The following is a 57,671-nucleotide window of genomic DNA, read 5'->3' as shown; positions in this document are numbered from 1 at the left end:
AATCTTCTATCAAGGCTTCGGATTTGCTGAAATGTTGACCACTTTCTATAGTGGATATGCGGTAGAATCCGGCATCCCTGTAGTTGATGAGCTGCTGATCCGTGGCGGACTGACAAGTATGCTGGAATTAATTGCGCTATTCTTATTTGCACTGGGATTAGGTGGTCTATTGGCAGATGCCGGTGTACTAGAAGCGTTGATTGCATCATTTGCCATGAAGATCAAGCATACCGGCGTTTTGACTTTGGTAACTGTGATTGTAAGCTATTTAACACTTGTGCTTGGGGGAACAGTTTACTTCTCCACAGTAATGGGTGGAACGCTCATGAAGCCAATTTTTGAGCGGCTTAATCTTGAACCGGAAAATCTCTCACGTATTTTGGAGGATACTGGTACTTTGAGTGCGCCGCTTGTACCTTGGACCGGTGGTGGTATTTACACGGCTGGTGCTCTTGGCATCGCGACAGTCACTTATTTGCCATTCTGTTTCTTAGCCTTTATCACGCCAGTATTCACTTTGCTTTATGGGATAACTGGCTGGACAATCAAGGAGAAAAAAGAAGAGAAGCAGAAGAAACCGAAAATAAAAATAGCAGAAGCATAATAATAAGTGAGCACTACCTTAACAGGTGGGGCTCTTTTAATGTTTGATCGGTGGAATATTCGGCTTCCTTTCCTTCAAACTGATATGCAGGCTTTGTGGATGTGAAATAGATGCGAAGAATATTTGATTCATGCCAATGATGTTTGCTGCTGAAGATTGAGATCTTCCCGTGTTGCAGGCAGTTTATTCGGTTTTTTTAAGACACTAAGTGTCCCGTTTGGTTCGACTATTGCTGTTTCTACGTCACGTACATCAAAAACGTCCTTCTGTCTCAGCATAAACAATATATTGTCGATGGAATATTGAACTTTCCGCATATTTTCATATAGTAAGGTGCCGTCTTGTATAACAATAGTCGGACCAAGTGTAAGCACCTTCCCAATTTTACGATTAGAGATTTTCCACTTCACGATTGCCTTTTGGAACAGACCGATGGCGACAATGGCTACGGCAGTTGGCAGATGTGCTATCTCTGGATCAGCGATGTCAGCCCCAACGAGTGCTCCTAGAATGACAACAATCAGAAAATCAAAAACTGGCATTTCGCCGATTGCACGTTTCCCCATGTACAAGGTCACGACTAGCATAAGCGGGATGATGGTAATGATTCGAGCGATGACAATCAAATTGTCATGAATAAGTTCGGACATAAAGTTGCTCCTTTCTGCTATTCAGCCTTGCCAGTCAACTGTATTGCCAAACTAAATGTCCTGATTTTATTGAAAAGAAGATATCTGTGATACGTAAGAAGTAGGGAGGTGTTCAGCATGCAAAAGCGAGAAGTATTATTTGATATGCGGAAATTGCAAAGACAAGCGACGTACCTGACAATTGGATTGATGTTTGTAGCGAGTTTTATTTATTTGATTATTCATGGGTTTGAAATCTCCATAAGCTTATCTGCCCTTGCAATATTCTTTCTGCTCATCATTATTGGCATTATTCTTCATGAACTTCTGCATGGAATCGGCTTTATCGTAATTGGAAAAGTAAAGTCCAGCCAGATTAAGTATGGCTTTTCATGGAAGGACGGCGCCGCTTATGCGCATTGCATGGTCCCCATTAAAGTAAGGGCATATCGTGTTGCTTTGCTTTTACCTGTTTTCCTTACAGGACTGCTTCCGCTGCTGATTTCGTACATCATCGGAAATGGTGTGCTACTTACCGCTTCTGTGATTCTTACAGCTGGTGGGATTGGGGATTGGCTTATCTTCCGTAGTCTGACGAAGTATGAAGCGAGCCAGTTCGTGAAGGATCATCCGACAAAGGTTGGCTACTTCATTTATACAGATAGCGCTAAAGAGAGCGAGAAAACAACATGACTGCATCTTTACGTATTTATAAGGTTTCTGAGCCTGATGGCGTGTTGAATCACGTTTATCAGTATCGTTGGAATACACATGTGGATTAGAGAAAGATGAAGAGTAAATGGTAAAAATTGAGATGCTACTTAGGCATAAATTCTTTTGATTCGGGGTATTGAGTAGTATGGATAAAGAAGCTTTGCTTAGGAGGCACTTAATATGACGATACAACCAATTGACACAAATAATATTGCAAAAGGCATCGGGCCGAATGTTTCACCTGAAGCTTTTACTAATGATAAACGTAAGGTATTCCTATTCGGTTCGCCGAGCTATACAAATATCGGTGATCAGGCAATAGCCTATAGCATCGAAAAATTCATCCAAAGCCGTTTCCCTTATTACGAGTATATAGAAATTATGGATTATGCAACAGATGAGGGAATTGAGTTTGTGAAAGGTATCATCGGTGAAGATGATATTGTTATGTTCACGGGTGGCGGAAATCTAGGCAGCCTGTACTTGGATATTGAAGAAGATCGCCGGAAGGTCTTCGCTGCTTTCAAGGATTATAAATCTATTTCCATGCCCCAGTCTGTGTTCTTCGAAGATAATGAACATGGCGAGCAGGAAAAAATGAAAACCCAGGAAGCATACCATCAGAACAAAAATCTAGTCATTGCTGCCAGAGAATCGCAAACATTGGATGTTGTAAGGAATACATTTGATTCTGAGGTAATGTACACACCAGATATGGTAATGTCTCTTGATGTTGTTCCTCGTGAGCAGGAGCGGGAAGGGGTTATGTTCTTCCTGAGAGCCGATAAAGAAAAAGTAATGGAGGAGAACTTCGTTTCTGAACTGATGGAATGGACGAAGAAATTTGGATCTGTTGACCGTACAGATACGGTTTTAGACGAAAACATCGTGCCTAACATTGATTATGCAGATCGCGAGAAGCATTTCATTGAAATGCTTGATCTAATCAGTTCTAAAAAATTGATCATCACGGACCGCTTGCATGCTATGATTTTCTCTATTATTACGAAAACACCATGTCTTGTGTTCGGCAACAGCTACGGTAAAGCGAAGCACTCCTACCGCGATTGGCTCGACTCCATCAATTTCGTTGAATATACTGATACGGAAGATGTGGAGCTGCTGGAACAAATGGTAGAGAAGCTGATGAAGGCAGAACCAAATGAAATCGATCTGCGTAAGGACTTCAAGCCGCTAGTAGACTTCTTCCGCAGCTAAAAGGAAAGCTAGAATCTTAGGATTCTAGCTTTTTTTCATCGTTTTTGTATATTGAATCTATAAAATTTATTAATATACGGTTGTATTTTTATATAAAAAGTTGTATATTTATTACATAATATACAACGAAGGATCTTCCTTGAAGGAGTACAACTAGATGAACAGTTTACAAGATTCGCAGCAGCAAGCTGCTAACAAAAAGAAACCAAAACATTTTAACGTTTACGTGATGATTTTTGCATTCATTATCGTGGCAGCAATTTTAACATATATTATTCCAGGTGGAGCATATGACCGCGTGGATCAGGATGGCCGCAGTGTAATCCTGCCAGAAACATTCCACTATATCGATGGAGAGAATGTCGGCTTGCTTGGCATCTTCAATAGTATTCATACCGGTATGGTGAATGGTGCGAATATCATTTTCTTCGTCTTGATTGTTGGTGGAGCATTTGGAATTTTTACTGCCACTGGAGCACTGGATGCCTTTATTTATATGCTGTCCAGAAAGATGGCTAATAAAGAGAAGCTGCTTATCCCTGTATTGATGCTGTTCTTTGCAGCAGCAGGTGCTTTAATGGGAATGTCAGATGAAACAATCGTGTATGTCGCTATTTTGGCGCCAATGGCTATAGCACTTGGATTTGATGCATTAACCGGTTTTGCAATTGTTGTACTCGGCGCAGGAGTTGGATTTACGGCGGCAGTCATGAACCCGTTCACAGTAGGTATTGCGCAAGGCATTTCCGAACTGCCAACCTTCTCCGGAATCGGTTTCCGGATTATTCTTTTCGTTATCCTTTATCTTGCAGCTGTCTTCTATGTGATGCGGTATGCGAGTAAAGTGAAGAAGAACCCTGAACTCGGGGAATACGGAAAATTCGGCAGAAAAGCTGATACTTCCGCTCTTAATAAGACACAGAAAATGACTACTCGTCACAAGCTTGTCCTATCAGCTTTCTTGATCAATTACATCATCTTGATTATTGGTGTATTGAAATACGGCTGGTACATTACGGAGATTGCTGGATTATTCCTGCTGTTCGGTGTGGTGATGGGTATCCTAGGAGGAATTTCTTTCTCTGGGATTGCCGATAACTTCATCCTCGGAGCAAAAGACCTGCTTGGCGGAGCATTGATCATCGGATTTGCTCAAGCCATCTTAGTAATCTTCAATACTTCAGGAATGATGGACACGCTGCTGTATCATGCTTCCAATGCACTTGGAATGATTCCTGCTGCACTATCTGCAGTTGGTATGCTATTCCTGCAGATGGGCATCAATTTCTTCGTTCCGTCCGGAAGCGGACAAGCTGCTTTGACAATGCCGCTTATGGCGCCATTGTCTGATATGATAGGTGTAACAAGACAGACTGCTGTACTTGCCTATCAGTTTGGAGACGGTATCTCCAACACGATCTTGCCTACAGGCAATATCATCGCATTGCTTGCAATCGCAGGAATCGGTTATGGGAAATGGGTGAAGTGGTTCCTGCCATTCTTCCTTATCCAAATCGGCATTGCCATTATCGCTCTTATCATAGCTCAATTGATTCAATACGGACCGTTTTAATAGAAGGAGTAATATAACATGGAATTAGAGAGATTAGTAGAACAGGCGATTAAAGATCGTCGGCATATTCACCAATACCCAGAGCTATCGGGGGAAGAATACGAAACAGGTAAATACGTACGTAATAGACTGGAAAAGCTAGGCATTGAGCTTCTTGATTTTCAGCCGCCTAGTGTTGTCGGTTATGTGAAAGGCACAAAAGGAGAAAAGACAATCGCGCTTCGGGCGGATATGGATGCACTGCCGATGGTAGAAGAAGGGGATAAACCTTACATCTCCAAGCATCATGGGGTAGCTCATACGTGCGGACATGATGGCCATACAGCTATCCTGCTTGCGGTAGCAGAGTGGATCACATTGCATAAAGAGGAAGTGAAGCCGAATATCGTGCTATTATTCCAATCCTCTGAAGAAGCTTCTCCGAGCGGTGCAGATAAGCTGATCAAAGAAGGTGCATTAGAAGGCGTCAACAGCATCTACGGCATCCATGTCGATGCTGGTCTGGAAAAGGGCCAATTCGGTACTCGTCCTGGCCCCATGATGGCATCTGTCGATGATTTCGAAATTAAGATTCAAGGCTCTGGCGGCCATGCATCTACACCGCATCTGACTGTAGATCCGATTTATATCGCAACACATGTCATTCAAGCGCTGCAAAGCATCGTCAGCCGTAAATTGAATCCAATGGACGCTAGTGTCATTTCCGTTGGGAAGATTGAAGCAGGCAACACATACAATGTCATTCCAGATTCAGCTAAAATCATCGGGACGATGCGCTCCTTCTCTACAGAAGCAGTACAGACGATCCAAGAACAGATTACGAAGCTGACAAAAGGCATTTGTGAATCATTTGGTGCTACAGCGGAAGTTGACTTCATCATTGGCACACCACCGCTTATCAATGATGAAAAAGAAGCGGCTTTTGCAGAAGAGCTATTGCAAAAAACGTTCGGTGCAGAACGCTATGAAGAATTGGAGCCAGTTATGGGCTCTGAAGATTTCTCCTACTACTTGCAGGAAATCCCGGGGGTATTCGTCAAGGTCGGTATGCAAGGAGAGAAAAGCCAATATCCACACCACCATCCGAAGTTTGATATTGATGAAGATGTGTTTGGGGATGCGATCAAGGTGTTCCAGCAGTTTATTTTAAATCAATAAGTAAAAGGAGCATATGGGATAGCCCATATGCTCCTTTTTTATGCGAGTATTTCAGCCTGTTTCCAGGATGTCGCTGTTTGTTTTAATACTTCATTTAACGCTTCTACATTTTTTCTGCCTTCCAGTTGCAACCACTGTTTTCCTGCATCTTCTCCGTCACGGCCGAAGATGGATACGCTATCTTTCCAGGTTGCCCGGCCACATAATACACCGTTAAAGCTGGAACCTGCTTCTTTTGCAAAACGTAACGTCTCTTGGAAAAGGGAAGCACTAACACCTGCGCTCAAGAAGATGAATGGCAAATCAGTCGCCTCGCTTTGCTCTTTGAAATAGCGCTGTGCTTCCTCGGTTGAGTACACAGGTGTTTCTTCAGAGAAACCTTCTACATAGGACATGTTTACTGGAACTTCAACTTTTAACACATCTACCTTGTATTGAGATTTTGAGAATTCCTTCATCATATCATTTACTTTATGTGGTTTTACTTTAGCGTACTCGCGACCTTTTACATCATCATTGTGAGCGTCATAGGAGACGAGCTCCAGGAAGAAAAGAATATCCTCTGCCTGACATTCGGATCCGAGACGTTCCACAAAGATATGTTTCTTCTCGTTAATGCTTGTATCTTCATCCACATCATAGTACAAAAGGAATTTCACTGCATCTGCACCCTGTGCCTTGATTCGTTGAACAGACCAGTCATCGAGAATATCTGGCATGCGTCCTGGCTGAGTTGCATCGTAGCCAGTTTTTTCATAAGCAAGTAGCAAACCGGCATTTTTATTACGTTTCTGTGCTGCTGGCAAACCATACTCAGGATCCAGCAAGATAGAAGTCGCATATGGTGTGAGTTCCTCAGAAATCAGTTCTTTAAAAGATACAATTGTATCGTCTCCCTGGTCGTTCGTGCTTTCCTGCTGCAGCATCTTTTTCAAGGAGCCTCGCTGGTCAATGGCGAGGGCTCCGATAATTCCATTTTCGTCCGAAAGTTTCTCAAGTGCTTCTCGTTTTGCGGGTGTTAAATTTAACATGTTAGCAGCTCCTTTAAGCAGATAGTTTAGTAGAAAATAGGGCGAGTATATCTTCCGAATTAATTGCATGATGCAGCTGATCGATTGTTTCCTGATGTACAAGCATTTTGGATATCTCTGATAAGTAATACAAATGGTTAGAGGCTGTTCCTGTTGGTATGAGCATGGCAATCACGATTCGGATTGGCTGCCCATCTAATGCTTTCCATTCGACACCGTCAGCTAGCTTGAAGATGATAATTGCTGGTTTCAGGACTTCGCTGCGTTCGGTATGGGGGATTGCGATACCTTGTTCCATTCCGGTTGTACTTTCTTTTTCTCGCTGGAGAAAGCCATCTACAATAACAGCTGGATCTGTAATGATGCCATGCTGCTTCGCTGTGGCAGCGATTTGCTGAAATACTTCTATTTGAGTAGCTGCTTTTACATCCACCTTAATTGTGTCGAGAGACATAATCTGACTGACATCTTGTACTGGTAAAGCTGTTTTTTCTGTTACAGCTGCTGTTTCTGCAATAGGTGTTTCCTTTGCTTTGTTTTTAGCGGCTGTACGTTTCTGATCCATTCCAATAAAGAATCCGCTTACAACTGCACCAGCGAGGATGGCCAATATCCAAAGGAAAGGATGCGTAACGATTGGCAGTACGATAAATCCGCCGTGTGGAGCTGGTACCTGTACTTTAAATAGATAAGTCAGAATAGCTGCTATGGAGGAACCGATCATTAGAAACGGAATGACCTTTAGCGGCTTTTTCGCTGCAAATGGAATGGCTCCTTCTGTAATATGTGTAGATCCGAGTAGGAAGTTTACAAGACCCGCACTGCGCTCGCTTGTGCTATAAGCTTTGCCTGCAAATAGTGTTGCAAAGCCAGTAGCAATCGGCGGAACGATACATGCAGCAGATACACCGGCCATAAAGAAGTAGTTTCCATCTGACAGCAGGGCAGTTCCTGTTACGTAAGCAGCTTTATTGACTGGACCACCCATATCGAATGCACACATGATTCCTACAATAAGTCCTAATACAATTGGATTTGAGTTTTGGAAGCTTGCTAGAAAATCCATCATTGCTTGGTTGATCCAGCCCATTGGAGCGGAGATGAACCACATGGCAAAGCCAGCGATGAAAATACCGAAGACTGGGAATAAGAAAATTGATTTCAAGCCATCAAGCTGTTTTGGCAAAGCCTTGAACAAGTAACCAAGTCCGAGGATGATATAACCCGTCATAAAACCGCCGATAATACCGCCCAAGAAACCAGTACCATTCGTGAAGGCAATCATCCCGACAATGAAACCGATAATAAGACCAGGCCGTTTGGCTATCGATTCAGCGATATAAGCACATAGAACCGGTACCATCAGGTTCATGGCTATGCCGCCGATTGTGTTCATATAATAAGCGAACTCGTTGTACTGCGAGCTTTCAGGATCAGCAGAGTGGATACCGAACATAAGAGAGATGGCAATCATGACACCTCCTGCTACGACAATCGGAAGCATATGAGAGACACCGTTCATGAGCGATACATAGATACTGCGTATAACAGATTCTTTTTGCTGCGGTTCGGAGCTGCCTGCAGAAGCAGCACGCTGGCCATCTTTATAGATAGGTGCTGTTTGGTTGATGATCGCATCAAGCAGCTTATCTGGCTCTTTGATTCCTTTGCTGACTGCCACATTGACAACCCGCTTACCGATAAAACGATCGCGATTGACATCTTTGTCAGCAGCGATGATGACGCCATCGGCTGCATCAATTTCAGCCTGTGTCAGTGTATCTTGGACACCATCCTGTCCGTGTGTTTCTACCTTTATTGAGATGCCGCGTTTTCGTGCTGCTTCTTCCAAGGCTTCTTTTGCCATAAAGGTATGGGCAATACCGGTAGGACATCCGGTTGCAGCAATAATTCTATACGTCATTCTTTACACCCCATTTTCTCTTTATTTGGATTTGACCTGCCAAGTCAGGAATATCACTAAGGTCAGATAAACCTGATGTGAAAGCTGTAGAAGAGCCAGCAGCTGTTGCATAAACCAAGGCTTCTTCTTCGGAATCCCCCAGCATTAATCTGCCAGCAAATGCAGCGAGCATCGTGTCACCAGCACAGGCAGTGTTCACTATCTTGCCTGAAGGAGCGTTTACAGCTAACTCCTGTGTGCTGTCACAGTACAAGGCACCTTGGGCGCCGCATGATAAGAGGACACGCTGAGCGCCACGCTCCAGCAACTGTTCTGCAGCTTTTTGCAGTTCTGCACGATCTGTATGATCCGGGATATTGAACCAATTGGCTATTTCTTCATCATTCGGCTTAATGAGATAAGGCTCGTAAGCAAGACAATCCAGTAAAACGGGAGAACTGATATCAAGCACCAGTTTAACTCCTAGCTGATGAGCAATCTTAGCAATCTCGATATGGATTTGGTCATCTATGCCTTGGGGAAGACTGCCTGAGACAAAGAGCCAATCACCACTTTTAAGGTTCCTTATTTGTTCGATCAGCAGCTCTTGTGCCTGCTGCGAGATAACTGGTCCTCTGTTTACCGCCTTGTATTCCATGCTGTTCTCGCGGATGAAAGTGTTAATACGTGTTATGCCATCCACTTTTATGAATGCGGTTTCAATTCCGGCTGCTTCAAGCTCGTTTTCAATGAAATCTCCGGTAAAACCGCCTAGGAATCCGGTTGCCATATTGGAAATGCCAAACTTCTTCAACATAAATGATATATTGATGGCTTTTCCATTCGGCTGATACTCTTCAAATATGCTTCTGTTTACGACGAAAGGATCAAAAGAAGTAAACTCTGAGAAAAGATCGATCGCTGGATTCATCGTACATGTATAAATCATCCGCATCACTGCCTATCTGTGTTTTTCTTACAAATTAATTATGGCATGCCTTTCGATGTAAATGTTTTCAACATTCACTGATTTCGCTACAATATTAGTAAACGTTTACACGGGGGTATCGTCATGAATGAGGCCTTTCTGACGCGGGTCAGCCAGCATACAGAGAAGATGAGTGAGGCGGAACTGTATTTAATCCGCTATATACGTGAAAATCTTAATACAATTCCTAAGTTATCCATCGTACGGTTGAGTGAAGATGCAAATGTTTCCACTGCTACTATTGTTCGTACAATGAAAAAACTAGGCTATAACGGGTTTACCGATTTTAAAATTCGACTGAAGGATGAGAACGATCAGAATCCAAACTTTTCAATCATTGAGCAAGTGGATGAAGAAATAAAAGATGCCATCTTAAAGAATGAACAAGAGGTGATGCGAACAATCGAAATGCTGAATAGCGGTTTAATAGAAGACACCGTCCAAAAGATTCGTCACAGTAAGCGAGTCATATTATTTGCACGAGGTTTTTCGGAGCTGATCGCAAAGGAAATGGAAGTGAAACTGCAGCTACTGAATAAGTATGCAGAGCTGCATGATGATCCAAATATTATCCGCACGAAAAGTAAGAGGCTGGAAGAAGGTGATTTAGTCATTTTTGTTTCGCTGAATGGGTATACAGAAGAACTGGTTGATGCAGCTAAGAGCTGTCACCAAAATGATACAAGTATGATCGCCTTGACTTGTAACAAAAACAGCCCGCTTGCATCGTTAGCTGAATTAACGCTAACTGGCTACAAGTCAGAAACATCTTATTTCCCGGATTATGAGGTTAGATCGAGACTTCCGCTACAGGTAATTTCGAGAATACTGCTAGATGCTTATGCTATTCGTGCAGGAAAGTCCTAATTTACAGAAGGGGAGAGATGTATGCCAACTTACAACAAGCTTGTGCGTGATCATATTCCAGCCATTATTCAGCAAGCAGGGAAAGTACCTAAGACTAAAGTTCTTGATAAAGATAGATATGTAGAAGAATTGAGGCTTAAACTGTTAGAGGAAGCTAACGAAATTTTGAAAGCAGAGGAACATAATGAAGTTGTAGAAGAAGCGGCTGATTTATTGGAGGTGCTGCACGCTCTCCTTGATGCAAAGGATATATCATTAGAAGATATCGAATACGCGCGTCAGCAAAAGAAAGAAGCACGCGGTGGATTTGAGGAGAGAATCTTTTTGATAGAAGTCAGTAAATAGTACTTTCACAGGCATCCAAGCAAGTAAAAGCCCTCGAACTGGAGGGCTTAAGATTATTGAAATGCTTCCATGGTTAAATCACTATTTACGCCGGCAGCTGCTCGGCTTCCGTGTGCTGCTGCAATAATTAGTTGAGATGGACCGTTGTTAGATGCTTCTCCAGCTGCATACACGCCTTCAACAGAAGTCCTGCCAAAATCGTCGACAAGGATGCCGCCATTTTGCGTGCTATCGCAACCAAGAGAAGAGATGAAGGAATGGGATTGTTCCAGTTCAGTTGTAACGATTCCGCCTGATCGTTCTATATTGGTCCCATCTACAAAAGTGACTTGTTCCAATTGGCCATCATTACCATGCAACTGGCTGATCTTTTCTTCTATGATGCGTATTCCATGCTTTTTAAGCAGCTGTGCTTCTGCTTCTTCGATTACAGAATGTCCATTGGTGCAGACAATCAAATCCTTGCTCCACTGAGAAAGTGTTTTCGCCATATGGACGGCGTATTTATTTTCGGAAAGCACAATTAAAGGCTTGTCTCTTAATTCCCAGCCATCGCAATAAGGGCAGCTGAAGAGACTTTTGCCGTAATAGCCATGAATATCGGGGACATAAGGTAAGGTTTCCTTCAGACCTGTTGCGAGGATGACTTTTTTAGTCGTATGAATATCGCCATTCCTAGCCATTAATTGAAAGGTAGTATCGCTTAGTCTTTTGATTTCCACAATTTCAGCATCCTCTATTGCAATGGATGGATATTTGTTCAAATCTTCGTGCGCAAATTTCCGAAACTTGGAAGGAGATATTCCATCTCTTGTAATGAAACCATGCGATTCCTGAGTTACTGCGTTTCTTGGTTTACCGTTGTCAAAAAGCATGATATTCCTTCTTGCTCTTCCTAATACAAGTGCTGCATTCAAGCCTGCAGGTCCACCGCCGATAATAGCACAATCTAACATAAATACTCCTCCTCGTTTTATGGATATTAAAGACTATTTATATCTATAATTAGTGTAAAAAAAATCAACCTGCTTCAGATTGAAGATAATCCGAAACGCGTTGGTCGATTTTTTGCAATACTAGCGCTATCGTTTGGGATTGCAAATGTTCTTCCATCTTCTTCTCAGCTTCGTTCATTGTTTGCTGAATAAAGCAATTCTCCCTATCATGAACATGATTATCCAAGCTGCAGTGGAATAAAGGGTTCAAGCCTTCTACTGCTTGAATAACATCCAGAAAGGTGATGTCCTCGACATTCCTTATCAATCTGTAGCCGCCTTTTACACCTGGTGCAGAGACAATCAGCCCAGCTTTGACAAGGGTAGTTAATACTTTGGAAAGATAGGTAGGAGACACCTTCTGTACTTCGGCCAAAGGTTTGACGCCAATTGCCTTTCCCGAAGGTAGTAATCCTAGATAAGCGATAGTATGGAGTGCATAGTTAGTGGCTTTGGTATATTTCATCATCCACACTCCTTAATTATAGATCCGATGAGTCTATAATAGACTCGAATGACCTAATAGTCAATTATAAATTCTTAATTAGCTTATTTTTGCTATTCAGAGCCTTTTCATAATTCCCTGCTACGAAGGGCTGCAGTCTTTCGAAGTTCTTTTTCTAGGGTCTTGAAGTAATCAGATAAGAAAATCTGAAATCTCTCTGCAACTGGGCTAAGATATCTTCTGGTGGACCAAGCCAAGCCGATTGTACGTTCACAGATAGGATCCTGCAGTCGAATAACAGGTAAGTGGGCGGTTTTATTTCCAATTAATGAAACGGACGGAATGAAAGCTATACCTAGGCCCTTGTTTACCAGTTCTCCAATGACACCGGGTTCGTCTCCTTCAAAGGCAATATGAGGCTGGAAACCGGCTAGCTGACAATAATTGTCCGTTAAATTTCGGATGCCATAGCCTTCATTCATGCTGACAAAGGCTTCATCACGAAGCTCATGTAGGGAGATATAGCTTTTTGTTTCAAGCCAGTGACCGGGAGGAGCAATCAACAGTATCTCTTCAGTCATGAGCGGCTGCCACTTGATATCCTCAGCTTGAATCGGAACGGAGGAGATGCAGAAATCGAGCTCACCGCTACGCAGCTTCTCTGTCATTAAAGGCACGGACTGTACGTATTGCTTGAAGTGGACCTGAGACTCTTCCTTTAGGAACCCGCTGATTAAATCAGGTAATACACGTGGGATCGTAACGGAAAGCCGAATTGTATGATCAGCTTTCTGATTTGTTTCATTCAGTTCCCGTCGTGCTTCTTGCAGCTCATGAAGGGCAGCATCAACGCGGCGGAGAAATATCTTGCCGTTCTCATTCAATTTGATTTGTCTGTTGTATCGCTCGAAAAGTTTTACTCCCAAATCCTCCTCCAACCGGCTGATTGCTTTACTAAGTGAAGGCTGTGCGATGTTCAATGCTTCTGCAGCATGTGTCATGTGCTCTAGTTCGGCAACTTTTATAAAATAGTGCAGCTGTAGTAATTCCACGGTCATCCTTCTTTCGGATAGTCTAAAAGCTATTATCTATAATGATATATATATTATACATTATGCATCAGAGCCGTTATGCTATTTAGATGCTCAATATTTCACAAAGGTAAAGGTGAGGGAAATTATGAAAGGATTAAAATTAGGCTTTTTTGATATAAAACGGATGTTTCAGCATAAGCACGGGCGAATCGCACTTATTTTCTTATTGATTATTCCAGTCATTTACGCTTCGCTGTTCCTCGGCGGTTACTGGGATCCATATGGTCATATCGAAGATTTACCGGTGGCAGTGGTTAACCAGGATGATGGAGCCAGCATGGATGGGGAAGAGATGCATGCAGGTGATGATTTTATTAAAGAATTGAAGAAAAGCAAGGCGCTGGACTTCGATTTCGTTTCAGACCAGAAGGCAGAAGATGGACTGGATGATGGCAAGTATTATATGAAAGTGACCATCCCGAAAGATTTTTCTAAAAAAGTGACAACCTTGATGGATGACAAACCCGAACAAGCGGAGCTTACGTATGAAGTCAACCCAGGGAAAAACTTTGTAGCTGCACAGATCAGTTCTTCTGCGATGGAAGAAATGAAAACAAAATTGGCTAGCAGCATTACAAAATCGTATGCTGACAGTGTGTTCACAAGCTTCCATGAAGTAGCAGCCGGATTGCAGGATGCTGGTGATGGAGCAGGAGATCTTAACAAAGGGATTACAGACGAGCAGAGCGGTATGAAAGATCTGCAAAATGGAATCGGTGATGTGAAGACTGGTGCGTCCGACTTAGCAGACGGCGCCGATCAACTGGCAGGTGCTGAAGGTAAGCTTTCTGACGGCATCGGCAGTCTGCACACAGGTGCATCTGATTTGGCGAGCGGTTTAGGCCAATTGGATGAAGGAGCATCTTCCTTACAGACGAATACCGAAAAAGTAGCAGATGGCTTGGCTGATTGGAAAGCTCAAAGTGATAAGCTTTCGGATAACCAGGAGGAATTCACGTCTGGTTCTGAGGACTTGAGCAAACTGGTTGCATCGTATATGAAAGAACATCCAGAGCTTAAGGACGATAAAACATTCCAGCAAATAGCAGCAGCATCTGATCAGCTGGCGGACTCATCTGCTAAATTAGCAGACGGTCAGCAACAGCTCGGTGAAGGTGCGGATAAGCTCGCTGGAAGCGAGCAGAAGTTAGCAGATGGTATGGACACTTTCAACGAGAAACTCGGTTCAGCTGTCAGCGGAGCAGATAAGTTAGCTAGCGGTGCAACGGATTTGGATAATGGCTTTGACGATTATTCTGATGGCTTCGGATCCTTGCAAAGTGGTGCAGCGCAGCTTGCTTCTGGTACAAATGAACTGTCAGATGGAGCAGCACAGCTTGACGACGGTATGAGTAAGCTGTCCGATGGCTCAGGTGAGCTTGCGACCAGCCTGCAGGATGCGGCTGATAAAACAAGTAACATTCAGTCTAGTGATGCACTGACTACTATGTTCGCTGATCCGGTTAAGCTGACTGAAAAACAATTGTCAGATGTACCGAACTATGGTGTCGGCATTGCGCCGTACTTCTTGTCACTTGCTTTGTTTGTTGGTGGTTTGATGGCAGCCAACATCCTACCGCTTGGCAGAAGACAGGATATGCAAGTATCTGGTACGGTACAGTTCTTCAGTAAATTAACATTGGTATACGTTGTGGCAATTGTACAAGCGGTTATACTTGATTTGATCTTCTTGTTTGGATTCCAAGTTGATGTGAAGAGTATGCCTTTATTCTTCTTGTCCAGTATCATCGTGTCTATGACGGTCATGACGATCATTCTTACGCTCGTGACGTTATTCGGAAATCTAGGGAAACTGCTGGCCATTGTGCTGTTAGTCGTTCAGCTGGCAACCTGTGGCGGAACCTTCCCGAGTGAGTTGTCTGTGTCTGCATTGGCATCTGTTGGACAATACTTGCCGATGGCACATTCCTTGCATAGCTTGCAGGAAGCGATCACGCTCGGTAACTGGTCGGTGCTAGGTAATCAGCTTGTGGATCTGTTGATTTATCTAGTTGTTGTCGGTGTTATTGGATGGATTATATCTCATCTGCAGCACAGACCGAAAAAAGAGAATAAGCTGGAAGCAGCTTGATGGAGAGCTCGCCTTTTAGGCGGGCTTTTTCTATTGACACCGTATGATAGACTGTAAACAGCAAATGGAAAGAATCCAAAGTAAAGGATAGAGATCATGCAAATTGATAAACCGAAATTAGCGATGGAATTGCCTGAGAAAAGGATGCACGATATCTTCTTTGAGGAAGAACCTGAATTGGAAATGTGTCAGGTACAGCAAGCCGATTTTGCGAATGAGTCAGTCGACCGTCTGCGATTGTCGAAAGTAATAATTCGCAATAGTCGTTTCAATAACACAGACTTTACCGGAATGGATTTGCTGGATGTACGGTTCGAGAATTGTGATTTTTCGAATGTGAAAATGAGCAAGTCTTCGATTCACCGAGTGGAATTCCAAGGCTGTAAGATGCTTGGAGCTGATATGACCGAGTCTAGTCTTGGAAATGTCTCATTCCGTGATTCATTGGTGAATCTTGTATCATTCGGCCAATCAAAGATGGAGAAAGTAATATTTTCCTCTTGTGGACTTCAAGGGGCGGACTTCTATGCTAATCGGATGAAAAAGGTAGAGTTTACTGATTGTGACTTAAATGAAGCAAACTTTGAACAGACAGCGCTCAAAGGAATCGATCTGAGTACAAGTAGTTTTCAGCAGTTGACTGTATCTATTGAAAATCTGAAAGGCTGTATCGTTTCTCCTAATCAGGCAATCCAATTAGCGTCATTGATCGGATTAGTAGTTAAGTAAAAAGCTTCCCAAGTGGGAAGCTTTTTTAATTACATGCATTCTTTTAAGTCGTAGTCAACTTTGCATAAATGATAAAGAATAAGGTCATTTCTGCGACTATTACAATATAAGGAACTGGCGCAAGCAAATTAAAAATGAAGAATAAGCCTAAAATACCTAAAAATATACCTAGGTGATATATTTTCAATCGATGATGCGCGTGTCTGTATTGGTGAAACACAAAAGTAGTTGAAAAGAAATAAAGCAATACAGAACCAAAGATAAAAAATAAGTTGAAAAAGTACTCGACCTCATCCAAGACCATTAGTCTGATGGATGCTGCAATAGCACTTAATGACATTAGTATAAAGAGATGACCATAAATAATCGTTTGGCCGGCAGTTTGAATGTGTTTATCTACTTTCTTCTCCACATTATCAAAATATTGCCACCACATCGCGATAATTAGCAGAAAGGCAATGACAGCTAGTCCAATAGACTTCCAATCTCCTTGTGTTGGCTGGATAACGGCCAAAGTACTGACAAGGGATTCACCAAATAGAATGATAGTGAATAATCCAAATCGCTCTAACAAATGTGCTGTATTGGTGGGGACTTTCACTAAATATCTTCGTCCTAACATAGGAATGATAATATCAATTAAGATACCCAAATATAGAACAACATAGCGGATCCATGAATCAAAGAAAAGGGAAAGTAACGAAACGATAATTCCTACCCAAAAGTATTTTCCTAGATACAATGCTGCTTTCTTCCGCGCTCCCTCTTCTATTCGTTGTACAACAAGGTATTGGATAGCAGTAACCGCTCTTAAGCCAATATAGCCAATTAAGAAGGAAAGATAATATGGATCGAAATCAACAGATAAACTTGAGGTCATGACTAACGCAAAAAACATTTGCAGAATTAAAAATAGCCGTTGATGAAACAAGTCCTGCCCAAAGCGATTGACAAACATCGTCTGTCCTACCCATGCCCACCAGATCGGAACAAAAATCAATACAAACTTAAACAAGTATTCCGTATGTATATGACCGTCTTCCACATGAAGCAGAACATGTGTTGCAACTGCAACAGATGCAACAAAGAGTAAATCATAAAAAAGTTCTAACCACGTTACTTTCTTTTCAAACAACTTTTCCACATCCCCCATAAGATAATAAACTCTCTTCCTTTCCAGAATTCTCCGGATGGAATGCAAGTTGTTTAACTATTATCCTTTATCATTTATGATTCATATGTATTACAGAATGGATCTATATAGCATATATTAGCAGATTAATGATGCAATAAGCGGATAACTTGGTTTAATCCGAATCTCTCAAAGTATATCGAAGTAACTGATGCCCTGTTTACATTATGAGCTTTTTTGAAATGAAATTTTGTGAAGTTTCCGTTTATAATGAAGGGGAGGTGACACCCCAATGAAATATAAACAAATCAAACCGAAAAAAATATATGAACAAGTAGCAGATGAGCTGCTTGCTTTAATAAAAAATGGTGACTTGAAGCCTGGCGAGAAGCTTGCCAGCGTAACGCAATTGGCTGAGAATTTTAGTGTGGGCCGTTCAGCAATTAGAGAAGCTCTAGCTACACTCCGCGCGATGGGGTTAGTAGAAATGAAGCAAGGTGAAGGAACATACGTAAAGGCGTTTGAACCAGAGGGAATCGTTTATCCGCTTCAGCATGCACTGCTCATGAGTGCGGAGGATCGAACAGAGCTGATGGAAGTTCGTCACATACTGGAAACAGGTATTGCAGCTTCTGCTGCATTGAATCGCTCAGATGAAGATCTAGTGCAGATGGAACAAGCGCTAGCGGAGATGAAAGAATTCGCAGGTGATTCCGAAAATGGAGAAAAAGCAGATCTTGCTTTTCATATGACGATTGCGCATGCAGCCAAAAATAAACTGCTTCTGCGTCTCATGCATCATGTATCGGATTTAACAGGGGAATCAATGCGCGAAACAAGGCAGATCTGCTTATTTGGTGAAAATGCAGCTCCGGAGGAATTGAATAAGCAGCATGAAGCCATTCTGGATGCAGTTCGTACGAAACAGCCAGAGCAGGCAAGGCTGGCTATGGTTGCACACTTGGAATATGTAGAAGGAGTACTGCGTAATTATATTGAATAGGACGAGCCGCCGACTAAGGTCGGCTTTTTCTGTATATGCAGGAGTTGGAAAATGTAAGCGGTTGTAGTATGATGAAAGCAGACAATTAAACAGGTCATCTGATGACCTTACCTATGGGGTGACGGGATGAGGGTTACATTATTTGCGACGTGTATTGTGGATATGTTCCAGTCCGATGTGGGGATAGCCACAGTCGAAGTGCTGGAAAGACTCGGCTGTGACATTGTGTTTCCATCGGGGCAGGTATGCTGCGGGCAGCCAGCATATAATTCGGGTTATGTAGAAGATGCAAAAAAGGCGATGAAGAAGATGATTGCAACATTTGAGGATGCCGAGGTTATCGTCACACCGTCAGGATCCTGTGCCACGATGTTCAAGGATTATCAGCATGTGTTCCAGGATGACCCTGAGTGGCGTCCGCGTGCAGAACGGCTGGCGGATAAGACGTATGAGCTGACGGAGTTTATCGTAGATGTTTTGAAAATAGAGGATGTTGGGGCAAAGCTGGAAGGGATTGCAACTTATCATCCGTCCTGCCATATGACGCGGCTGCTTGGGGTGAAGGATGCACCGATGAAGCTACTGTCGCATGTAGAGGGCTTGGAAATGCAACCGCTTCCGAACGCGCAGAATTGCTGTGGATTTGGCGGAACCTTTTCCGTGAAGATGGGTAATATCTCAGAACAGATGGTTGATGAAAAAGTAGACTCGGTAACCGAAACAAAAGCTAGCTATCTGATTGGAGCGGACGGTGGCTGTCTGATGAATATCGGGGGGAGAATGCAGCGCCGCGGCAAGCCAGTCAAAGTGATGCATATCGCTGAAGTACTAAACAGTCGGTAAGGGGGAAAAGCAGCATGGCGATGAAGATAGGGAATGAAAAGTTCAAGGATAATGTGAACAAGCAGATGAAAGACACGTTCATGCGCGGTGCAGTTGCCGGGGCTCAGGAACGCCTGCGGACAAGAAGACTGGATGCGGCTGAAGAACTTGGCAACTGGGAAGAATGGCGGTCTCATGGGGAAGAGATTCGTCAGCATACACTGGATCATCTCGATTACTATTTACAGGAGCTTTCTGAAAACCTGCAAAAACGCGGCGGGCATGTATTTTTTGCTGCTACTGCAGAGGAAGCGAATGACTATGTGAAGAGTATAGTGAAGGAAAAACGAGCCAAAAAGATTTTGAAAGCCAAATCAATGGTCACAGAAGAAATTGGCTTAAATAGTGTACTGGAACAAGAAGGCTGTGACGTCATTGAAACGGACCTTGGCGAATACATTCTGCAGTTGGACGACCATGATCCGCCTTCGCATATCGTGACACCTGCGCTTCATAAAAACAAAGAGCAGATCAAGGATGTTTTTACCGAGAAGCTGGACTACAAGCTTACCTCTAAACCGGAAGAACTAGCACTCCATGCTAGGGAGAAACTGCGCCAGGAATTCCTGCAAGCAGATATCGGTATCACAGGATGTAATTTTGCCATTGCGGAATCTGGTTCTGTCGGCCTGGTCACTAATGAAGGAAATGCTGGAATGGTGTCTGATTTACCGGATACGCAGATTTGCGTCATGGGGATGGAGCGAATCGTACCTACATTTGAGGAGTTCGAAGTACTGGTCGGCCTGCTGACGAGAAGTGCAGTCGGTCAAAAACTAACGAGTTATATTACGGCATTGACTGGTCCGCGAACAGCAGAAGAGGTTGATGGTCCATCCGAGTTTCATCTTGTCATCGTGGATAACGGACGTTCGGGTATTCTCGGAACCGAATTCCAATCGGTACTCCAATGCATTCGCTGTGCAGCATGTATCAACGTTTGTCCGGTATACCGCCATATTGGCGGCCATTCCTATAACTCCATTTATCCAGGGCCAATCGGGGCGGTCCTTACTCCTCTGTTAGGAGGATACGATGATTTCAAGGAGCTACCTTATGCATCCACACTCTGTGCTGCCTGTACGGATGCTTGCCCAGTAAAAATTCCATTGCATCAGTTGCTGCATCGTCATCGACAAGTGATCGTCGAGCGGGAAGGGCGCGCGCCGATTTCTGAGAAGATGGCTATGAAAGCATTCGGAATTGGAGCTTCCTCCAACCCGCTGTACGCAGCTGGATCGAAAATGGCGAGCTCTGTCATGAAGCCTTTTACAAAGGATGAAACCATTTCGAAGGGACCAGGTCCGCTGAAGGCATGGACCGAAATTCGTGATTTTCCTGCTCCGAACAAAGAACGATTTCGTGATTGGTTTAAGCAGCACGAAAAGGAGAGTGGCAAGGCATGATACAGAACCGGGAAAGATTCCTTGCAAATGTCGCCAGTCGCCTCAGCCGTACGGAAGTACTATCAGAAAGACCCTCGCGAAACTGGAACTATCGCCCGCAAGATAAGACACTGACTGATAAAACCCAGGATGAGCTTGTAGATATACTCCGGGACCAATGCCGACTTATCCATACGGAGCTGATTGAGACTGATTCGCGTGGTCTACCGGAAGTGCTGGCCGAAACTGTGGATACTTATGGCGGCGGACCGCTAGCCATTTGGCAGGATCCCCGGTACGAAGCATTCGGTTTACGTGAACAGCTTGAGATGTGGCCGAAGCAAGGAGTAGATGTACATGAATGGGATCCTTCCATTGGCCATGACAACATCGGAATTGTGGAAAAGGCCAATATCGGTATAACATTCAGCGATATCACTCTTGCTGAATCAGGGACAGTCGTACTCTTCTCAGGTGAGGGGAAAGGCCGTACTGTCAGCCTGCTGCCACATAAATACATCGCACTAATACCGAAAAGCACCATCGTCCCCCGCATGACCCAGGCAGCTCAGCATATCTCGAAGCAAGTACAGAAAGGGAAAGCTATTGCATCCTGTATTAACTTCATTACAGGGCCGAGTAACTCTGCAGATATCGAGATGAACTTGGTTGTAGGGGTCCATGGACCTGTGAAAGCGGCATATATCGTTATTGAAGATAGATAAAAAAGACACAGTTAAGATAAGCTGTGTCTTTTCTTTATTCTGCTTAATTAGTAACTAACCCCTTAAAAAGTATATATTTTCAAATTGGAAGATGGTAAAATAGGCTTACATACATATTGTATGAAAGAGAAAAAGGGGATAAGAGTACGTGAAGAAGTTATTATTTGGTAGTATGTTGGTCTTATTATTTATTTTAAGTGCTTGTGGCGGGGAAGAAGCTACGAAAGTAAAAGAAGAAAAAAAAGCGAGTGCTGCAGAGACAACAAGCGTATCCGAGCTAGAAGAGATGGATTGGGAAAACATGACAGAAAAAGATTGGGATAAGGTCAATCTGTCAAAAAAAGACTTCAAAAAATTACTGGACGCGATGTCTGAGCCGGATGAAGATGGTGAAATTGCCATCAGTTCTGCTAAACTATCAAACGACGACACTATAGAAGTGGAATTCAACAATTCGGATGGAGACACACTTGAGAACGGGATGACAGCTGCTATCATGGATGCGTTTTTCCGTCAGTTCTATAAGCATTCTGTTTATTACAATGAGAAAGAACCTACAATCGTATTCACTGATTTAACGGGTTTTACAATCATGGAAAATGACAAGCCCATTGAATATGATGAAGAAAATGCATCAAGTGACGGAGAAGATCTGGGCGAATTTAAACTAGATGAAAAGGTAGATGTTGCTGGTACAATCATCACATTAAGCAATCCAGCCTATACAGATGAGCGTAACGAATATGAAGAAGAGCCGGCAGAAGTGCTAAGCTTTGATGTAGCGGTTCAAAATGCAACAGATGAAGATCTGTATTTCGATACGTATGATTTCCAAGTTTACGATGCAGAGGGAACATTGATGGAAACCTATGCGCTTGATTATTTAACGGCGGATATTAAACCTGGAAAGAATACATCAGGAAAAGGGTTCTACGCTGTTAGCGGAAAAGGACCTTACGAAGTGTATTACACAGACTTTTTAACGGATGCAACTGCTAAATGGACAATTGAAGTGAAATAACTTAGAAGGCTATCCTTAGGGTAGCTTTTTTGTTTGAAAATAAGTTTTTAAAGCTTGTTTGGTAGCGCTTTCTTTGTTATGGTTATTTTGTTAAATTCAGCTAGAAAGACACTGACTGATAATCTTTAATAGATAATCAGAAATATTTTAATATGTTGTTTTATAGCATAGAAGCGGCAAAGAAAACAGTATATGTTACCAACTAAAAGTTCAAAGGGGTAGAAAAGCGATGGCGATTAGATTCGATGAAGAACAGCGTACTTTTCATCTGCAGGGAAAATCGATTAGTTATGTTATGCAGCTGGAGCGAGATGGTTATTTGACGCACCAGTATTGGGGGAGAAAAATCAGGCAGTTTCGTAATAGTAATCGGCAGCAGTACATAGATCGTTCTTTCTCACCTAATCCGTACAATCGAGACAGGACATTCTCGTTGGATGCTTTGCCGCAGGAATACCCGCAGTATGGTAATTCGGATTTTCGCAAGCCGGCCTATCAGATTCAAATGGAAAACGGATCGACGGTAACCGATTTGCGTTACAAATCTCATCGTATATTCAGTGGTAAGCCGAAGCTGACAGGGCTTCCTGCAACGTATGCCGGTCAGGAAGGAGCAGAAACGCTGGAAATAACCATGGAGGACGAATTACTTCATTTGGAAGTGGTCTTGCTCTATACAATTTTCAGTCAGTATGATGTGGTCGCGAGATCTGCACAATTCCGTAATAAGGGCAAACAAAAGCTAAAGCTCTTACAGGCTGCTAGTGTAAGTGTAGACTTCCGTCGGTCAGACTTTGACATGCTGACTATGCCGGGGGCTTGGGGGAAGGAAAGGCATCTCGAAAGGCGTGCTTTGCAAGCAGGTATACAGTCTACGGAAAGCACACGTGGAGCAAGCAGTCATCAGCAGCATCCGTTTATCGCTTTGATGGAAAAGCACGCAACAGAAGAACAGGGAGAAGTGTTCGGATTTCATCTTGTTTACAGCGGTAATTTCCTTGCTCAGGCAGAAGTCGACCAGTTTGCGACGACTCGAGTGACAATGGGTATCAACCCGTTCGACTTCACGTGGTTGCTGGAACCAAACGGAACATTCCAAACACCGGAAGCTGTGCTTGTTTATGCAGCGGATGGTCTAGGGGCGATGTCGCAAACACTGCATGAATTTTATCAGCAGCATTTAGTAAGAGGGGAATACAGAGATAAAGAGCGACCAATTCTAATTAATAATTGGGAAGCGACGTATTTCGATTTTAATGCTGATAAAATTGAGGGAATCGCTAAAGCCGGTAGTGAGCTCGGTATCGAGCTTTTCGTATTGGATGACGGCTGGTTCAAAAAACGGAATTCAGATTCTACATCATTGGGAGATTGGTTCGTTGATAAGACGAAGCTGCCGAACGGACTTGACGATTTGGCGAAACGTGTGAACGATTTAGGCATGCAATTTGGACTTTGGTTTGAGCCGGAAATGGTGTCTGTGGACAGCGATTTGTACCGGGAGCACCCGGACTGGTGTCTGCATGCCCCGGATCGCTATCGTACAGAAAGCCGCGATCAGCTCGTGCTCGATTTTTCAAGACAGGACGTTCGGAAGGAGATTATAAAACGAGTTTCCGACATCCTTGAAAGTGCACCAATTACTTATGTGAAATGGGATATGAACCGGCATTTGTCTGAAGTTGGATCAGCCTTACTTCCTCCTGAGCGTCAGCGGGAAACGGCACATCGACATATTCTTGGCGTCTATGAAGTGATGGATGAGATAACCTCTCGTTTTCCGCAAGTACTGTTTGAGAGCTGTTCAGGCGGCGGCGGCCGTCATGATCCGGGAATTCTGTATTATATGCCACAGGCTTGGACAAGTGATAATACAGATGCTGTTGAGAGGCTTAAGATCCAATATGGTACAAGCCTGCTTTATCCGATTGCCTCGATGGGTTCTCATGTATCGGATGTGCCGAACCATCAAGTGCACCGATTTACATCATTGGAGATGCGGGGAGATGTCGCGATGGCAGGGAATCTTGGATACGAGCTGGATCTTACAAAGCTTACTAGCGAGGAGAAGGAGATTGTCAAACAGCAGATTACTTCTTATAAAGAGATTCGCAGACTCGTTCAGTTTGGGCAATTCTATCGTTTGAAAAGCCCGTTTGAAGGCAATGAAACGGCTTGGATGTTTGTGAATGAAGACAAAACTGAAGCTTTTATCTGTTATTATCGTGTGCTGGCTGAGCCGGCAGCACCACTCGCTTCTTTGCGGTTGAAGGGGTTGGACGATGCCAAAGACTACTGGATCATTGGCACAAGTGAAATATATAGCGGTGATGAACTGGAGTACAGCGGTATTCGTATACCGACAGACCTTATTGGGGACTTCGTAAGTTATACCTGGCATCTAAAAGCTGAATAGCAGTAAAAGTCGCATTTTTGATGCGACTTTTTTATTTTGCTGTATAGGAAAACATGCTTGGTTATCGTATACTTTAGCTACTATTTCAATCTATCAAGAGAGAAGGCTGCAGTTGGAGAAGTCAAATAAGAGAAACATCAAAGCATATACAACCTTTGTTTTTTTATTCCTGCTTTTTTCTGCAGTTTATTTATTTCTATTTCGCCAGGAACCCCGGGAACTAGCGCTAGGTGCTGGTCTCTTTGCAATCATCGGTTCCGGTCTGCCGGCATTTTGGGCTTTTCGTGCTTATCATGAAGCTGAGCGGCAAGTGCGGCGGTTTTGGCTGTTTCTGGGCTTTGCGCTGCTGGGCTGTCTATTAGCAACGGTAAGCTCCTATTTTTACAATTTCAATATTGGAATAAATAACATCTTGTTATCAGCAGCAGACGTTCTATGGGTTGTATCGATTATCTTCAGTTTATTGGCGTTCCTGTACTTGATCAAACAAAAAGCGGGTGAGGTGACAATTTACGAAGTTGTCTATGATGCTGTGATCATCATCGTTGCTGCGGCCTGTTTAAGCTGGGAATTTTTGATGAAGCAAACCTGGTTTCAATTAACGCAGGATGGTATTCTCATCCAGCTTTTGGCCATCAGTCACCCAGCTAGCGATTTGCTAGTGTTATTTTTCTTGATTTGTGTATTTAATGCCCTCAGTTATCAGCGTTTGTCAAAGGCACTAGCCTGTATTTGTATCGGCTTTTTGCTCTTTTTGGTTTCTGATACCGTCTTTTTGTATTTGGCATTACAAAATATGTATTACTTCGGAAATCCCATTGACTGGCTCGGGACAGCAAGTTTGCTTGTAATTGGCGGTGCTGCTTTCTTTGCGGATGATCTTGATGCACTGAGCCGGCAAGAATCCCGAACTGCAAGCACGCCGCTATTTTCGGCACGACTATGGTTTTCCAATGTCAGCGTTCTGGTTTTACTTGCACTCATCGTAGCCAGAGGCGGCGGATTTGATTTAATAGCACTTGGCTGTATTGTTTCTACATTACTGATCATCTTTCGACAAATGAATACAATGTTCCAGAATAGAAAGCTCATGCTTGAACTGGAAGGTAAAGTATTGGAGCGAACTGAAGAGCTGTTTCAAAAAAATAAGGAATTGGAAGCTTCCATCGAACGAACGGAATTCCTTGCTGCTCATGATCCGCTGACAGGGCTCCCGAACCGTCGTGAATTTGATCGGATAGCTTCAGAATGGGTAAAGACGAACGAAAGCGGTTTTTCCTTGCTCTTTTTGGATATGGATCATTTCAAATGGGTGAATGACACGATGAATCATGGTGCCGGGGACATGCTGCTGAGAAAGGTGGCAGAACGATTGCAAGGGAATCTCGTGTCAGGAGCAAAGGTGTTCCGCCAAGGTGGAGATGAATTCCTTATTCTGTTGCCTATTACGAAGATTCCTGAGATAGAAAGAACTGTATGTGAATTAATTCAATCACTTGAACAGGTGTTTTATCTCCATGGAAAGGAAGTATTTGTTTCTGCAAGTATCGGAATTAGTCTTTATCCGCAACATGCCGAAGATGTCGAACTATTGACTATTAAAGCAGATACTGCCATGTATGCAGCAAAGAAAAGTCACGGAAAGCGTTGGCTATTCTATGATGAGACGTACCTCCCTGCAGAACAATCCAAGCTCGAGCTTGAGAAAGAGATGCGGTATGGACTGGAAAGAGGAGAGTTCCAGCTTCACTTTCAGCCGCTATATCGTTTAGATACAAATACTGTTTCTGGTGCGGAGGTATTGATGCGCTGGGAGCATCCGGAGCGAGGGCTGCTGTTTCCCAATACATTCATTCCGCTTGCTGAAGAATCACGTTTCATTATTCCTCTTGGAAGATGGATGATCCGAGAAGTGTGCAGACAATGGAGCTGCTGGAAAACACAAGAGTATGAACCGATCAGCCTTGCTGTTAATATTTCTGTCAATCAATTCCTCCATCCCGATTTTCTCGCAGAATTAGAGGATGCGCTGCGTGAATATGAGATGGACCCGACTTATCTGGAATTGGAAATCACAGAAAATATCCCATTTAGTGACTCCTATGCTATAGCTGTTCTGGAGCATATCAAGCAGCTTGGTATTCGTATCAGCATCGATGATTTTGGGACAGGTTACAGCTCTCTTCAGTACATCCAGCGCCTGCCTGTTCATACATTGAAAATCGATCGTGCTTTTGTCTGCGATATGATGCACAATCGAAATAATAAAGTGTTGGTTGAAACGATTTTACTTATGGCAAAGCAACTCGATCTGGACGTGGTTGCTGAAGGTGTCGAGGAACAGGAACAGCTTGAATTTCTAAAGGAAAATGGCTGTGCGTTAGTGCAGGGATATTTGATTGGGAAGCCGACGGAGGCCGTGTTATTTCGTTCGAAGTGGCTGTAAATCCTAAGAGTGACTTTTGACAAGCATTATACTATGTTTGAAAGGCTGCGTGTAAGCAGCCTTTTTTTATATCGACAAGGGAAGAAGAAAAAAAGATTTTCAAAAAATGAATTGACATTCTATTGGAAAACCCATAACATGGTAATCAAATCTTACAACTACATACTTGTTTTATTCTTATCCAGAGAGACCGAGGGATCAGGCCCTATGACGTCTCGGCAACGGGTTTACACAAATACCGTGCCAATTCCTGCAAACGCCTATGAGCGTTTGGAAGATGAGAATGAGGAAGTTTCATACGTGGAGCCCTCTTTTTTCTGGATAAGGAAAAAGAGGGCTCTTTTGCGTTGATGGGAGGAAAAGTGATGATTACGTTCAAGGATGTATCTAAGACTTTTACAATCGGAAAACGGGAGGTGCATGCTGTCCGAAATGTGAATCTGACAATCGAGGAAGGAGAAATATTCGGCATTATCGGCTTCAGCGGAGCAGGTAAAAGTACATTGTTACGGCTAGTGAATGTGCTGGAGAACCCGACGGCTGGAGCTGTGGAAGTGCAAGGTGTGGATTTAGCTAGTCTTCGCCCAACTGAGGTCAGGAAAGTACGCCGCAGGATAGGGATGATCTTTCAGAATTTCAATCTGTTAACCTCGCGGACTGTTGCTGGTAATGTTGCTTATCCTTTGAAACTGGCAAAAATGCCGCGAGCAAAAATAAAAGAGAGAGTAGATGAACTTCTCCGCTTCGTTGGATTGTCGGATAAAGCAAAGGATTATCCGGAACAGCTGTCGGGAGGGCAAAAGCAGCGAGTGGGCATTGCTAGGGCGCTAGCTACTTCGCCGGATATTTTGATTTGTGATGAAGCAACCTCAGCGTTGGACCCTGATACAACCGGAGAGATACTCCGACTTCTGAAAAAGGTAAATAAGGAATTCGGCATCACAATTCTACTGATTACCCATGAAATGCATGTGATTCAGTCAATCTGCGACAAGGTTGCTGTTATGGAGGATGGCGAGGTCATAGAATCGGGAGGAGTATTCGATACATTCACAAGTCCTGCCCATCAGACGACGAAGCGTTTCATCCGTTCCGTGCAGCAGGATCTTCCTTCTCCGTCCCTATTGGATGAGTGGCGACAAAAAGGCGGGAAGCAACTGTATCGGATCATCTTTAAAGGAGAGGTTGCGAGCGAACCTGTCTTATCCCGGGTAACGAGGAAGCACGATATTGACGTGAACATCGTCTATGGTTCCGTCCAAGAGATTCAGGCTAAATTCTACGGAAACTTACTTGTTAGCTTTGATGGAGACGTTGGGAAAACGGCCAATGCAGTGGAAGAATTGAATGAAATCGTACAAATAGAGGAGGTGGACGTAACATGGGCGTAGATTGGCAGACATTTTGGCCGCGAATCGTCGAAGCAACAGGTCAGACGATCCTGATGGTAGCTGTCACTTTGGTGATTGGGTCAATTTTCGGTATTATTATCGGTCTTTTACTTTTTGTAACACGAAAAGGAAACATCTTGGAAAATGCTTTTCTTTATCAAATTATTAATTTTCTAATCAACATTATCCGTCCGATCCCCTTCATTATCTTTTTAGTTGCGATTAGTCCGCTGACCAGAGAGGTGATTGGCACGACCATCGGAACATGGGCAGCTATTTTTCCGATGAGCATAGCAGCAGCATTCAGCATCGCTCGGGTTGTGGAAAACAACTTCATAAGTATCGATCCTGGTGTCATCGAAGCTGCCAAGGCCATGGGAGCTAGTCCGCTTCAGATCATTTATACGATACTGATTCCGGAAGCACTCGGTCCGCTCGTTCTCGGATTGACGTTCATTACAATCAGTCTGATTGATTTCTCCGCAATGGCAGGAACTGTCGGCGGAGGGGGTCTCGGCCATGTGGCGATGACATATGGATATCAGCGATTTGATACGAGCGTCATGATGGTTACAGTCGTTATTTTAATTGTGCTTGTCCAGCTTGCCCAATGGGTCGGCAATACACTTTCCAGAAAAATCTTAAGGAGATGATTGACGTGAAAAAAGCTCTACTAGGAATTGTTTCGTTAGTCTTTTTGTTTATCCTTGCAGCATGCGGAAGTAGCTCAGCAGATGGCAGTCAAACAGTTAAAATCGGTGTGACAGGGTCTGATGGTGACCAATGGCCAATATTGAAAGAAAAGGCGAAGGAAGAGGGAATCAATATCGAACTTGTAGAATTCTCCGACTATACATTGCCAAACCAAGCATTGGCGAACGGTGAAATCGACATGAACTCATTCCAGCATATCGCCTTCCTAAGTCAATATGCCAAAGAAAATGGTGATACTATCGTGCCAATCGGTTCGACAGTCATTGCCCCAATCGGAGCCTATTCAGAGAAAATAGATAGCCTTGATGAATTGAAGGAAGGCGACAAGATTGCTATCCCGGATGATCCGTCCAACCAAGCTAGATCGCTGCGGGCTTTGGAAGCAGCTGGCGTAATCAAATTAGCGGATGATTTTGGCCAATTCGGAGATCCTTCCAAGATTGTAGAGAATCCGAAGAATATTGAGATTGTACCTGTTGTTGCGCAGCAAACACCACGTGTACTGCCAGATGTAGCAGTATCTTTTATCAATAATGGGATTGCAGGTCAGGCAGGTCTTAATCCGAAAGAAGATCCGATTTATCTAGAGAATGCTAATGATGATAGCATCACACCGTTTGTAAATGTTTTCGCGGTAAACAAAGATGATGAAAATAATGAGACGTACCAGAAAATTGTCGAACTATATCAGGATGAAGCAGTGAAGGAAGCAGTAGATAAGGATACGAGTGGTGGCTCTATCGTAGTTGATGTGCCGAAAGAAGAATTGCAAAAGCATCTGAAAAGACTACAGGAGGAGGAATGAGATATGAGTAAATCTGTCACCGAGGTTAGCCGAGTTGCGCTGCATTTAGATGCAAATGGGGAAAAGTATATCCAGACAAGTCAGGCCATCCATGCTAAACCGGAAATCGGCAACCAGGAATTTTTTGCCAGTGAAACGCTTACTGCATTGCTGGAAGAAGCGGGATTTCAGGTAGATAAAGGAGTAGCAGGGCATGAGACAGCATTTTATGCTTTGAAGGATAGCGGTAAACCAGGTCCCCGTATCGCTTTCCTCGCCGAATATGATGCATTGCCGGGCATCGGGCATGCTTGCGGCCACAATATTATCGGCACCACTAGTACGGCAGCTGGCATCGCATTGGCAGAAACATTGGACCAGACAGGCGGTAGTGTAGCGGTTCTCGGCACACCTGCTGAGGAAGGCGGACCAAACGGCAGTGCCAAAGGAAGCTTTGTAAAACATGGGTTGCTGAAGGATATTGATGCTGCTTTAATCATTCATCCTTCTGGCAGAACGAGTGTTACTGGTGAATTTCTTGCTGTCGATCCGCTTGATTTTCATTTCTACGGAAAACCAGCTCACGCTTCAGGTTCACCAGATAAAGGAATCAATGCATTGGATGCCGTCATCCAGCTTTTCAATGGAATAAATGCATTACGGCAGCATCTTCCGCAGGACATACGCATACATGGCATCATTCCAAACGGTGGAGACGCACCGAATATCGTACCTGAATATGCCTCAGCAAGATTCTTCATCCGGGCAGAAACGTGGACAAAAGCACAAGCTGTTTCCGAGAAAGTTAGGAATATTGCTCAAGGGGCGGCATTAGCTACTGGAGCTAGCGTCAAGATAGAGAGATTCCAAAATGAAGTGAAGGATTTTGTCCTGAATTCGGTGCTGGACCAGGTGCTCAAGGAAGAATTGGAGAATGTAGGAGAGTATGTGCATTTGAAGAAAGGCAAGGGACGGGGCTCGACTGATACAGGTAATATCAGTTATGAGGTACCGACTGCGCATCCTTATATTCAAATTGGACCGGAAGATTTGATTGGCCATACAGAGGAATTCAGGGAAGCTGCCCGTTCTGAAATTGGTGATGCAGCTGTATTAAAAGGAGCCAAAGCATTAGCGCATACAGGTTACCGGTTGCTGACAGACAAGGAACTCCTAAAGCAAGCTAAACTTGCTTTTAAAGAGAGTAAGACTCGAAAACAAGTTAAATGAAGATAGAGGCTGGGATAAACTGCTTGCTCCATAGTTTGTCTGCAGTATACTGTCAGCTAGCCTAGTGCTGAATCGTATATGCTAGTCCGACTAAGTAATCTCTTATAACCTCTGCCTATATGGCTGAGGTTTTTTTATGAAAAGTCCCGCTTCTCCCTCCGAAAAACTCCCCAAGTTGTCTTTGTAGCGGCATAACTGCCAATGGCAGCATAGCCATAAAAATAGCCCATAAAAATACCGGCAATCAAATCATGTGGATGACTGTAAAAAATCGAGAGTGCCAGACCGATTAAGATGGCGGCAGTAGGCACATACTGCTTTGGTAACGGTAAAAATAGTTTAAGAAGTTGTGTGAGGACAAGTGTTGCTGGGATGCCAATAACAGAATCCCAAAAGTTTGTTTGAATGTTAGGGAAGTCCATAATCATGTTCCTTTTATGCTTATTGTCGGGAACAACCGATAAATTATTCGTATTAGACTTTGATAAAGCGGATCTTATGTTTGAATAAATTTGTTATACATATAATTACAGAAGATTCCTAACAAAAACTCCTTGAATGTTGCACAATTCAGTATTATACTAACCAGTATTGTGTCAGAAAATCTGACAAAATTTTATTAAACTCAATATTTTGTTATTTATCAGACTATTCGAATAGTTAGTGGAGGTTTTTTTTGTGTCAAAGAAAGTACCAGGTTCATTTACCGTCATTCTTGGTTTGATGCTCTTTGCTTTGTTCTTCGGAGCGGGTAATCTGATTTTCCCGCCGTTGCTTGGGCAGCAAGCCGGTGAAAATATATGGATAGCTAATGCAGGCTTTCTTGTAACAGGGGTCGGGTTGCCGCTGATTGGGATCATCGCCTTCGTTTATTCAGGCGAGCGGGATCTTATGTCACTATCGAGCAGGGTGCACCCGGTATTCGGAATTGTTTATACGATCATTCTATATCTTGCAATCGGACCGTTTTTTGCTATACCGCGTGCAGGGAATGTATCATATGAGATTGGTTTAAAACCATTCTTGCCTGCTGATCCAGGTCCGCTTCCGTTGATTTTGTTTTCGGTCCTTTTCTTTGCAATTACTTGCTTGTTATCGATGAACCCTACTAAGATCATCGATGTAATCGGGAAATTCCTGACACCGATCAAACTGGCTTTTATCAGCTTGCTTGTTATTGTTGCCATTATTTTCCCAATCGGCAAATTCCATGCACCTCAAAGTGAGTATACGGCAAATGCTTTCTTTAAAGGATTCCAGGAAGGCTATTTGACCTTAGATGCGCTAGTTGCTTGTGTGTTCGGAATCATCATCGTAAATGCTTTAAAGGATAAGGGCATCACGAACAAAGGCTCGGTTATGAAGGTTTGCTTGTTAGCAACTGCTCTTGCAGCCGTTGTACTTGCTGTGATTTATACAGCGCTTTCCTTCATGGGTGCGTCCAGTGTCAGTGAGCTTGGTTATTTAAGCAATGGTGCTGAGATTCTTGCTGATGTATCCAATTATTATTTCGGCTCATGGGGCATGATTTTCCTTGGATTGATGATCACGGTTGCCTGTCTAACGACAAGTGTTGGATTGATCACCTCCTGTTCAACGTTTTTCCATGAGTTAATGCCACGTATATCTTATAAGACGTTTGCTATTGTGCTATCTGTCTTCAGTGCGGTAGTAGCGAACATCGGTCTTACAGAATTGATATCTATCTCAGTCCCAGTGTTGATGGCTATTTATCCGATTACGATCAGTCTGGTGTTTCTTACATTCCTGCATCCGTTATTCGGCGGAAAGCGTGAAGTATATATCGGCAGTCTTATACTGACATTCTGTGTGAGTATCTTTGATGGTTTCAATGAGGCAGGCTTGCAGATAACTGCAGTTAATGACCTTTTCCAAACGGTATTGCCTTTCTATGAAGTAGGTCTTGGCTGGGTGGTACCTTCCATCATCGGGGCTTTGCTTGGATTGCTTGTATCAAAGGTTAGAAACTAATAGAAAAAAGTCTTCTCCGAAGCCGGAGAAGACTTTTTTATGCAGATCTTTTTTTCAGCATACCGCCTGCAATGAATAAGAGCACAGGAATGATAACCGTGGCCAGAGATAAAACTCCCGCGCTGAATAGTGTTAATGCGGCACCTTTAGGTCTTTTAGAAATGATGGTATAGCCTATTAGTACAATGATAGCAATGATGGCTATGTATATAGTAGGAATGGCAAAGAATACTTGCAAGGCAGACATGGTTTCAGCAGCCATTTCATCAGGGCTGATAGAAGGAGTTTCCTCGGAATCAAGTGTTCTTTGATACTTTGGGTCGTTTTCAAGATAGCGGGCCACTGTCTGTTCCATGGACTGATTTTGAGGCAAAGTGATCGTGAAGAAAAGACTAGCGATAAAGATTAAAACCAATAAAACTAACGAAATCAGCGTTAACATTTTTGGTGTTTTCATATGTTATTACCTCCATTTTCCAGTATAAGTTTTGAGAACCATTAAATGAATAGGACAGAAGGCGTATCTGTCATTTTCTTGTCAAAAATGAAGAGGAGCATTTACTGAAACTGTGTTATTATAAGCACGATTAATTGGAATCGAGGCGAAAAGATTTGTCGTGGGTATTTATAGTCTTATTGATTGTAGCTAGTTTGATTAAAGTTTTAGCGGCATCTTTACCGAGTGGGGTTGTAGATAAAGTAGGAAAAAGATTTCAGCTGCATCCGAAGCTGTCTTATGATGTAACTGTCAAGCGGGATGGCGAGGTTCTATCAGCTGAAGAGACACAGCTTATTATTGATCAATTCAATGAAGCCAGCTTCTTAGAAAAATACTATTATGCTCCTGCTCCTGAAGGTGTACCGTTAGAGATAGAAACAAAGCAAGGACGTTTTCTGGTATATGCATATACAGACAGAGTAGATGTATTCAAATATCAGAAGAAGAAGGTTTCATCCTACAGCTTGCGCTCCCAAACAATGCAGGGACAGGCTGCAAATTGATTCAGCTTTCTATATAATAGATAAAAACAGGAAGCGGGAGCGTGTGCAGGATGAGAACCAGGAAACTGGCTGGGAATGGATCGGAACTGCTCTGCTTAATTAGCTGCTAACTGCAGCTCCAAACAAAACAGCTGTCCTGACCGCACGTGAGAATAATATCAGAGCAATTCAGTTTTATGAACGGAACGGATGGGAATTGCTAAAAGATTCTTTTTTTCCGAACGAGAAAGCATATCGAATATATGGGAAAAAACTAATATGAACCGATTCACCAAATGGTGGATCGTTTTCTTTCTGAACGCCTAAACATTTCCATGAAATCTACCGATGATTCAGATATGAATAGAAAGAGGGTGAGCCGATGTACCAGACAGATATGAAAAACGCTGAAATATTTAACAAGCTGCTTGATAAGTTATATGTAAATATTAAAACGGAACAGATCCGTGCTGCAGAGAGTATTCGCAATGAAATAACTGAACAGGAAGATGCAATTCGTGATGAAAGGCTGCTTGCAAAAAGTATGCTGTACGATGCTCGCTTGGAGATGCTAAAAGGTGATTTGGATAAAGGAGAAAAGCTGCTTGAGGGTGCTGCTGATGCATTCGCGCTCACCGCCGAAAATCTATACTACTACCATTTCTTCAAGGGTCTGCTGCTGTACCGGCAAACCAAACTTCAGGATGCAATTGTCGAATTTGAACGTGCAGAACCGTTTTTGTCCGTACAAATCGACCATCGGGAAGTGTCTGATTTCTATTATAAACTGGCAATTACGTACTATTATATGAAAATGACCGCTTTTTCTGTCTTGAATGCCAATAAAGCTATCGAATCAGCTCTTCGTTACGATCAGAAATTACAGCTTGGAAAATGCCTCTTGCTCCAAGGATTGAATCATATGCATATGACTGACTTTCGGAAAGCGGAGGAACTGTTTCAAGCTGCTCTAAAGCATGATGTGTCCGAGTCCGAGTTGCAGCTGCCTATGTATATTTATCACAATATTGGTGTGCTGTATTTCAAACAAGATCAGCTTGAGAAGGCAATGGGACATTTCGAAAAATCTATGCATTACAAGCATCCTGAATATTATTTGAAGAGCTTATACTACGTGACAGAATGCTGTTTCCGGCTTGGCTTGAAGGATCGTGCAATGGAGCATTTTACTGAGGGGTTTGCTTTAAGTAAGAAGCGGGATGAAGATGCGTATAAATGGATGTTCGCCATGCTTCATAAACAATTTGTCGATAAGGACAGTTTTGAATTAGTGTGGCGGGAAGGCATTGAATATTTTCAATCCATCGAGGATGACAATAACGTTCGTCACTTTTCCGAACGACTGGCTAAATATTATACAGATAATCATGACTTTGAAAAAGCATCCAGATACTATCTTCTGGCTTTAAAATAGAGTATAGAGTAATGCTAGAAAAGGAGATTGCTTCTTGCAGTCTCCTTTCGATGTATTATGATAGCTTCCAAGCAGGGATCAAACTATGGAATTGGAAGAAGTAGCTCATTGGGATGTGCATCAGGGTGTAGAAAACTAAGGTTGTGGCATAGGTGATTAACCAATTCGTAATAGGCACCTGCAGGAACAGATACAAAAGCAGCATGCCGACAGGGAAAGGAACGAGTACAATCAGCCAAATCGGTGCCCCAAGTGCCTCTGTCATTGCACCAAGTGCGACGACGGAGAAGCCGATGAGTATTGCTTGCCATATTGGTAATCCATGCCGAAATAATAAGCTGCCAACATAATACGAGAGTCCGGTAAGTATGATGGCTAAAATGAAATCCACTAAGTATTTCAAATCTTAATCCCCCCTGTACCCTCTAATTATACGATTATATAAGTAAAAGTAGTGTGAATATTATGTAAAAAGCCGCCGTATCGGCAGCTCTGCATTTAGCTTGCATATTCTTTGATTCCTTCGGCAATCGAAGTGGCTACTTTATCTTGATAACCTGCATCGTTAAGAAGTACAGCATCAGCAGGGTTAGAGATAAATCCTGTTTCAACGAGTACAGCAGGCATGGATGTATGGCGCAGTACATAAAAATCAGCACTATGTGTGCCTCTGTTTGCATTATTCGTATTGGATACTAATGCAGTCTGTATACTGGAAGCCAGCTGCTTCCCGCTGCTGCTTGCTCCGTAATAGTAAGATTCCAATCCTTTTGCTGACGAAGAAGTAGCACTGTTGGCGTGGACGCTTACAAATAAATCTGCTTTCCAGTTATTCGATAATGTTGCTCGTTCCGGTAATGGAATAAAAACATCCTCGCTGCGCGTCATTTTTACATCATATCCATTAGCAAGTAACCTGCGCTGCAGTTTTTCCGAAATAGTCAGGGCTACCCATTTTTCCATCGTATCATTTCCGATTGCACCAGGATCTTTGCCGCCATGACCGGGATCGATAACTATTCTGTGAACAGGCTGCCCGTTTGATGATTCAGCGGGAGTGGCTGGTTCTTTTTGCGCTTCTGTTACATAATCCAAGCTGAGATAACCTGTTTGGCTATCAATGGTTATCTGTCCCCAGCCATCTCCTCTGTCGATATATTGGAACTGGGTGCCTGCTGGGAACTTACCGATAATGGCTGCATCCGTCGAAGGGGAAGCTCTGATATTCAGGTTTGCAGTCGTCTGTCCAATATTAGAATCGCTAGCGTTTGCTTGGGAGGGCAAGATCAATAAAAGTGCAATGAGTATAAATAATAGAGGCAGGGCAACTTTGAGGCGGGTGTGCATAGTAATTCTCCTTTGCGATATAATAGAATCAGTATGGTCAGTATTTACGAGATTTATAACAATAGATATATAAAGTAAGAGATTATTAAAAGGGGTGAAGATAATGATGAAGACAGAAAGAGAGAAAATGGTGGCAGGGGAGCTTTATCGTCCTTCCGATAAAGAGCTGACAGACAGACGTATGGAAATAAGGGAATTGATCCGGAAATATAATGATACAACAAGCTATGAACATGCTGAGCGAGCGGATTTATTGCATCAGATACTTGGCTCCTCAAAAGGCAAAGCCTACATCGAACCGACTTTTCGCTGTGATTATGGGTACAATATTCATCTTGGAGAAAGCTTCTATGCGAATTTTGATTGTGTGATGCTGGATATTTGTGAAATCCGCATCGGCGATAATTGCATGCTGGCTCCAGGTGTACATATATATACCGCAACGCATCCATTGCATCCGGTAGAACGTAATTCCGGTTATGAATTGGGCAAGCCGGTGACAATTGGAAATAATGTCTGGATCGGCGGGCGTGCTGTTATCAATCCTGGTGTTACAATCGGAGATAACGCGGTTATCGGATCAGGTGCAGTCGTCACAAAAGATGTCCCTGCAAATACTGTAGTCGGAGGAAATCCAGCAAAGGTTATTAAAGAGATAGAGATTTAGAAGATAGTGTGGGAGTCAGCTTTGTTCGAATGATGATATACTGAAATTACTACTGATAGTGGAGCGGTTTATATGCAGCGTGGCACATTTCAATTGATGAAAACAGTGAATAGATCTTTGATCCTCAACAAGATTCGTATAGCAGCGCCAATATCACGCGCAGATATAGCGAAGGAGACAGGCCTGACGCCTCCGACAGTCAGTATCATCGTCAAGGAACTGATTGAACAAGGTCTAGTGGAGGAAAGCAAGCTCGGTTCCTCGAGCGGCGGCCGCAAGCCTACCATGCTTCATATCCGGACAGATGAGTTGTTCGTCATCGGGGTTGATGCTGGCCCTGGTACAATCGACTGTATTCTGACGAATCTCACAGGAGAGATGTTAGGGGTCGTCTCTTATCCGCTTAGCGTACATACTAATAGCGAGTTTTTGCATCAAGTCATACAAGCTATTCAACAATTACTAGACCGGCATAGTATGCAAACGGAGCAGATCATAGGTATTGGAGTAGCGATGCATGGAGTAGTTGATGCAAAAACTGGTGTGTCTCTCGTAGCTCCTCTCTTAGGATTGCATAATATTCCTATTAAGCAGGAGCTGGAAAATAGATTCAACATTCCGGTGAAAGTGGATAATGATGCTCGGGCAATGGCTCTTGGGGAATCATGGTTTGGCGGGTATGATATGCAGGATAGTATGGTAGCTGTCAATATCGGGCGCGGAATTGGTGCGGGAATCATTATCGGAGGAAAGCTTTTTCACGGAGCAGCAGGGCTGGCTGGCGAGCTAGGGCATATGTCTATCGATCCAAATGGAGAAAAATGTGCTTGCGGAAACCGTGGCTGCCTTCAGACACTTGCAAGCGGACCGTCTATTGCGCGGAGAGCAAGGACGGCGAGTGGGGAAGCTGTTTATCATGCAGCAAAAGCTGGAGATGAAGAAGCTAAGATCATTCTGGAAAAAACCGGTCAGATATTAGGAATCGGTCTGGTCAATTTAATTCACCTGTTGAATCCTGATCGAATTATTCTTGGTGGAGGTGTGATGGAGAGTGCAGCGTTTCTCCTTCCGCCTTTAAAGGAAGAAATTGCGAGTCGAGCCTTGACGGATCAAGCTGCGCAGACTGAGATAATGGTAAGTAAACATGGAAATCGTGCGACAGCATTAGGGGCAGTAGCACTGCAATTGGTTGATCTGTTTGCCCCAGTATAATAAAAGCAGCCAATCTATAGATTGGCTGCTTCTTTATTTATTTGGTTGTAAAAGAGAATACAGTCTCTTTTCGGTACTCTTCACCTGGCTTCAAAATAAGGTCTGGGAAACCATCATGATGCAATCCTGCAGGGAAGGCTTGTGTTTCAAAGCAAATTCCCAGGTGCTTTTCCGACTTGCGTTCTTTTAGTTCTAATGAATCATCAAGGCCGTTACCGGTGTATAAAACGAGACCAGGCTGGTTCGATTCGATAGTCATCAGTCTTCCGCTTTGGGGATCATAGAGCCCAGCTTTTGGTTTCTCAGTGCTTGAGAACAAGAAATAGTGATCGATGCCATCTCCGGCAATGCGAAGCTGATCATGCGGCGTGCTGAATACTTCCTGTAACGGTTTGAACGATCGCAAATCGAATGGAGAAGCAGCTGTATCCAGCAGTCTTCCTGTTGAAATCAGCTCTTCATCCAACTCCGTGTACTGATTACTTGCGACCATTGCCTGCTGCGTTGCAACAGTCCTTTTCAGGTCGCCGCTGAGATTGAAGTACGTATGGTTAGTCAGCGTGACAGGAGTTGCTTTGTCTGTAGTTGCTTCATAAAGAATCACCAGTTTATTATCTCCTGTAAGGGTATAGGTGACATTCACCGTCAGATTGCCTGGATAGCCGCCTTCTCCATCTTTGCTAGTGTGAGAAAGTCGAAGGCCGTTTGTCTGATTTTCTTCGAAAGGTTCAACTTCCCAAAGTACTTGGTGGAAGCCTTCAGAACCGCCGTGTAAGTGATGTTTTCCTTCATTTGCTTTCAGATGAAATGACTCGCCGCCCAACTCGAATTCCGACTCTTTTATCCGTCCAGCCACCCGACCGATCAAGGCGCCGAAGTAGTTCGGATTATCTTTGTAATCCTGGAGGTCGTGATAACCTAGTACAATATTCTCCAAGTTGCCGTCCTTATCAGGGACTTCTAAGGAAGTAATGATGCCTCCAAAGTTCAGCACTTCAAGCCGCATCCCTTTATTATTAGTTACAGTGTGCAATTCCCATCCATTCTGAAGCGCAGTCTTTTCGATCATGAAGACACCACTTTCTGATTAAGTTTTGTGATAAAACGTCGAAAGGCTGTTTCATCCTTGAAGACACCAGCATCCTCCAATACACGGACGAATCTCTGGCCAAGTTCTTTTTGTACAACCTCTTTTGCATATTTTTCGTTGTGAAGGAAGCCATGTTTCTTCCGCAATTCCTGAGCCCATTCTTCGTGCGGAGGGTCCACCTCATCTGCTTTTCCGGCGAGGAACTTATAAATTGTTTCAAGCTCCGTTTCCAAGCGTGGCGGCAAAACAGCAAGACCCATTACTTCAATTAAGCCGATATTTTCTTTTTTGATATGATGCACATCTGCATGTGGGTGAAAAATACCCAGCGGGTGGGTAGCTGTCGTTCGATTATTGCGAAGTACAAGATCCATTTCATATAATTCATCACGCATTCTAGCAATCGGAGTTATCGTATTATGAGGCGTATCGTCTGTAAAAGACAAAATGGAAGCATCTTCATCATCGTAATCCCGCCAAAACGCTAGAATGCTTTCTGCTGCTTTCGCAAGCTTTTCTTGATCATTCGCCTTGAGCCGAATGACTGTCATCGGCCAATTGAGCACAGCAGCGCTAACATCCGGATGCGCATGAATTGGGAAGGTATAGCGTTCTTCGGCATTGGTCATGGCAAAGGTATAGCGTCCTGCTTGATAATGATCGTGTGAGAGAATGGAACCTCCTACAATCGGCAAATCAGCGTTCGAGCCGATGAAATAATGAGGGAACTTCTCTACAAATTCAAGCAGTCTACGGAATGCATCTGCATTGATTTTCATATCCCGATGTTCTTCTGATAATACGATGCTGTGTTCATCGTAATAAACATAAGGCGAGTATTGGAAAAACCATTTTTCCTCTCCTAATGACAATTCAATTACGCGGTGGTTGGAGCGTGCTGGATAACCGATTCTGCCAGCATAGCCTTCATTTTCTTTACAGAGCACACAAAGAGGATAGGAATTATCCTGCTTCGTCATACGCTCACGCTTGATTTGCTCTGGGTCTTTTTCTGGTTTGGACAGATTGATAGTAATGTCCATTTCGCCATATTCCGTTTGTGCTTTATACGATATGTTCTTCTTGATACGATTCATTTGGATGTAGTTGCTGTTCTTGCTTAGATTATAAAAGTAATCTGTTGCCTGTTCTGGTGATTTTTTGTAATAGCCATCAAATAATGTTTGAACGGTGGAAGGGCGAGGCATGAAGCAATTCATCAATGATGCAGCAAACATCTCCTTCTCATCCAGAATGTTATCGATGATACCTTCTTTCACGGCATATTCGATGATGCGATCTACTAAATCCGGTATCGAATCGGAGCTTGTTAAGATCTTATGTGCCGGATATGTTGTCATCTTCAACAAGTGCATCACCTGATTGCGTGCATAGATGGTATCTCGTTCCTGTATCAAATCTTCCTTACAAGTCTGTACCAATAAACTCTCAATATCTGAATAAATCATATGAACACTTCCTTTATGCTAGTTCCTTTGCACCGTCACCGATTGTTGCGGTATAGAAGGTTGCTTCATACCCGATCTTTTCTTTATAGTGCTGCTGGATACCTGCTTGAACAGCGTCCGCTTTATCTTTTTCTACTAGTGCAATAGCGCAGCCGCCGAATCCAGCACCAGTCATTCGAGCACCAAGAACGCCATCCTGTGCCCAAGCCGCTTCAACAATCGTATCGAGTTCCTGTCCTGTTACTTCATAATCATCACGCAGTGAACGATGCGAATCATTCATCAATTCCCCGAATGCAGCCAAGTCATGCTTTTGAAGTTTCTTTAGTGCCTCAATTGTGCGGTTGTTCTCATACACAGCGTGGCGTGCCCGTTTGACGTGAACGGGATTGCTGATTAATGTGTGATGCTGTTCAAAAGTATTTGGTGTAAGTTCTCCGAGACTATCAATCTTCAATTTTTGCTGCAAATCCTGCAACGCAGCTTCGCATTCTGATCGGCGTTCGTTATATTTTGAGCCAGATAATGTTCGTTGTTTATTCGTATTTGCAATTAAGATAACGTGTTCAGACAAGTCCACAGGTGCATGCTCGTAATCTAAAGTGTTGCAATCAAGCAGAATGGCGTGTCCTTGTTTGCTCATTCCGACTGAAAATTGATCCATGATGCCGCTGTTTACACCGATATACTCGTTCTCCACCCGTTGTCCAAGCTGTACAAGCGGAATTCGTTCCATTTCCAATCCATATATGCTATCAGCCAATACACCTGTGACTAGCTCAATGGAAGCTGAAGAGGAAAGACCAGCTCCGTTCGGTATATCACCATAGAAGAGGATATCCAAGCCAGATGTTATTTTTCCTGTAGTTTGCTGCAAATAAAGCAGTACACCTTTTGGATAATTGGCCCAATCATCTTCAGATCGATAGGCAAGGTCATCTAATGTCCGTTCAATGATACCGTTTTCAGAAAAGTTCATGCTGTAAAATCTGAGTAAGTTGTCACTGCGTTTCACAGCCAAAGCATAGGTACCATAGGAGATTGCTGCTGGAAATACATGTCCGCCATTATAATCAGTGTGCTCGCCAATCAGATTTATTCTGCCGGGAGCAAAGAACTGGCGTGGTGTATCAGCAGTTTGAAAGATCTCTTGAAATGAAGCTGTTAAATTCGGATTAAACGTCATTACGATTCCTCCTAAAAAGACTTTATTAATTTAATTAACTAAGTTAAGGATAGTGTACTACAGGACGAAAGTGGAAGCAAGAAATACTTCGATACAGATGTTGGTATAAAGTTTTAGTAAAAAGTTTACTCAAATTAGTTTATCTGTCATAATTCAAAGCAGAAGAGGTGAGAGAATTTGGCGACAATCAAGGATATTGCGAATGAAGTGGGATATTCCGTTTCCACAGTCTCCAGAGTGCTGAATCACGATGATAGCCTATCTGTGACGGAAGAGACAAAGGATAAGATATTCGCTGTGGCAGAACGGCTGAACTACCGGAAAAAGGAAGTTCATATGCGAATCAAACAAATAGCTCTTCTCTATTGGGTAACAGATACAGAAGAGCTGGAGGATGTTTATTTCAAGACGATGCGTAAAGCGCTGGAACAATGTGCGAAAGAACGGAATGTTGATTTGACCTTGTACAAAAAAGAGGATGGGATAGAAGCTGTTCCGGATACAATCCAAGGATTTCTGGCAGTAGGAAGCTTTACAGAAGCAGAGCACAAAAAACTTCAGACTCTAAGTGGGAATGGTGTTTTTATAGACTCAGCACCTGATCCGGATCATTACGATGCTGTACGCCCGGATCTAGAATGGATGACAAGAAAGCAGATAGACCATTTATTGCAGCAAGGGCACCGGCAAATCGGCTTCATTGGAGGAACTTTTCAAAACCCGGATACGATGGCTGATGAAATGGATCTTAGGGAGAAGGCCTTCCGAACCCATATGGAGAAAAAGGGTATATTAGATGATCAATCCGTTCTCTGCAGGCGTGGTTTCAGTGTTGAAAATGGCTATGGCTTAATGAAAAAAGCGATTGCTGAACTGGTGGTTTTGCCGAGCGCGTTCGTTGCAGCGGCTGATTCGATTGCGGTTGGTATGCTTCAGGCGTTAAATGAAGAAGGTATCGCTATTCCTGGACAGGTAAGTGTGATCAGTATCAATAACATTAGTGTTGCAAAATACGTTTCGCCACCGTTAACGACCATCCATATCGATTTGAGTGAAGTGTGCAAGACAGCTATTGATTTGTTGCTGGAACAAATTCTAGGTAAGCGGACATTATCTAAAACAGTACTAATTACTGGAGAAATTGTCGAAAGAAAGAGTACATTGACGAAAACGACTGACTAAAAAGGTCGTTTTTTGTTTGCGTAAATTATTTACTGTAAATGAGTAAAATAATTGTTTACTTAGGATTACTATAATGCTATCTTTAATGTTGTAAACGCTTTCAACTAAAGGAGTGGGGTCGGGTGAAAAGGAAAAAGCTAGTGCTTGGCTTGGTATCTGGATTGATGACGGGAGTTTTGCTGGCTGGATGTGGACCGCAAGAGAGCGGGGCAGATGGAAGTGAGTCAGAGAAAAGTGACAAATTAGTTATTTGGGAAGATAAAGAGAAAGCCATCGGTATTGAAGACGCTGTTGCCGAGTTTGAGAAAGAGCATGGTGTGACGGTAGAAATTGTTGAGAAAAACTATGCACAGCAAATAGAAGATTTACGCCTGGATGGTCCAGCTGGGTCTGGCCCGGATGTGTTCACAATGCCGGGAGATCAAATGGGCTCTGCTGTTGCGGAAGGCTTAGTGAAAGAATTGGCGGTTGATGAAACACTGCAGTCGACTTATACAGAGTCAGCTATGCAGTCCCAAATCGTCGATGGAAAAGTTTATGGTCTTCCAAAAGCTGTTGAAACGACGATGCTTTACTATAATAAGGCTCTTATTACCGAAGAGGAACTGCCGGAGGATTTGGAGGGATGGTTCAACTATTCCAAAGAAGTACGGCAAGGGGAGCAATACGGTTTCTTGGCTCTGTTTGATCAGACCTATTATGCCAATAGCGTACTGAGCGGTTATGGCGGTTATGTCTTTGGTAAGAATAGCGATGGTACGTTCAATACAGATGATATCGGATTAAACAATGAAGGTGCAGTAGAAGGTGCAACTGAAATCAAGCGCTTCTATGATGAGAAGCTCTTTCCATCGGGACTAGTAGGAGAGCAAGGAATCAACGTAATTGAATCATTATTTACTGAAGGAAAAACGGCTGCCATCATATCAGGTCCATGGAACCTGGAACCATTTGAAACAGCCGGAGTCGACTATGGCATTGCTTCCTTGCCGAAGCTATCCAATGGAGAGAACATGCGCGCGTTCATTGGAGTTAAAAGCTATAACGTAAGTACTTTTTCAAAGAATGCCGAGTTGGCAGAAGAGCTAGTAAAGTATTTGAGTAATGAAGAAGTTTCGAAGGTTCGTTATGAAAAGACAAAAGAAGTTCCGGCAGTGAAGGCGCTGGCAGAGGATCAGGAAGTGATGGAAAGTGATGCTTCTAAGGCTATAGCGGAACAATCGCAGTTCTCTGACCTCACACCTGGTATACCGGAAATGAATGAAGTATGGAAACCTACGGATGCTGCCCTGCAGACAATTGCGACCGGAAAATCTGAGCCGCAGGAAGCACTTGATCAGGCGGTAAAATCTATTGAAGGTCAAATAGAGGCAAATCACGGCGGAAAATGATAGGGACGCGCCGGCATTGTGCCGGCGCGTATTTCCTATGTACGAGGAGGAATAGTCATGCAGCATCGTAAGTTAGCATTGTTGCTCTCGATCATACCAGGTTTCGGTCAGTTTTATCATCGGCAATGGCTGAAAGGATTATTGTTTCTGCTGATTACCGTTTCTTTCTTTGTTGCATTTAAAGATCTGTTGAATATGGGACTGTGGGGTATCGTCACGCTTGGAACTGAGATTCCGAGGGACAACTCGATTTTCCTACTGGCAGAAGGACTCATAGCGTTGATTGTTATCTTCCTAGGTTTGATTGTCTATTATTTGAATCTGCGGGATGCCTATAAAACAGGTGTTATGCGAGATAACAAACAGACACTGTATACACTTCGGCAGCAGTATCAGCACGTGCTGTTCAAGGGTTATCCGTATTTGATCAGCGGACCGGCATTCCTGCTGCTATTGTTCGCTGTCGTTTTCCCAATCCTTTTCAGCTTCGCGATCGCCTTTACGAATTATGATTTATATAATTCACCACCAGCTAAACTGGTCGAATGGGTCGGGTTCAGTACATTCAAGGAAATCTTCACTGTCGACATCTGGCGCTCAACTTTCTTCGATGTACTTGCATGGACGGTAGTTTGGACAATCGTAGCATCCACGCTGCAAGTGGCATTAGGAATCTTTCTCGCAGTGGTTGTCAATCAAAAAGAAATACGTTTCAAGAAACTGTTTCGTACGATCCTCGTCTTGCCATGGGCGGTTCCTGGTTTCGTCACTATTTTGATTTTCGCAGGCTTATTTAACGACAGCTTCGGAGCAGTCAACAACGATATCCTTGCCGCACTCGGCATCGATGCTATTCCTTGGCTGACAGACCCGAACTGGTCAAGATTCGCACTGATCATGATGCAGGGATGGCTCGGTTTTCCGTACATTTTTCTCGTGACAACAGGTGTGCTGCAATCGATACCTGAGGACCTGTATGAAGCGGCGACAATCGATGGGGCGTCTGCCTTTTCGAAGTTCCGCCACATTACCATGCCAATGATTCTATTATCAATCTCACCCATCATCATAACGCAATTTACATTCAACTTTAATAACTTCAATATTATCTATCTGTTTAATGCGGGAGGTCCGGCGGTTCCGGATTCCACTGCCGGCGGTACAGATATTTTAGTTTCATGGATTTATAAACTGACGATGCAGTCCAGCCAATATGCTTTGGCAGCTGCCCTGACTATCATGTTATCTGTTGTTGTCGTATCAATTGCGCTATGGCAGTTCCGAAAATCAAGTACATTCAAGGAAGGAGCATGAGCATGCGCAATCGATCACGGTTGATTCGCCTTACACTTTCCTATGGTGTGCTGATTGTTATGTCGATTATGATTCTATATCCGCTCGCGTGGACAATTGGCGCAAGTTTCAATCCTGGAAACAGCTTGATCAGTACATCCATCATTCCGAAAAATCCGACATTGGCACATTATAAGGAGCTATTTGAAGGCTCCGCTTCCCTGCCTTATGGGCAGTGGTATGTGAATTCGGTAAAAATCAGCTTTTTCACGATGGTTGGTGCCATCATCAGTGTATCGTTTACTGGCTATGCCTTTTCACGCTTCCGTTTTAAAGGCAAGAAAAACACATTGACCGTCTTTCTGCTGCTGCAGATGATTCCGCAATTCTCTGCGCTAATTGCACTTTTCGTGCTGGCGCAGATGCTGGATATGGTCAACAGTCATTGGTTGCTGATTCTCTTGTACATCGGTGGCTTGATTCCGATGAACACTTACTTAATGAAGGGTTATATGGATTCGATTCCGATGGAGCTTGATGAAAGTGCGCGGATAGATGGCGCCAGCTTCACCCGGACATTTTGGCAGATTATCATGCCATTATCGAAGCCGATGCTCGCTGTTGTCGCTATGAATGGGTTCACGGTGCCATTAGGAGATTTTGTCTTATCCTCCGTCATACTGCGAAAGACAGAAGCTTATACGCTTCCGATCGGGCTATTTAACTTAGTAAATGAAGTAATGGGGGCAAGCTACACGACGTTTGCTGCTGGAGCTATTTTGATCAGTATTCCAATCGCCATCGTCTTCTTGCTGCTGCAGCGGAACTTTGTTTCCGGACTGACGACCGGCGGAACAAAAGGATAACCAGAAAAGGGAGAGAAGAAAATGAAACAATCGAAGCGCGAGTTAAAAGCACCTTTTTTGCTGCATGGAGGAGACTATAACCCAGATCAGTGGCTAAAGTATCCCGAAGTTCTGAAAGAAGACATCGAATTGATGCAATCGGCACATACAAATACCTTCTCGGTCGGCATTTTCGCTTGGAGTGCATTAGAACCGGAAGAGGGTGTGTACAATTTCGAGTGGCTGGATAAGATTTTTGATGATATACATTCATTTGGCGGAAAAGTGATTTTGGCTACTCCAAGTGGTGCGCGTCCTGCTTGGATGTCCCAAAAATATCCAGATGTACTGCGGGTGAATGCAGCAAGAGTAAAACAGCTGCATGGCGGCAGGCATAACCACTGCTTCACTTCCCCGACGTATTTGGAGAAAACAGAGAAGATAAACCGGAAGCTTGCAGAGCGATATGGAAAGCATCCGGCTCTGCTGCTATGGCATATCTCCAATGAATATAGCGGCGACTGCCATTGCGAAAATTGCCAATCTGCTTTTCGTGAATGGTTGAAAGAGAAATACGATGGAAATCTAGAAGCCTTGAACGATGCTTGGTGGGGGCCGTTCTGGAGTCATACATTTACAGATTGGGAGCAGGTAGAATCTCCTTCGCCAAACGGGGAGGATGGTGTACATGGACTGCGCTTGGATTGGCGGAGGTTTTCGACAGATCAAACTGTCCGTTTTATGGAAAATGAGTTGGTTCCGATACGCGAGATAACACCGGATATTCCTGTTACGACGAACTTCATGGCTGATACTCCTGATCTGATTCCATTCCGTGGACTGGATTACAACCGTTTTGCAGATAAAATTGACGTGATCAGCTGGGATGCGTATCCGACTTGGCATAATGACTGGGAAACAACAGCGGAGCTTGCGATGAAGGTTGGATTCATTGATGATTTATACAGAACGATGAAGAACCAGCCGTTTCTGCTGATGGAAAATACACCGAGTGCTGTCAACTGGCATCCGGTGAATAAAGCGAAGCGACCAGGCATGCACATTCTTGCTTCGATGCAGATGCTAGCTCATGGCTCAGATAGTATCCTCTACTTCCAATGGCGTAAATCCCGAGGCTCAACAGAAAAATTTCATGGAGCAGTCGTCGATCATGACCGTTCACAGGATAATCGTGTATTCCAGGAAGTTGCAGAGCTGGGCAAGAGAATGGAAAAGCTAGCAGCCCTGCAGGGAACACATCGAGCGGCAAAAGTGGCATTTTTGTATGATTGGGAAAACGACTGGGCGTTAGAAGATGCGCAAGGATACGGATTGGATTCCAAGCAGTACATTAAGACGATGCATGCACATTACCGGCCATTTTGGAAACAAGATATTCCAGTGGACGTCATTATGAAAGATCACGATTTCTCCAAATATAAGCTTTTAGTTGTCCCGATGCTTTATATGATGGATAACCAGACCGCCGAAAAACTCGAGACATTTGTGAAAAATGGTGGAAAGCTTGTTATGACGTATATTAGCGGTGTGGTAAATGAGCATGACCTTGTTCATAAAGGAGCTTGGCAGGATAAGCTTACGGCTATTTTCGGAATACGGCCATTGGAAACGGACACACTGTATCCACGAGATCGCAATCAAGTACTTTATAGAAGTAAACGTTATGAAGTAAAGGATTATGCAACAGTGCTTGAGCTCATCGGCGCGAAGACTTTAGGAAATTATGAAGAAGATTTCTATAAAGGGACATCTGCTGTTACCGAACACGCCTATGGAGAGGGTGCTGCTTATTATATCGGTGCTAGATTAGAGGGTGCATTCCAGGACGACTTTTATGCGGAACTGCTGAAAACAGAGCAGATCAACTCGCCAGTCGGAATTACGAAGCAAGAAGGGGTATCCATTCAAGTGCGCTATAATGCAGACTCCTTGTTTGTCTTTGTCATGAATTTCAGTGAAGAAAGAAGAGATATACAGCTGGATCAACTGTATGAAGATGTGCTGGATGGAGGGAATGTAGAAGGAGATATACAGCTGGATTCCTATGAGGTGAAAGTGCTTCGTGTCAGCAAGTGATAAAAGCAAAGCTCGGTAGTTTTACTTTCGGTTCTACGTTTCATAGTTATGAAGATGTGGAAAGGTATTGTATCAATTAAGATGCAAAGGAGACATTTCTATGGAACCGAAAGATATGATGAATGGCACAACTAGTAAACACCAGCAGGATCGCCAGCCAGGTATTGAAGCAAAGATGGATCCGCTGCCGCATCAGCCGCTAGATTATAAAGGTGTCGGCAGATTGGAAGGGAAAGCAGCACTTATTACGGGTGGTGATTCCGGTATCGGCCGTGCTGTTGCCATCCTTTATGCAAAAGAAGGTGCGGATGTCGCGATTTCCTATCTCGATGAAACGGAAGATGCCGAAGAGACGAAACGTCTAGTAGAAGCAGAAGGCAAGCGTTGCTTACTGCTGCCAGGTGACATCAAGGATGAGGAGCATTGCATCAGCTTGGTCGAGAAGACAGTTGAGGAATTCGGTAAAATCAATATTCTTGTAAATAATGCAGCTATTCAGTATGTGCGAGAGGATGTTCTGGAAATCTCTTCTGAACAGTTTGAGGAAGTATTCCGTGTTAACTTCTTCTCCCAATTCTATCTGACGAAAGCAGCTGTGCGTCATATGAAAGCAGGAGATTCTATCATCAGTACGTCTTCTATCAATGCTTACCGCGGGAACCCTATGTTCATGGACTATTCTGCGACAAAAGGTGCTATCACAGCTTGGACGCGCAGTATCGCCCAAAGTCTTATCAAGAAAGGGATCCGTGCTAACTCTGTTGCACCAGGTCCGGTCTGGACGCCGCTTATCCCGGCTACTATCGGAGAAGATAAGATTGAGCAGTTCGGACAGGATAGCTTGATGGGACGCCCGGGTCAGCCTTCCGAGCATGCTTGGCCATATGTGATGCTTGCATCTGATGAAGCTTCCTATATGACTGGTCAAGCAATCCATATCAATGGAGGATCTTATACATCTTCCTGATATCAAAAACCCTGTCCGTAGGACGGGGTTTTTTGTTTGTCTTTCTAATGGAAAGGGAAAAGATTCCTACTACTAGATAAGCAGCGATAGGAAGGAGGGTGGCCATGTATATCAAATTCCATGATGAGGATCACGAGATTAAATATCAAAATTTGCGTGCAGGTATCCAAAATGCGGAGGTGCTGCAGAATAAAGGCTGCCTTGCTGTTCTATATTTGATGGCGGGTGACAGCAGACTGTACAAGCTATTTAAACCTTATTTCAAGTTTGAATGCTGTCAGTTTGATTACCGACAGATGCTTTCTGAATATGAGTTAACAGGGGATTTACAGAAACTTGCTGCGCTTGGTGCCCATCTTTTTGATGGTCAGGTGGAAGTTACACCGATGATGCTGGATGGATTGCGGGAGGATCGAACCTGGTTCCTGGCATGGAATGCAGTCATGATGCGAAAGTTCGGTACAGTAACAGGTTACGAAGTGCCTTCCAATAAGTTCTATGGCGGATTCATTCAAGAAGATTTCAGTGTTTAGAAAAGAGCCTTAGAGCTCTTTTTTTTTTGCGCAAAAAAATATCCAATGAACGAATTCATTGGATGCATGTTAAACATTTTGTAAAAGGTTAAGATATGGGGGGTAATTGTTGTATAACCGATTGGAAGTGAAATGAAACCAAATATCTGAAGAAATACTGGTAGGGATTAGGTCCCTTTTTTTGTGCTGTATTTTATAGTTCGTCTGCTGATGATTTGTTTAGAGAGCGTTTTTGACTTTAGTATAATTTTCTTCTGCATTTTTTACCTCCTAAAAAGGCATTTGCACTTTTGTTCATTTGTAATACAATTAAACAAACGGATATGATAACGCTTACTTTAGGAGGTACGCTATGGGACATTCAACAGGAATAGCCAAAGGTATTCTAGGGTTTCCGGTGGCACCATTTACCGAAGCTGGAAAACTTGATGAGCACGCATTGTTTGAGAATATTCGCTTTCTTGTAGAAGAAGGTCTGGATGCCATTTATATCGCTTGTGGTTCAGGAGAATTTCAATCACTGGATAAAAAAGAGTATAAAGTGATGCTGGATACAGCGATTGAAGCAGTAGCTGGCAAGGTTCCAATTTATACAGGAGTCGGTGGTAATCTCCGTACTGCTATTGAACTTGCTGCGATATCAGAGGAAAAAGGTGTAGATGGTTATTTGCTGCTTCCTCCTTATTTGATTCAAGGAGAGCAGGAAGGACTTTATCAGTATGCGAAAGAAATATTCGAGAGTGCGCCAGATTTGGATGCGATTATCTACCAGAGAGATAATGCTGTCTACTCTGTCGAGACAGTCAGACGGCTGGCAGCTTTTCCTCAATTAAAGGGGTTTAAGGATGGAATCGGGAATATGGATTTGAATATTTGTCTAACACAGGAATTCAAAGGAAGACTGGACTTCCTGAATGGTATGCCGATGGCGGAGGTTACAATGCCTGCTTATGTACCGCTCGGGATAACGACCTATTCATCTGCGATTTCAAATTATATCCCGCATATATCCCGGATGTATTATGACGCTCTTTTAGCAGGAGACCAGAATACGCTGGATGCACTATATGCAGATGTCATTCTGCCAATCAACAGCATACGAAAGCAGCGAAAAGGCTATGCCGTTTCCTTAATTAAAGCGGGAATGGAAATCATTGGTTTGCAGACAAGAGGGTATGTTCGTCCTCCAGTTGTACCAGTAACCAAAGAGCACTATAACGAAATGGAACAGATCATTTCGAAAGCGCTGGACAAATATCCGCGCAAGGAGAAAATAGCAGAGATAAAGGAGAGCTAATACATGGCGACAAATGTAACAACGACTGTATACCGTAACTTTATCAATGGCGAATGGCAGGAATCAGAATCAGCAGAGCAGATCACGGTCATCAATCCAGCAGATACCAGCCTTCCTGTCGGTCAGATCCAGAGTTCCACAACTGCAGATTTGGAAGCCGCTGTGGAAGCAGCGGATGCAGCACGGAAGGAATGGCGGAGTTTATCCGGGGCTGCCAGGGGAGAGTTCCTCTATCGAGCTGCAGCTGTCATGGAGGAACGGACCGAAGAGATTGCCGCAACTGCAACAAAAGAGATGGGGAAAACATTACCGGAAGCTCGCGGCGAAACGCAGCGCGGCATTGCCATCCTAAAGTATTATGCAGCAGAAGGAATGCGAAAGACCGGTGATGTTATTCCATCAACTGATCCTGGAGCTTTCATGTATACGACACGCGTTCCTTTAGGAGTCGTCGGTGTCATTGCTCCATGGAACTTCCCTGTTGCGATTCCTATCTGGAAAATGGCTCCTGCACTTGTTTACGGAAACACAATCGTATGTAAGCCGGCTTCTGAAACCGCTATTACGGCAATCAAGATTATCGAGTGCTTTGAAGCAGCAGGATTTCCAAAAGGAGTCATCAATCTGGTCACTGGTGCGGGTTCTGTCATCGGGAAAGGATTGGCCGAGCATCCAAAGGTAAATGGTATCACGTTCACCGGCTCCAATAATGTTGGAAAAGGAATTGGCTTAGCGGCATTGGAGAGAGGCGCCAAGTATCAGCTGGAGATGGGCGGAAAGAATCCAGTCATTATAGCTGCTGATGCAGATATTGAACAAGCAGTGGATGCAACAATCAGCGGTGCATTCCGGTCCACAGGCCAGAAATGTACGGCAACAAGCAGGGTCATCGTAGAAGCGCCAATATACGATGCATTCCGAGATAGGTTGATTGAAAAGACGAAAGAGATTACGATTGGCAACAGCCTCGAGAAGGATGTGTGGCTTGGGCCTATTGCAAGCAAAGCTCAACTGGAAAACTGCCTTCATTATATCCAGAAGGGTATGGAAGAAGGAGCTAAGCTTATCCTGGGCGGCGAGCAGCTGACAGATGGAGACTATGCTAAGGGCTTTTACGTTCAGCCGACAATCTTTGAGGATGTAACGAACGATATGGTGATTGCTCAGGAGGAGATTTTCGGTCCTGTTATTGCTTTGATCAAAGTGGATTCAGAGGAACAAGCAATAGATGTGGCGAATGATGTGAAATTCGGGTTGAGTGCATCCATTTTCACGAAAAACATAGGACGATTCCTGCAATTCGTGGAAGATATGGAAGCGGGGCTTGTCCGTGTTAATGCAGAAAGCGCCGGGGTAGAGCTGCAGGCTCCATTCGGCGGGATGAAGCAGTCAAGCTCACATTCAAGAGAGCAGGGAGAAGCTGCGAAAGAGTTCTTCACGAGCATCAAGACTGTATTTGTCAAAGGATAGAGGGCCGCTTTCAGCCCTTTTTCCTTTCTGATTATTGATAACGCTTACAAAAGAGCGGAGGAATGAAGCATATGGATAAAGTCAGAGACAACCTGCAGAATCCACAGATGAAAAAAACAAAGGTCCGTTGGTTTATCGTCATGATGTTGTTCCTAGTCACATCCGTCAACTATGCTGACCGGGCTACGATCAGTATAGCAGGTGATGCGCTGCAATCAGATCTTGGTTTAAATGCTGTCAGCATGGGCTATGTGTTTTCCGCTTTTGGGTGGGCCTATGTGATCGCGCAAATACCTGGTGGGATATTGCTCGATAAGTTCGGCTCCAAGCTCGTGATCGGTATGAGTATCTTGATCTGGTCGATATTTACTTTGCTGCAAGGAACAATTGGATTTTTTGCTGCGGGAACGGCTATAGTCGTCTTGTTCGCGCTCCGTTTCCTTGTTGGTTTCGCAGAAGCACCGTCGTTCCCAGGAAATAGTCGTGTAGTCGCAGCTTGGTTCCCGAGTAATGAACGTGGAACAGCGTCCGCAATCTTCAACTCAGCTCAGTATTTCGCACTTGTCATTTTCTCGCCGCTCATGGGTTGGCTCACATACAGCTACGGCTGGGAATCTGTCTTTTACGTAATGGGAGCTATTGGAATCGTACTGGCACTCGTTTGGCTGAAAGTCATCCGAAATCCACGTGAGCATCCGAGAGTGAACAAAGCGGAAATCGATTACATCGAAGCTGGCGGCGGAATCGTCGATATGGATCAGAAGAAGGAAGACGCCGGGGCGAAGGAGAAACAATCCCAATGGCCGTTCATCAAACAGCTGTTGAAAAAGCGGATGCTGATCGGTATTTATATCGCGCAGTATTGTATTACGACACTGACCTACTTTTTCCTGACTTGGTTCCCTGTCTATTTGGTTCAAGGGCGCGGTATGTCTATTTTAGAGGCTGGATTCATTGCTTCCCTTCCAGCTATATGCGGTTTCCTAGGGGGAATCCTTGGCGGGATGTTCTCAGACTTCCTGCTCCGGAAAAATCTTTCCTTGACGATTGCGCGTAAGACGCCGATCATCATCGGAATGCTGCTTTCCTGCAGTATGATCATCTGTAACTACGTGGATGCGGAATGGCTTGTGGTTGTCATTATGTCTCTCGCTTTCTTCGGAAAAGGCTTTGGAGCATTAGGCTGGGCAGTCGTTTCGGATACATCACCAAAGCAAACAGCAGGTGTCAGCGGCGGCCTTTTCAATACATTCGGAAACATTGCTTCCATCACAACGCCAATCATCATTGGTTACATCGTCAATGCGACAGGATCCTTTAATGGTGCACTTATATTCGTCGGAGCAAATGCGCTTGTTGCCATCTTAAGCTATTTGTTCATCGTTGGAAAAATCGAGCGTGTGGAATTGGAAGCACCAACAAAATAATCGGAAGGGGATAGAAACATGAACCAAGTATCAGAGACTATAAAAGCAGAGAAATCAAATCACGTGCCAGCTGTTACGGAAATGCAAGTGATTCCAGTTGCTGGCCGGGACAGTATGCTGCTGAATTTGAGCGGGGCGCATGGTCCTTATTTCACACGTAATATCGTTATTCTCAAGGATAATACGGGTGCTGTTGGTGTTGGAGAGGTACCTGGAGGGGAGAAGATCAGGCAGACGCTTGAGCAGGCAAAAGCCTATGTAATCGGAGAGTCAATCGCCTCTTATCAAGCAATCCTCAATCAAGTAAGAAAGCAATTTGCTCATCAAGATGCAGGTGGCCGGGGAGAACAGACCTTCGATTTGCGTACGACAATCCATGCTGTGACAGCGCTGGAGGCTGCACTGCTCGACCTGCTCGGTAAGTTCCTCCAAGTTCCCGCAGCTGCACTTCTAGGTGAAGGACAGCAGCGAAGTGAAGTGGATGTGCTTGGGTATTTGTTCTATGTCGGTAATCGCAGGCAGACAGACCTTGCGTATAAGAGTGAGGCGGAAGCGACATCGGATTGGTTCCGTTTGCGGAATGAAGAAGCATTAACACCAGAAGCCATTGTACGTCTGGCAGAGGCAACATACGAAAAGTATGGTTTCCGAGATTTCAAACTAAAGGGCGGCGTTTTGGCTGGTGAAGCGGAAATACAGGCAATTGAGGCATTAGCTAAGCGGTTCCCGGATGCCCGAATCACTCTTGATCCGAATGGAGCGTGGTCATTGGATGAAGCAATCTCTCTCTGCAAAGGAAAGCATGATATCCTTGCGTATGCAGAAGATCCTTGCGGGGCAGAAAATGGGTATTCCTCACGCGAAATGATGGCGGAATTCCGGAGAGCTACCGGACTGCCCACAGCCACGAATATGATTGCTACTGACTGGCGACAGATGGGGCATGCCATCCAGTCACAGGCGGTAGATATTCCGCTTGCCGATCCGCATTTTTGGACGATGCAGGGCTCTGTCCGCGTGGCGCAGATGTGCCATGAATGGGGACTTACTTGGGGCTCGCATTCCAATAATCATTTTGACATATCTTTGGCTATGTTCACGCATGTCGCAGCAGCTTCGCCAGGGAATATCACTGCTATCGATACACATTGGATCTGGCAGGATGGACAGCGATTGACGAAGGAGCCGTATGAGATTATCGGAGGAAAGTTGGCGGTGCCGGATAAACCGGGTCTGGGTATCGAAATTGACATGGAACGGATAGAAGAAGCTCATAAGTTGTATAAATCCATGGGACTTGGCGCCCGCGATGATGCTGCTGCTATGCAATATTTGATTCGTGATTGGAAGTTCAATAACAAGAAGCCATGTCTTGTTCGATGATAGATGTGGAGCCGTTCTTCCTTGAGCGGCTCTTTTTATGCGTTTGTAATTTTGTGCCATTCCCAGTATCATAGATTTATCACATATAAAGGTGTTGGACATGATGGAGAGAGACCCATTGCAAATGAACGTGGAGCACGTGAACAGAAAAACATTATCCAAGCAAGTGGTGGAACGGATTTTGCATCTGCTATCGAGCGGCCAGCTGAAGCCAGGGGATAAGCTGCCGACCGAAGCGGAATTCATCACAATCCTTGGGGTTAGCCGTACTGTTTTGCGCGAAGCCTTGAGTGCATTGGAGACCCTCGGCATCATTACACGCAAAACACGGGAGGGCACATACTTCAATTTGAAGGTTGGCTCCGCACCTTTTTCCGATATGCTTAATTTGGCAAGCGATAATATCCAAGCGATTATCGAGGCAAGGATCGTTTTGGAGCTCGGGCTTATCACTATCGCAACGGAGAAGATTACAGACGAACAGCTGGAAGAACTTTATGAAACGATTCTGGAAATCGAGGAATCTAAGGATAACAACTACGGTCAGGCAGATAAACGATTTCACCGGATCATTGCCTTGAGTGCGAATAACTTGATTCTCGATGGTATGATTCACTCGCTTCTTTTATATCATGCGAAAATCAATAACCATATCATTGTTAGAGAAAAGGAAAAGACAGTAGCACACCATAAACGTATATATGAAGCTTTGAAGGAAAGAGATGCATACAAAGCACACACAGCAATGTATGATCACCTGCGCTTTGTACAGAAGAAGATCCTTGAAGGGCAGCAGGAGAAAAAAGGGGAATAAAAAAGAAGCAGTGGTTGGGACTGACCCCCGTTTTTGAGACAGGGATCAAAACACCTTCAAACAGCCAATTGCCGATATT

The 57,671-nt window shown here is 43.7% G+C and carries 52 protein-coding genes and 1 riboswitch (1 of these 53 running past the window's edge); of the genes, 37 read left to right on the top strand and 15 right to left on the bottom strand.

Features of this window, described 5'->3' with window-relative positions; translation table 11 throughout:
• Positions 1-604, top strand: partial view of a Na+/H+ antiporter NhaC gene (gene nhaC, locus AE2B122_RS08720; protein WP_175073797.1) — the 3' end only. Its footprint begins 818 nt before the window's first position; 604 of the gene's 1,422 nt are visible here — the last part of the coding sequence; its start codon lies off the left edge, out of view; it ends in the stop codon at positions 602-604.
• A gap of 128 nt (positions 605-732) precedes the next feature.
• Here nhaC and AE2B122_RS08715 read toward each other — a convergent pair whose 3' ends face one another.
• Positions 733-1,254, bottom strand: a complete 522-nt coding sequence (locus AE2B122_RS08715; protein ID WP_371809509.1) for a DUF421 domain-containing protein — start codon at positions 1,252-1,254, stop codon at positions 733-735.
• Positions 1,255-1,371: 117 nt separating this feature from the next.
• Between AE2B122_RS08715 and AE2B122_RS08710 the strand changes: the two genes are divergently transcribed.
• The 4 genes from AE2B122_RS08710 (at position 1,372) to AE2B122_RS08695 (ending at position 5,896) form a co-directional block, all read left to right on the top strand.
• Positions 1,372-1,926 (top strand): DUF3267 domain-containing protein, encoded by a 555-nt coding sequence (locus AE2B122_RS08710; protein WP_175073796.1) that lies wholly within the window; start codon positions 1,372-1,374, stop codon positions 1,924-1,926.
• 201 nt (positions 1,927-2,127) lie between these two features.
• Complete coding sequence (locus AE2B122_RS08705; protein ID WP_175073795.1) at positions 2,128-3,165, top strand: polysaccharide pyruvyl transferase family protein; 1,038 nt, start codon at positions 2,128-2,130, stop codon at positions 3,163-3,165.
• Between the two features lie 157 nt (positions 3,166-3,322).
• Complete coding sequence (locus AE2B122_RS08700; RefSeq protein ID WP_175073794.1) at positions 3,323-4,738, top strand: YfcC family protein; 1,416 nt, start codon at positions 3,323-3,325, stop codon at positions 4,736-4,738.
• Between the two features lie 18 nt (positions 4,739-4,756).
• On the top strand, positions 4,757-5,896 hold the full coding sequence (locus AE2B122_RS08695) for a M20 family metallopeptidase (RefSeq protein WP_175073793.1): 1,140 nt from the start codon (positions 4,757-4,759) through the stop codon (positions 5,894-5,896).
• A gap of 38 nt (positions 5,897-5,934) precedes the next feature.
• On the opposite strand, the gene lacD is transcribed toward AE2B122_RS08695, so the two are convergent.
• From lacD to pfkB, 3 genes are read right to left on the bottom strand one after another with little or no spacing between them, the layout of a single operon-like run.
• The gene (gene lacD, locus AE2B122_RS08690; protein ID WP_175073792.1) at positions 5,935-6,927 is read right to left on the bottom strand and encodes a tagatose-bisphosphate aldolase; all 993 of its coding nucleotides are present in this window, start codon (positions 6,925-6,927) and stop codon (positions 5,935-5,937) included.
• A gap of 13 nt (positions 6,928-6,940) precedes the next feature.
• Positions 6,941-8,851 (bottom strand): fructose-specific PTS transporter subunit EIIC, encoded by a 1,911-nt coding sequence (locus AE2B122_RS08685; protein WP_175073791.1) that lies wholly within the window; start codon positions 8,849-8,851, stop codon positions 6,941-6,943.
• The gene (gene pfkB / locus AE2B122_RS08680) at positions 8,841-9,779 is read right to left on the bottom strand and encodes a 1-phosphofructokinase (protein ID WP_175073790.1); all 939 of its coding nucleotides are present in this window, start codon (positions 9,777-9,779) and stop codon (positions 8,841-8,843) included. Before pfkB ends, AE2B122_RS08685 begins: the two co-directional genes overlap by 11 nt.
• Positions 9,780-9,902: 123 nt before the next feature.
• Here pfkB and AE2B122_RS08675 point away from each other — a divergent pair, with 123 nt between their 5' ends.
• Together AE2B122_RS08675 and AE2B122_RS08670 are read left to right on the top strand one after the other, a co-directional pair.
• Positions 9,903-10,685: a MurR/RpiR family transcriptional regulator gene (locus AE2B122_RS08675; protein WP_175073789.1), complete on the top strand. Its 783-nt coding sequence runs from the start codon at positions 9,903-9,905 to the stop codon at positions 10,683-10,685.
• A 21-nt stretch (positions 10,686-10,706) separates the two neighbouring features.
• Positions 10,707-11,030 carry a nucleoside triphosphate pyrophosphohydrolase gene (locus tag AE2B122_RS08670; RefSeq protein WP_095269159.1) on the top strand — a complete coding sequence of 108 codons (324 nt, stop codon included), beginning with the start codon at positions 10,707-10,709 and terminating at the stop codon, positions 11,028-11,030.
• A 53-nt stretch (positions 11,031-11,083) separates the two neighbouring features.
• On the opposite strand, the gene AE2B122_RS08665 is transcribed toward AE2B122_RS08670, so the two are convergent.
• The 3 genes from AE2B122_RS08665 to AE2B122_RS08655 all read right to left on the bottom strand — a co-directional run bounded on the left by AE2B122_RS08665 (position 11,084) and on the right by AE2B122_RS08655 (position 13,522).
• Positions 11,084-11,986 carry an NAD(P)/FAD-dependent oxidoreductase gene (locus AE2B122_RS08665; protein WP_175073788.1) on the bottom strand — a complete coding sequence of 301 codons (903 nt, stop codon included), beginning with the start codon at positions 11,984-11,986 and terminating at the stop codon, positions 11,084-11,086.
• A gap of 64 nt (positions 11,987-12,050) precedes the next feature.
• Positions 12,051-12,491, bottom strand: coding sequence for an RrF2 family transcriptional regulator (locus AE2B122_RS08660; RefSeq protein ID WP_175073787.1), 441 nt, complete (start codon positions 12,489-12,491; stop codon positions 12,051-12,053).
• A 107-nt stretch (positions 12,492-12,598) separates the two neighbouring features.
• The gene (locus AE2B122_RS08655) at positions 12,599-13,522 is read right to left on the bottom strand and encodes a LysR family transcriptional regulator (protein WP_095269150.1); all 924 of its coding nucleotides are present in this window, start codon (positions 13,520-13,522) and stop codon (positions 12,599-12,601) included.
• 127 nt (positions 13,523-13,649) lie between these two features.
• Between AE2B122_RS08655 and AE2B122_RS08650 the strand changes: the two genes are divergently transcribed.
• Together AE2B122_RS08650 and AE2B122_RS08645 are read left to right on the top strand one after the other, a co-directional pair.
• Positions 13,650-15,656 carry a YhgE/Pip domain-containing protein gene (locus tag AE2B122_RS08650; protein ID WP_175073786.1) on the top strand — a complete coding sequence of 669 codons (2,007 nt, stop codon included), beginning with the start codon at positions 13,650-13,652 and terminating at the stop codon, positions 15,654-15,656.
• A gap of 96 nt (positions 15,657-15,752) precedes the next feature.
• On the top strand, positions 15,753-16,385 hold the full coding sequence (locus AE2B122_RS08645; protein ID WP_095220350.1) for a pentapeptide repeat-containing protein: 633 nt from the start codon (positions 15,753-15,755) through the stop codon (positions 16,383-16,385).
• Between the two features lie 43 nt (positions 16,386-16,428).
• Here the strand turns inward: AE2B122_RS08645 and AE2B122_RS08640 are convergent, their stop codons facing one another.
• Entirely contained in the window at positions 16,429-17,520 is a 1,092-nt protein-coding gene (locus AE2B122_RS08640; RefSeq protein ID WP_175073785.1) for a low temperature requirement protein A, read from the bottom strand.
• Between the two features lie 289 nt (positions 17,521-17,809).
• On the opposite strand from AE2B122_RS08640, the gene AE2B122_RS08635 reads away from it, so the two are divergent.
• From AE2B122_RS08635 to AE2B122_RS08585, 11 genes are all read left to right on the top strand, one after another.
• Complete coding sequence (locus AE2B122_RS08635; RefSeq protein WP_175073784.1) at positions 17,810-18,520, top strand: FadR/GntR family transcriptional regulator; 711 nt, start codon at positions 17,810-17,812, stop codon at positions 18,518-18,520.
• Positions 18,521-18,646: 126 nt separating this feature from the next.
• Positions 18,647-19,363: a (Fe-S)-binding protein gene (locus tag AE2B122_RS08630; RefSeq protein WP_095269137.1), complete on the top strand. Its 717-nt coding sequence runs from the start codon at positions 18,647-18,649 to the stop codon at positions 19,361-19,363.
• 14 nt (positions 19,364-19,377) lie between these two features.
• On the top strand, positions 19,378-20,808 hold the full coding sequence (locus AE2B122_RS08625) for a LutB/LldF family L-lactate oxidation iron-sulfur protein (RefSeq protein ID WP_175073783.1): 1,431 nt from the start codon (positions 19,378-19,380) through the stop codon (positions 20,806-20,808).
• Positions 20,805-21,512, top strand: coding sequence for a lactate utilization protein C (locus AE2B122_RS08620; RefSeq protein WP_095269131.1), 708 nt, complete (start codon positions 20,805-20,807; stop codon positions 21,510-21,512). The genes AE2B122_RS08625 and AE2B122_RS08620 overlap by 4 nt, the downstream gene beginning before the upstream one ends.
• 148 nt (positions 21,513-21,660) lie before the next feature.
• Complete coding sequence (locus tag AE2B122_RS08615; protein WP_095269126.1) at positions 21,661-22,533, top strand: DUF4352 domain-containing protein; 873 nt, start codon at positions 21,661-21,663, stop codon at positions 22,531-22,533.
• A 229-nt stretch (positions 22,534-22,762) separates the two neighbouring features.
• Positions 22,763-24,949, top strand: coding sequence for an alpha-galactosidase (locus AE2B122_RS08610; RefSeq protein WP_175073782.1), 2,187 nt, complete (start codon positions 22,763-22,765; stop codon positions 24,947-24,949).
• 112 nt (positions 24,950-25,061) lie between these two features.
• Positions 25,062-27,395, top strand: a complete 2,334-nt coding sequence (locus AE2B122_RS08605) for a GGDEF domain-containing phosphodiesterase (RefSeq protein WP_175073781.1) — start codon at positions 25,062-25,064, stop codon at positions 27,393-27,395.
• A 174-nt stretch (positions 27,396-27,569) separates the two neighbouring features.
• Positions 27,570-27,679, top strand: a riboswitch (SAM riboswitch).
• 81 nt (positions 27,680-27,760) lie between these two features.
• Positions 27,761-28,786, top strand: a complete 1,026-nt coding sequence (locus tag AE2B122_RS08600; protein ID WP_175073780.1) for a methionine ABC transporter ATP-binding protein — start codon at positions 27,761-27,763, stop codon at positions 28,784-28,786.
• Positions 28,777-29,439 (top strand): methionine ABC transporter permease, encoded by a 663-nt coding sequence (locus AE2B122_RS08595; RefSeq protein ID WP_175073779.1) that lies wholly within the window; start codon positions 28,777-28,779, stop codon positions 29,437-29,439. The genes AE2B122_RS08600 and AE2B122_RS08595 overlap by 10 nt, the downstream gene beginning before the upstream one ends.
• 5 nt (positions 29,440-29,444) lie before the next feature.
• Positions 29,445-30,305: a MetQ/NlpA family ABC transporter substrate-binding protein gene (locus tag AE2B122_RS08590; RefSeq protein ID WP_175073778.1), complete on the top strand. Its 861-nt coding sequence runs from the start codon at positions 29,445-29,447 to the stop codon at positions 30,303-30,305.
• A 3-nt stretch (positions 30,306-30,308) separates the two neighbouring features.
• A complete protein-coding gene (locus AE2B122_RS08585; protein WP_175073777.1) occupies positions 30,309-31,514 on the top strand; it encodes a M20 family metallopeptidase in 1,206 nt (401 codons plus the stop codon).
• Positions 31,515-31,648: 134 nt separating this feature from the next.
• On the opposite strand, the gene AE2B122_RS08580 is transcribed toward AE2B122_RS08585, so the two are convergent.
• Complete coding sequence (locus tag AE2B122_RS08580) at positions 31,649-31,936, bottom strand: hypothetical protein (RefSeq protein ID WP_175073776.1); 288 nt, start codon at positions 31,934-31,936, stop codon at positions 31,649-31,651.
• 256 nt (positions 31,937-32,192) lie between these two features.
• Between AE2B122_RS08580 and brnQ the strand changes: the two genes are divergently transcribed.
• The gene (gene brnQ / locus AE2B122_RS08575; RefSeq protein WP_175073775.1) at positions 32,193-33,506 is read left to right on the top strand and encodes a branched-chain amino acid transport system II carrier protein; all 1,314 of its coding nucleotides are present in this window, start codon (positions 32,193-32,195) and stop codon (positions 33,504-33,506) included.
• Between the two features lie 37 nt (positions 33,507-33,543).
• Here brnQ and AE2B122_RS08570 read toward each other — a convergent pair whose 3' ends face one another.
• Positions 33,544-33,963: a DUF4064 domain-containing protein gene (locus AE2B122_RS08570; RefSeq protein ID WP_175073774.1), complete on the bottom strand. Its 420-nt coding sequence runs from the start codon at positions 33,961-33,963 to the stop codon at positions 33,544-33,546.
• 155 nt (positions 33,964-34,118) lie between these two features.
• Here AE2B122_RS08570 and AE2B122_RS08565 point away from each other — a divergent pair, with 155 nt between their 5' ends.
• Positions 34,119-34,508: a YfmQ family protein gene (locus AE2B122_RS08565; protein WP_095220333.1), complete on the top strand. Its 390-nt coding sequence runs from the start codon at positions 34,119-34,121 to the stop codon at positions 34,506-34,508.
• Between the two features lie 361 nt (positions 34,509-34,869).
• Complete coding sequence (locus AE2B122_RS08560; RefSeq protein ID WP_095220331.1) at positions 34,870-35,922, top strand: tetratricopeptide repeat protein; 1,053 nt, start codon at positions 34,870-34,872, stop codon at positions 35,920-35,922.
• 55 nt (positions 35,923-35,977) lie between these two features.
• On the opposite strand, the gene AE2B122_RS08555 is transcribed toward AE2B122_RS08560, so the two are convergent.
• Positions 35,978-36,325 carry a hypothetical protein gene (locus AE2B122_RS08555; protein WP_095269080.1) on the bottom strand — a complete coding sequence of 116 codons (348 nt, stop codon included), beginning with the start codon at positions 36,323-36,325 and terminating at the stop codon, positions 35,978-35,980.
• Between the two features lie 95 nt (positions 36,326-36,420).
• On the bottom strand, positions 36,421-37,269 hold the full coding sequence (locus tag AE2B122_RS08550; protein ID WP_175073773.1) for an N-acetylmuramoyl-L-alanine amidase: 849 nt from the start codon (positions 37,267-37,269) through the stop codon (positions 36,421-36,423).
• 106 nt (positions 37,270-37,375) lie between these two features.
• On the opposite strand from AE2B122_RS08550, the gene maa reads away from it, so the two are divergent.
• Together maa and AE2B122_RS08540 are read left to right on the top strand one after the other, a co-directional pair.
• A complete protein-coding gene (maa, locus tag AE2B122_RS08545) occupies positions 37,376-37,936 on the top strand; it encodes a maltose O-acetyltransferase (RefSeq protein ID WP_175074078.1) in 561 nt (186 codons plus the stop codon).
• Positions 37,937-38,008: 72 nt separating this feature from the next.
• Positions 38,009-39,148, top strand: a complete 1,140-nt coding sequence (locus AE2B122_RS08540; RefSeq protein ID WP_175073772.1) for an ROK family transcriptional regulator — start codon at positions 38,009-38,011, stop codon at positions 39,146-39,148.
• Between the two features lie 37 nt (positions 39,149-39,185).
• Here the strand turns inward: AE2B122_RS08540 and AE2B122_RS08535 are convergent, their stop codons facing one another.
• Genes AE2B122_RS08535 through AE2B122_RS08525 form a run of 3 tightly spaced genes read right to left on the bottom strand, consistent with a single transcriptional unit; the run spans position 39,186 to position 42,893 of the window.
• Positions 39,186-40,217 carry an aldose epimerase family protein gene (locus AE2B122_RS08535; protein ID WP_175073771.1) on the bottom strand — a complete coding sequence of 344 codons (1,032 nt, stop codon included), beginning with the start codon at positions 40,215-40,217 and terminating at the stop codon, positions 39,186-39,188.
• The gene (gene galT, locus AE2B122_RS08530; RefSeq protein WP_175073770.1) at positions 40,214-41,707 is read right to left on the bottom strand and encodes a UDP-glucose--hexose-1-phosphate uridylyltransferase; all 1,494 of its coding nucleotides are present in this window, start codon (positions 41,705-41,707) and stop codon (positions 40,214-40,216) included. The genes AE2B122_RS08535 and galT overlap by 4 nt, the downstream gene beginning before the upstream one ends.
• Before the next feature lie 13 nt (positions 41,708-41,720).
• Complete coding sequence (locus AE2B122_RS08525; RefSeq protein ID WP_175073769.1) at positions 41,721-42,893, bottom strand: galactokinase; 1,173 nt, start codon at positions 42,891-42,893, stop codon at positions 41,721-41,723.
• Between the two features lie 177 nt (positions 42,894-43,070).
• Here AE2B122_RS08525 and AE2B122_RS08520 point away from each other — a divergent pair, with 177 nt between their 5' ends.
• The 12 genes from AE2B122_RS08520 to AE2B122_RS08465 all read left to right on the top strand — a co-directional run bounded on the left by AE2B122_RS08520 (position 43,071) and on the right by AE2B122_RS08465 (position 57,592).
• Positions 43,071-44,075 carry a LacI family DNA-binding transcriptional regulator gene (locus AE2B122_RS08520; RefSeq protein WP_175073768.1) on the top strand — a complete coding sequence of 335 codons (1,005 nt, stop codon included), beginning with the start codon at positions 43,071-43,073 and terminating at the stop codon, positions 44,073-44,075.
• 164 nt (positions 44,076-44,239) lie between these two features.
• Positions 44,240-45,466: an extracellular solute-binding protein gene (locus AE2B122_RS08515; RefSeq protein ID WP_175074077.1), complete on the top strand. Its 1,227-nt coding sequence runs from the start codon at positions 44,240-44,242 to the stop codon at positions 45,464-45,466.
• A gap of 57 nt (positions 45,467-45,523) precedes the next feature.
• A complete protein-coding gene (locus AE2B122_RS08510) occupies positions 45,524-46,780 on the top strand; it encodes a carbohydrate ABC transporter permease (RefSeq protein ID WP_095220323.1) in 1,257 nt (418 codons plus the stop codon).
• On the top strand, positions 46,777-47,625 hold the full coding sequence (locus tag AE2B122_RS08505) for a sugar ABC transporter permease (protein WP_170937565.1): 849 nt from the start codon (positions 46,777-46,779) through the stop codon (positions 47,623-47,625). The genes AE2B122_RS08510 and AE2B122_RS08505 overlap by 4 nt, the downstream gene beginning before the upstream one ends.
• A gap of 21 nt (positions 47,626-47,646) precedes the next feature.
• Positions 47,647-49,701, top strand: coding sequence for a beta-galactosidase (locus AE2B122_RS08500; protein ID WP_175073767.1), 2,055 nt, complete (start codon positions 47,647-47,649; stop codon positions 49,699-49,701).
• 100 nt (positions 49,702-49,801) lie between these two features.
• Positions 49,802-50,668, top strand: coding sequence for an SDR family oxidoreductase (locus AE2B122_RS08495; protein WP_095269056.1), 867 nt, complete (start codon positions 49,802-49,804; stop codon positions 50,666-50,668).
• Between the two features lie 104 nt (positions 50,669-50,772).
• A complete protein-coding gene (locus AE2B122_RS08490; protein ID WP_175073766.1) occupies positions 50,773-51,201 on the top strand; it encodes a hypothetical protein in 429 nt (142 codons plus the stop codon).
• A 352-nt stretch (positions 51,202-51,553) separates the two neighbouring features.
• On the top strand, positions 51,554-52,498 hold the full coding sequence (gene kdgD, locus AE2B122_RS08485) for a 5-dehydro-4-deoxyglucarate dehydratase (RefSeq protein WP_175073765.1): 945 nt from the start codon (positions 51,554-51,556) through the stop codon (positions 52,496-52,498).
• Between the two features lie 3 nt (positions 52,499-52,501).
• Positions 52,502-53,968, top strand: a complete 1,467-nt coding sequence (gene gucD / locus AE2B122_RS08480) for an alpha-ketoglutaric semialdehyde dehydrogenase GucD (protein WP_175073764.1) — start codon at positions 52,502-52,504, stop codon at positions 53,966-53,968.
• 71 nt (positions 53,969-54,039) lie between these two features.
• Positions 54,040-55,395 (top strand): MFS transporter, encoded by a 1,356-nt coding sequence (locus AE2B122_RS08475; protein ID WP_095269044.1) that lies wholly within the window; start codon positions 54,040-54,042, stop codon positions 55,393-55,395.
• A gap of 18 nt (positions 55,396-55,413) precedes the next feature.
• Positions 55,414-56,778 carry a glucarate dehydratase gene (gudD, locus tag AE2B122_RS08470; protein ID WP_175073763.1) on the top strand — a complete coding sequence of 455 codons (1,365 nt, stop codon included), beginning with the start codon at positions 55,414-55,416 and terminating at the stop codon, positions 56,776-56,778.
• 103 nt (positions 56,779-56,881) lie between these two features.
• Positions 56,882-57,592 (top strand): FadR/GntR family transcriptional regulator, encoded by a 711-nt coding sequence (locus AE2B122_RS08465; protein ID WP_245840406.1) that lies wholly within the window; start codon positions 56,882-56,884, stop codon positions 57,590-57,592.
• Positions 57,593-57,671 lie beyond the last annotated feature (79 nt).

Source organism: Terribacillus sp. AE2B 122 (assembly GCF_902497585.1).
In the GTDB taxonomy this organism is placed as follows: domain Bacteria; phylum Bacillota; class Bacilli; order Bacillales; family Amphibacillaceae; genus Terribacillus; species Terribacillus saccharophilus_A.
The sequence above is the reverse complement of the archived record's forward strand: the minus strand, read 5'-3'. Positions and strand labels throughout refer to the sequence as shown.

Coding starts and splice junctions, on each gene's coding strand:
- AE2B122_RS08715 (WP_371809509.1), bottom strand. CDS start 1,254: ATGTCCGAACTTATTCATGACAATTTGATTGTCATCGCTCGAATCATT.
- AE2B122_RS08710 (WP_175073796.1), top strand. CDS start 1,372: ATGCAAAAGCGAGAAGTATTATTTGATATGCGGAAATTGCAAAGACAA.
- AE2B122_RS08705 (WP_175073795.1), top strand. CDS start 2,128: ATGACGATACAACCAATTGACACAAATAATATTGCAAAAGGCATCGGG.
- AE2B122_RS08700 (WP_175073794.1), top strand. CDS start 3,323: ATGAACAGTTTACAAGATTCGCAGCAGCAAGCTGCTAACAAAAAGAAA.
- AE2B122_RS08695 (WP_175073793.1), top strand. CDS start 4,757: ATGGAATTAGAGAGATTAGTAGAACAGGCGATTAAAGATCGTCGGCAT.
- lacD (WP_175073792.1), bottom strand. CDS start 6,927: ATGTTAAATTTAACACCCGCAAAACGAGAAGCACTTGAGAAACTTTCG.
- AE2B122_RS08685 (WP_175073791.1), bottom strand. CDS start 8,851: ATGACGTATAGAATTATTGCTGCAACCGGATGTCCTACCGGTATTGCC.
- pfkB (WP_175073790.1), bottom strand. CDS start 9,779: ATGATTTATACATGTACGATGAATCCAGCGATCGATCTTTTCTCAGAG.
- AE2B122_RS08675 (WP_175073789.1), top strand. CDS start 9,903: ATGAATGAGGCCTTTCTGACGCGGGTCAGCCAGCATACAGAGAAGATG.
- AE2B122_RS08670 (WP_095269159.1), top strand. CDS start 10,707: ATGCCAACTTACAACAAGCTTGTGCGTGATCATATTCCAGCCATTATT.
- AE2B122_RS08665 (WP_175073788.1), bottom strand. CDS start 11,986: ATGTTAGATTGTGCTATTATCGGCGGTGGACCTGCAGGCTTGAATGCA.
- AE2B122_RS08660 (WP_175073787.1), bottom strand. CDS start 12,491: ATGAAATATACCAAAGCCACTAACTATGCACTCCATACTATCGCTTAT.
- AE2B122_RS08650 (WP_175073786.1), top strand. CDS start 13,650: ATGAAAGGATTAAAATTAGGCTTTTTTGATATAAAACGGATGTTTCAG.
- AE2B122_RS08645 (WP_095220350.1), top strand. CDS start 15,753: ATGCAAATTGATAAACCGAAATTAGCGATGGAATTGCCTGAGAAAAGG.
- AE2B122_RS08635 (WP_175073784.1), top strand. CDS start 17,810: ATGAAATATAAACAAATCAAACCGAAAAAAATATATGAACAAGTAGCA.
- AE2B122_RS08630 (WP_095269137.1), top strand. CDS start 18,647: ATGAGGGTTACATTATTTGCGACGTGTATTGTGGATATGTTCCAGTCC.
- AE2B122_RS08625 (WP_175073783.1), top strand. CDS start 19,378: ATGGCGATGAAGATAGGGAATGAAAAGTTCAAGGATAATGTGAACAAG.
- AE2B122_RS08620 (WP_095269131.1), top strand. CDS start 20,805: ATGATACAGAACCGGGAAAGATTCCTTGCAAATGTCGCCAGTCGCCTC.
- AE2B122_RS08610 (WP_175073782.1), top strand. CDS start 22,763: ATGGCGATTAGATTCGATGAAGAACAGCGTACTTTTCATCTGCAGGGA.
- AE2B122_RS08600 (WP_175073780.1), top strand. CDS start 27,761: ATGATTACGTTCAAGGATGTATCTAAGACTTTTACAATCGGAAAACGG.
- AE2B122_RS08595 (WP_175073779.1), top strand. CDS start 28,777: ATGGGCGTAGATTGGCAGACATTTTGGCCGCGAATCGTCGAAGCAACA.
- AE2B122_RS08585 (WP_175073777.1), top strand. CDS start 30,309: ATGAGTAAATCTGTCACCGAGGTTAGCCGAGTTGCGCTGCATTTAGAT.
- AE2B122_RS08580 (WP_175073776.1), bottom strand. CDS start 31,936: ATGGACTTCCCTAACATTCAAACAAACTTTTGGGATTCTGTTATTGGC.
- AE2B122_RS08570 (WP_175073774.1), bottom strand. CDS start 33,963: ATGAAAACACCAAAAATGTTAACGCTGATTTCGTTAGTTTTATTGGTT.
- AE2B122_RS08560 (WP_095220331.1), top strand. CDS start 34,870: ATGTACCAGACAGATATGAAAAACGCTGAAATATTTAACAAGCTGCTT.
- AE2B122_RS08550 (WP_175073773.1), bottom strand. CDS start 37,269: ATGCACACCCGCCTCAAAGTTGCCCTGCCTCTATTATTTATACTCATT.
- maa (WP_175074078.1), top strand. CDS start 37,376: ATGAAGACAGAAAGAGAGAAAATGGTGGCAGGGGAGCTTTATCGTCCT.
- AE2B122_RS08540 (WP_175073772.1), top strand. CDS start 38,009: ATGCAGCGTGGCACATTTCAATTGATGAAAACAGTGAATAGATCTTTG.
- AE2B122_RS08535 (WP_175073771.1), bottom strand. CDS start 40,217: ATGATCGAAAAGACTGCGCTTCAGAATGGATGGGAATTGCACACTGTA.
- galT (WP_175073770.1), bottom strand. CDS start 41,707: ATGATTTATTCAGATATTGAGAGTTTATTGGTACAGACTTGTAAGGAA.
- AE2B122_RS08525 (WP_175073769.1), bottom strand. CDS start 42,893: ATGACGTTTAATCCGAATTTAACAGCTTCATTTCAAGAGATCTTTCAA.
- AE2B122_RS08515 (WP_175074077.1), top strand. CDS start 44,240: ATGACGGGAGTTTTGCTGGCTGGATGTGGACCGCAAGAGAGCGGGGCA.
- AE2B122_RS08510 (WP_095220323.1), top strand. CDS start 45,524: ATGCAGCATCGTAAGTTAGCATTGTTGCTCTCGATCATACCAGGTTTC.
- AE2B122_RS08505 (WP_170937565.1), top strand. CDS start 46,777: ATGAGCATGCGCAATCGATCACGGTTGATTCGCCTTACACTTTCCTAT.
- AE2B122_RS08500 (WP_175073767.1), top strand. CDS start 47,647: ATGAAACAATCGAAGCGCGAGTTAAAAGCACCTTTTTTGCTGCATGGA.
- AE2B122_RS08495 (WP_095269056.1), top strand. CDS start 49,802: ATGGAACCGAAAGATATGATGAATGGCACAACTAGTAAACACCAGCAG.
- AE2B122_RS08490 (WP_175073766.1), top strand. CDS start 50,773: ATGTATATCAAATTCCATGATGAGGATCACGAGATTAAATATCAAAAT.
- kdgD (WP_175073765.1), top strand. CDS start 51,554: ATGGGACATTCAACAGGAATAGCCAAAGGTATTCTAGGGTTTCCGGTG.
- gucD (WP_175073764.1), top strand. CDS start 52,502: ATGGCGACAAATGTAACAACGACTGTATACCGTAACTTTATCAATGGC.
- AE2B122_RS08475 (WP_095269044.1), top strand. CDS start 54,040: ATGGATAAAGTCAGAGACAACCTGCAGAATCCACAGATGAAAAAAACA.
- gudD (WP_175073763.1), top strand. CDS start 55,414: ATGAACCAAGTATCAGAGACTATAAAAGCAGAGAAATCAAATCACGTG.
- AE2B122_RS08465 (WP_245840406.1), top strand. CDS start 56,882: ATGGAGAGAGACCCATTGCAAATGAACGTGGAGCACGTGAACAGAAAA.